We start from the raw sequence: 56,701 nt of genomic DNA, 5'->3' as shown, positions 1-56,701 counted from the left end.
CCTGCTGGAAACCTCGGCCCGCCAGGTGGGCGAAGGCGTGGTGCGCATCTCGGCGGTGGACCTGACGCTGGGTGACATCGCGCAGGGCATCCGCGACGTGGCAGGCACGCTGCAACACATCGCCGAGGCCTCCACCGGGCAGAGCGCCTCGCTGGGCGAACTCACCGCCACGGTGGTCAGCCTGGACGACATCACGCGCGAGAACGCCGCCATGGTGCGGGCCTCCCACCACGCCACCCAGGCGCTGATGGACCAGGCCGGCATCCTGACGCAGGCGGTGCAGTCCATGCGGCTGTGGCAGGGCAGCTCGGACGAGGCCCGCGCCCTGGTCGACCGGGCCGTCGAGCACATCCGCCAGCACGGCCTGGCAGCGTCACTCGATGCCCTGCATGACCGCAACGGCAGCTTCATCGACCGCGACCTCTACGTCTTCGGCTTCAGCCGCTCGGGCAGCTACCAGGTCAGCGGCAGCGACCCCAGCCTGGTCGGCCAGCCGGCTCCGCCGATCGCCACCGCCGATGGCGACCTGCTCACCGCCGCCGTGTGGCGCCTGGACCCGCGGGGCAGCTGGGTCGATTACCAGATCTCGCACCCGCAGACGCTGGAATTGGTCGACAAATCCAGCTACGTGCGCCAGGTGGACGACGACCTGGTGATCGGCTGTGGCGTCTACAAGCGCCAGGGCGTGGTCGCCGGGCAGTTGCACCGCGTCGGGGCAGCTGTGCCCACGCCTTCCCCGACACGCACCCCCACCCCCGCTGGCAGTCCCGCGCCGGCCAGGGCCTGAGCGCAGCCAAGCCGCGCAGGCCCCCGGGCCGTCAGGCGCTCAGCGGCGGCAGCGGCGGCCAGGGCAGCTCGACGTCGGCGCACTGCGCACGATCGAGCAGCACGTGGTCAACCAGCACCAGCGCCAGCATGGCCTCGGCGATCGGCGTGGCGCGGATGCCCACGCAGGGGTCGTGGCGGCCCAGTGTCTGCACGGTGGTGGCCTCGCCAGCGCGGGTCACCGAGGCGCGCGGCGTGCGGATGGAACTGGTGGGCTTGATGGCGATCGACACGCGCAGGTCCTGCCCGGTCGAAATGCCACCGAGCACGCCGCCGCTGTGGTTGCTGCGGAAGCCCCCGGGCGTCAGCTCGTCGCCATGCTCGCTGCCACGCTGCGTGACGCAGCCGAAGCCGGCGCCGATCTCGACGCCCTTCACCGCATTGATGCCCATCATGGCGTAGGCGATGTCGGCATCGAGCTTGTCGAACAGCGGCGCGCCCAGGCCGTCCGGGACCCCGCGCGCCTGCACCTCGATGCGCGCGCCGCAGGAGTCGCCCGCGTGGCGCAGCGCGTCCATGTAGGCCTCCAGCTCGGGGATGACGCTGGCCGACGGCGCAAAGAAGGGGTTCAGCGGGATCTGGCTCTCGTCCTCGTTGGGGATGGCGATCTCGCCGAGCTGGCTCATCCAGCCGATGAAGGTGGTGCCGTGGCGCTCGCGCAGCCACTTCTTGGCCACCGCGCCCGCGGCCACCATCGGCGCGGTCAGGCGTGCCGACGAGCGCCCACCGCCGCGCGGGTCGCGCAGGCCGTACTTGCGCCAATAGGTGTAGTCGGCATGGCCCGGACGGAAGGTGTCGAGGATGTTGCCGTAGTCCTTGCTGCGCTGGTCGGTGTTGCGAATCAGCAGGGCGATCGGCGTGCCGGTGGTCAGCCCTTCGTAGACGCCCGAGAGGATCTCGACCGCGTCCGGCTCATTGCGCTGCGTGACATGCCGGCTGGTGCCGGGGCGGCGGCGGTCCAGGTCGCCCTGGATGTCGGCCTCGCTCAACGCCAGCCCAGGCGGACAGCCGTCGATGACGCAGCCGATCGCCGGGCCGTGGCTTTCGCCGAAGTTGGTGACTCGAAACAGGGTGCCGAAGGTGCTGCCGGGCATCGCAGGAAATCCGAAAGTGCCGGGCGCCAGGGGCCTGCCCGGGCAGGAAGGCCAGGAGGGCCGGATTGTAGGTGGCCGGCCAGCGCGCCTGCACCGGCCCGAAATGACCTGCGAAGACCGCGCTGCTCGCGCCTTCGGCAGCAGCCCTGGCTGCCCACAATGCGTTCCAGATCCTGGGTGTGCGGCCGATTTCCACCGAACCACGCCACCCGCTAGATACGGCCTGACGATCCCCTGAGAGGTTCTCCATGAGCATGGTTCTCGAATCCGCTTCCTCCGCTTCGACCGCCACCCCTTCGATCGGCAAGAGCCGCGCCCTGGGGGCATCGGCGGGACAGGCCGCAGGCAACCACCACCTCGGCGGTGAATTCCTGACCTTCCGCCTGGGCGCGGAGGAGTACGGCATCGAGATCCTGAAGGTGCAGGAGATCCGCTCCTACGAGCCGCCCACGCGCATCGCCAATTCGGCGTCCTTCTTCAAGGGGGTGGTGAACCTGCGCGGCGTGATCGTGCCGATCGTCGACCTGCGGCTGAAGTTCGGCTGCGACAGCGCCGAGTACAACAGCTTCACCGTCGTGATCGTCTTGAACATCCGCGGCCGCGTGGTCGGCGCTGTGGTGGACTCGGTGTCCGACGTGCTGGAACTGCCCGGCGATGCGGTGCGCCCGGCCCCGGAGATCAACGCCGCGGTGGACACCAGCTACATCACCGGCATCGCCAACGTGAGCGATCGCATGCTGATCCTGATGGACATCGAGGCGCTGATGAGCAGCGCCGACATGGGCCTGATCGAAGCAGCGATGCAGTGAACTGCGGCGCTCAAGCCCCGGCCCCACGCCTCCGCAGATTCCATTTCACAGTAAGGACCGCGCCCACCGCATGCAACAACGCGCCCAGGACATCATCGTGCTGACCCGCTCGGCCTGGCAGACACCCAACGGCCATGATCGGGGCTGCTGGTCACCTCGCCGCAACGACAGTCAGGCGAGCCCCACGGCCCAACCGCACGCGCCATCGCGGCCGTCCGGCTCACCGGCCCACCCGCTGCACGCCTGATCCACCGCCGCGCAGGCCTGCAGGTCGCAATTGCGACCCGGCCGATGCAACGACGAGGGGCTCCCGAAGGAGCCCCTTTTTCACATCCGCAGGACAAAGTTCCTCAGGCCTGCGGCTGGGCACTGCCGGCCCCGGCTGCCTCCGCGGCCCCTTCTTCGACAGGCCAGTCGCGGATGTAGGCCTTCAGCATCCGGTTCTCGAAGTCCTGCGCCTCCACCACCGCCTTCGCCACGTCGTAGAAGGAGATCACGCCCATCAGGGTGCGCTGCTCCAGCACCGGCATGTAGCGCGCATGGCGCTCCAGCATCATGCGGCGCACCTCGTCGATCTCGGTGGCCGGCGTGCAGGTGAGCGGGAAGTCGTCCATCACCGAGCGCACCCGCGGGCCACTGACCGAGCCCGCGTTCTTCACCACCGCCTTGATGACCTCGCGGAAAGTCAGCATGCCGACCAGGTCTCCGTGCTCCATCACGACCAACGAGCCGATGTCGTTGTCGCTCATGGTCGTCACGGCCTCGATCAGGGGCTGGTCCGGATGGGTGGTGAACAGGGCGTTGCCCTTGACGCGCAGGATGTCGCTGACTTTCATGGAGGCCTCCTCGGTGCCGTGAGAGGTGTGAGCTTCGCGCTGCGCCGTGGCGCAGGGGTGATACGGGGGATGGTTCACGGCAATATAGCCCACAATCCCGCGCAGAAGCACCCTGAGGAGAACCCATGCCCGGCCCGGCCGACCCCGGTTTCGACACGCTGGCGCTGCACGCCGGCGCCGCCCCCGACCCCGCCACCGGCGCGCGCGCCGTGCCGCTGCACCTGAGCACCTCGTTCGCCTTCCAGTCCAGCGAGCACGCCGCGTCGCTGTTCAACCTGGAGCGAGCTGGCCACGTCTACAGCCGGCTGTCGAATCCCACCACCGCGGTGCTGGAGCAGCGCATCGCCGCGCTGGATGCCGGGCTCGGGGCGCTGGCCACCGCCAGCGGGCAGGCGGCGCTGCACCTGGCGATCGCGACGCTGGCCGGCGCGGGCCACCACATCGTCGCCAGCACGGCGCTCTATGGCGGCTCTCACAACCTGTTGCATTACACACTGCCGCGTTTCGGCATCCACACCACGTTCGTGCGCCCGGGCGACATCGACGGCTGGCGCGCCGCGATCCGGCCCGAGACGCGGCTGCTGTTCGGTGAGTCGCTGGGCAACCCCGGGCTGGACGTGCTGGACATCCCGACCATCGCCCAGCTCGGCCGCGACCACGGCCTGCCGCTGCTGGTGGACGCCACCCTGGCCACGCCCTGGCTGCAGCGCCCGGCCGACCTGGGCGCTGCGCTGGTGATGCACTCGGCCACCAAGTTCCTCTGCGGCCACGGCACGGTGATCGGCGGGCTGCTGGTGGATGCGGGCAACTTCGACTGGCAGGCCGCGCACGAGCAGCACGGCCGCTGCCCGGAGCTGTGCGAGCCCTATGCGGGCTTCCACGACATGGTCTTCGCCGAGGAGAACACCGTGGCGGCCTTTGCGCTGCGCGCACGCCGCGAGGGCCTGCGCGACTTTGGCGCCTGCCTGAGCCCGCACAGCGCCTGGCTGATCCTGCAGGGGCTGGAAACGCTGCCGCTGCGCATGGCCCGGCACGTCGAGAACACCCGCAAGGTGGTCGACTTCCTCAGCCGCCACGCGATGGTGGGCCGCATCGCCCACCCGGAGCTGGAGAGCCACCCGGACCACGCGCTCGCACAGCGCCTGCTGCCCAAGGGCTGCGGCGCGGTGTTCAGCTTCGACCTGAAGGGCAGCCGCGAGCAGGGCCGCGCCTTCATCGAGGCGCTGGAGATCTTCTCGCACCTGGCCAACGTCGGCGACGCCCGCTCGCTGGTGATCCACCCGGCCAGCACGACGCACTTCCGCATGGACGATGCGGCCCTGGCCGCGGCCGGCATCACGCCGGGCACGATCCGCCTGTCGATTGGCCTGGAGGATCCGGCCGACCTGATCGAGGACTTGAAGCGCGCCTTGAAGGTGGCCGAGAAGGCCGGCGGCAAGACCGGCGCCAGCACCGCGGGAGGCCGCGCATGAACATCCAACGCCCCGACCTGCCCACCGTCTACGCCTACACCGGCGGTCGCGCCCCCCAGCCTGACCTCCCCTGGCTGGTGTTCGTGCATGGCGCTCTCAACGACCACTGTGTCTGGACCTACCCGGCGCGCTGGTTCGCCCACCACGGCTGGAACGTGCTGGCGCTGGATCTGCCCGGCCACGGCCGCAGCCCGGGGCCGGTGCTGCCCGACGTCGAAGCCTGCGCCACCTGGCTGCGGCGGCTGCTGGCCGACCAGGGCATCGCCTCGGCGAGCATCGTCGGCCACAGCATGGGCTCGCTGATCGGGCTGGAAGCCGCCGCCCTGGCAGCGGCCTCCAGCACCGCACCGCGCATCGACCGCCTGGTGATGGTGGGCACCTCGGTGCCGATGCCGGTGTCCGACGCCCTGCTGGCCACCTCCGCGACCGATCCGCTCAAGGCCATCGATATGGTGGTGGCCTTTGCCCACGCCCGGCTGGCGGGCGAACCGGGCAACCCGGGGCCGGGCACCTGGCACCAGGGGGCGAGCCGCCAGCTCAGCCGCCGGATCCTGGAACGTGCCGCGGGCGTGGCCGGCTGCGAGCACAACCTCTTCCACCACGACTTCTCGCTGTGCAACCGCTATGCCCGCGGGCTGGAGGCGGCCGACGCCGTAGCCGCTGCGGGCCGCACGCGCAGCCACCTGCTGCTGGCCCGGCGGGACCGCATGACGCTGCCCAAGGCCGCCGCGGAGGTGGGCCGGCGGCTGGGCGCCCACACCCACCTGCTCGACCTGCCCGGGCACGACCTGATGCAGGAGGATCCGGAGGGGCTGCTGCGGGCACTGCGCGAGGCGTTGGGCTGACGCACGGACCGAACCTCAGCGCCCACCCAGTGCCTGGGCAATGGTCATTGACTCAATACCACCCGCGATCAGGAAGGCCGCATTGCCAGGCTGGCGGGCGATCAGCAGCCGCGTCACCAGCGGCTCGATGCGGGTGTCGGCCGCATCGACGAGCAGCACCTGGCGCGGCTCGCCGTCCTCTTCCAGGCGGCCCACCCAATCGAGCCGCTGCAGCGTCTCCAGCACCGGGTCAATCTGCAGCGGGTCGACCCGCAGCTGCTCGGCCAGCTCGGCCACCGACAGGCCCCGGCGCTCGTCGTGCCGCGCGCCCTCCAGCACGCGCAGCAGGGTCAGCGCGAGCGTGAAACGCCAGCCAGGCGTGTCGGCCTGGCGCACCACGCGCATCTGCAGGCTGGGGGCGTAGGCGGCGATCACCGCGCCGAGCAGCACGATGACCCAGCCCAGATAGATCCAGATCAGCAGGATGGGGACGGTGGCGAAGGCACCATAGATCGTCGTGTAGCTGGGCACCAGGCCGAGGTACCAGGCCAGCAGGCGCTTGGCGAGGTCGAACCCCAGGGCGACGAACAGCCCGCCCGTCAGCGCATGGGCCCAGCGCACCTGGGTATTGGGCACGAAGCGGAACAGCGCCGCCATGCCGAGCACCATCAAGGTGAACTCGACGCCGTCCAGCAGCAGCGACACACCGCCCGGCAGCGCATCGACGAAGCCCTTGGACGCCGACAGGGCGTAGGAGGTGATCGACAGGCTGACGCCCAGCACCAACGGCCCGAGGGTCGCGATGGCCCAGTACACCAGCACCCGCTGTGCGAAGGGGCGGGGGTCACGCACCCGCCAGATGGCGTTGAGCGCGCGGTCGATGGTCAGCAGCAGCGCGATCGCGGTGAAGCCCAGCAGCACCAGCCCCACCGCACCGACCCGGTTGGCCTTGAGCGCAAATTGGGTGAGTTGCAGCAGCACGGGCCTGGCGATGGCGTCGGGCACGAGGTTCTGCAGCAGGTAGACCTCCAGCGCCCGGCGGAAGCTCGCGAACATCGGAAAGGCCGTGAACACCGCGAAGGTCACGGTTGCCAGAGGCACCAGCGCGATCGTCGTCGTGAAGGTCAGGCTGCCGGCGGTGACGCCCAGGCGGTCCTCGCGGAAACGCAGGCGCAGCGTCTTCAGCGTGTCAAGCCAGGGCCACTGGCGCAGGGCACGCAGGGCGTGCCGGACGGAGGCCCGCCGCAGCAGCAGAGACCAGCGGGAGGAGCCGGAACGGGGTGGACGCATGCTGGCTATGATGCCAAAGTCGGTCGTCCGGGCCGGCACTTCCGCCGTTTTCGACCTGCCAGTCCCGTTGCCCTCCGCCGCTCCCCCCTCCCTCTCATCCGTCGCCGCCACCACCGCTCATCCGAGCCCGGCGGTGCAGGCCAGCCGTCTGGCCGCCCTCGCTGCCTGCGTGGCCCTGATCGCCCTGGGCCTGGCCTGGGAGCTCTGGCTGGCACCGACCGGCCGCGGCAGCCTCGCGCTGAAGGTGCTGCCCCTGCTGGCCGCCCTGCCTGGCCTGTGGCGCATGCGGCTCTACACCTACCGCTGGCTGTCACTGCTGCTGTGGCTCTATGTCACGGAAGGCGCGGTGCGCGCCTTTGGCGACGGCGCGCTCGGTGCCCGACTGGCACTGGGCGAGATCGGGCTGGCGCTGCTGCTGTTTGCCGCCTGCGGCGCCCACGTGCGCCTGCGCCTGGCCAGCGCCAAGCGCGGGCACACCGATGGCGCAGCGGTGTCCCCCACTTCATCCGATTCCGCCGCATGAGCCACTCGTCCCTGCTGGATGCCCTGCGCGGTGTCGTCGGCCCGAACCAGGTGCTCACCGACGGTGACCTGGACGCCTATCACCTCGATTGGCGCCAACGCTGGCGGGGCCGCTCGCTGGCAGTGGTGCGCCCAGGCTCGACGGCGGAGGTGGCGGCCGTGCTGCGGCTGTGCCACGAGGCGCGCGTGGCCGTGGTGCCCCAGGGCGGCAACACCGGGTTGGTCGGCGGTGGCGTGCCGGACGAATCCGGCCAGCAGATCCTGCTCAGCCTGACGCGGCTGCAGGCCGTGCGCGCCATAGACCGAGCCAACCTGACGATGACGGTCGAGGCCGGTTGCGTGCTGCAGGTCGCCCAGGAGGCCGCCGCCGCAGCCGACCTGCTGCTGCCGCTGAGCCTGGCCTCGGAGGGATCCTGCACCATCGGCGGCAACCTGGCGACCAATGCGGGTGGCACGCAGGTGCTGCGCTTTGGCAATGCACGTGAGCTCTGCCTGGGCCTGGAGGTGGTGACCCCGCGCGGGGAGATCTGGGACGGCCTGGGTGGACTGCGCAAGGACAACACCGGCTACGACCTGCGCCACCTCTACATCGGCAGCGAGGGCACGCTCGGGGTGATCACGGCGGCGGTCATGCGCCTGTACCCCCGGCCGGCAGCGCGGATGACGGCGCTGGCCGCCTGTGCCTCGCTGGAGGACTGCGTAGCGCTGCTGCAGTTGGCGCAGGCCCGTGCCGATGCCGCGCTGACCGGCTTCGAGGCGATGAACACCTTCTCGCTGGCCCTGGTGCGGCGCCACTTCCCGCAGCTGGCGCAGCCGCTCGCTCCCAGTCCATGGACGGTGCTGCTGGAACTCTCCGACGCCCAGGATGAAGCCCATGCCCGCACGGTCTTCGAGGGCCTGCTGGAAGCGGCCCTCGAAGGCGGGCTGATCAGCGATGCCGCAGTGGCGACATCGGTGGCGCAGTCGCGCACGATGTGGCAGCTGCGCGAGTCCATCCCGCTGGCGCAGGCGCTGGAAGGCCTGAATATCAAGCACGACATCTCCGTGCCGGTGTCTCGCATCCCGGCCTTCGTGCGACAAGCCGATGCGGCGCTCGCCAGGGCCTTTGCGGGCGCCAGGCTGGTGAACTTCGGCCACCTGGGCGACGGCAACCTGCACTACAACGTCCAGGCGCCGGAGGGCTGCACGGCGGTCGATTTCCTGCGCGAACACGAACACGCGGTCAATGCGATCGTGTTCGACGCGGTGGCCGCCCATGGCGGGTCCTTCTCAGCCGAACACGGCATCGGGGCGCTCAAGCGCGACGAACTGGCCCAGCGCAAGTCACCCGTGGCACTGGACCTGATGCGTGCGATCAAGGCCGCGCTGGATCCCGCCGGGCTGATGAATCCCGGCCGCCTGCTCTGACCGAGAGCGCCAGCAGGCCCATCAAGCAGCCCGCCCCGCCCTCACTGCAGCGGGCCGTCCATGCCCGGTGGCAGCGGCAGCGAGACCACGTCGATGCCCTCGTCGCGCAGGGCTTCGCGCTCCTGGGCATCGGCCTGCCCGCGGATCGCGCGCTGCGCGACCTCCCCGTAGTGGATGCGGCGTACCTCCTCGGCGAAGCGCGGACCGACATCCTCGGTGTTCGCCACCACGTGGCGCACCGCCTCCAGGTAGCGGGCCTGCAACTGGGCCAGGACGTCTGGAACGCCCGATGGCGGCACCTGCGGCGCAGTCGTCGCCACGGCCGTCGATGTGGATCTGGCCGCGTCCACCGGGGCAGCAGCACCGAGGTTGAGCCGCGGTGCCGACGGTAAGCGCTGCACAGCCACCGATCCGCAGACCGGGCAGCTCAGCAGGCCCCGTTCCGTCTGGCTGCGGTAGTCGTCCTCGGAGCCGAACCAGCCCTCGAAGCCATGCCCTTGGTCGCACTGGAGGTTGAAGACCTTCATGGCGGTGTTTGCGCGATGGCAGCAGCGTACGGCAAGGGCATCCGGCGCGCGACACGCCTCAGCGCAGCCCGTGCTCCGCCGCGCTGCGCCACTGCAGCGGCCAGGCGCCGGAGCGCCATTGCTGCAGCCAGAGCAACCCGACCATGGTCTTGGCATCGGTGACGTCGCCGTCGCGGATCCACTGCGACAGCTGCGCCTCGGTCCCGGCAAACACGTCGAGGAACTCGCCCACGTCGAGTTGGCGCTCACCCGCTTGCAGGCCGCGTGCAAACCAGATCTCGATGCGCTCGCTGGAATAGGCGATGGCATTGTTCAACTCGCCGGCATAGGCCCACTCGGCAGCGGTGTAGCCGGTTTCCTCGAAGAGCTCGCGCACGCCACAGACGATGCCCGGCTCGCCCGGCTCCAGCTTGCCGGCCGGGAACTCGATCATGGCCCGGTCCAACGGATAGCGGAACTGGCGCTCCAGCACCAGCCGCCCGTCATCGAGCAGCGGGATGACCATCACCGCACCCGGGTGGACCATGTACTCGCGCCCTGTCACCGCGCCGTCGGGCAGGGCGATCTCGTCACGGTAGACCTCCAGGAAATGGCCCCGATACACTTGGCGAGACTGCACCCGCGTCTCGCGCAGGTGCGCATCGCCCTCGGGCAGGCTGAGCAGATCACCCAGGCTCATGCTCATGCACTCGCTTGCATCGAAAGGAACTCCCGGTACACCCGCCACGCCACGCCGGCGCGGCGCTCCGGCGCATCATGCCGCGGTTCTCTGCCGCCGCAGGTAGCGCCACACGAACCCGGGGAAGGCCAGCGTGAGGAACACGCAGCCGAAGACGGCATAGAACTGCCATCCCTGTGGCGACACCTGACCACCACGCGCCTCCAGCCACCGACCGACGCCAACGACAATGGCGGCAAACACCAGCAACTCCAGCAGCCGCCAAGCAAAACGCTTGGGCATGCGCCGGGGCCCAAGGACAAAAAGCCGCTCGGTGACGAACGGCAGATTGGCCAGCACCGCTGAGAGCAGCAGCACCAGCCAGATCGAGGCGGAGGAACTCGTCCCCATCGTCTTCGCTTGGTTTGACCCGCGTCGACGCCGACTCAGGTCGCCAGCGCTTTGACGATCGCCTGCGCGCACATCGCCATCAGGCCACCCGGCAGGATGCCCAGCACGAGCACCGCCGCACCGTTGAGCGACAGCACCGCACGAGCCCCCCCCTCGGCCACGATGGGATGGGTGTCGACCGCCTTGTCGAAGTACATCACCTTCACGATGCGCAGGTAGTAGAACGCGCCGATCAGCGACAGCACCACGGCGAAGATCGCCAGGCCCAGGTGGAAGTTGTCATTGGTGGAAATCAGCGCCTGCAGCACCGCGAGCTTGGCGTAGAAGCCGACGGTCGGCGGGATGCCGGCAAGCGAGAACATGAAGATGCCCATGATCGCGGCCAGCAGCGGGCTGCGCTGGTTCAGGCCGGCGAAATCATTGATCTCCTCGGACTCGAAGCCCTGGCGTGACATCAGCATGATCAAGCCGAAGGTGCCCAGCGTGGTCACCACGTAGGTGATCATGTAGAACATCGCCGAGCTGTAGGCGTTGGCGGCCGACAGGGTGTTGCCATTCACGACGCCGGACACCAGGCCCAGCATCATGAAGCCCATCTGCGCGATGGTGGAGTAGGCCAGCATGCGCTTCAGGTTGGTCTGCGCGATGGCAGCCAGGTTGCCAACCACCAGCGAACACACCGACAGCACCACCAGCATCTGCTGCCAGTCCACCGCCAGGCCGAGCAGTCCCTCGACCAGCACGCGGATCGTCATGCCGAAGGCAGCGATCTTGGGCGCACTGGCGATCAGCAGCGTGGCCGCGGTCGGGGCGCCCTGGTAGACATCGGGCACCCACATGTGGAAGGGCACGGCACCGAACTTGAACGCCAAGCCGGACACGATGAACACCACGCCGAACACCAGCACCTGGCGGTTCACGTCACCCTTGCCAATGGCCTCGAACACCTTGCCGAGATCCAGCGACCCAGTGGCGCCGTACATCATCGACATGCCGTAGAGCAGGAAACCCGAGGCGATCGCGCCCAGCACGAAGTACTTCATCGCCGCTTCGGTCGCACCGGCATGGTCACGACGCAGCGCAACCAGCGCATACAGCGACAGGCTCATCACTTCCAGGCCGAGGTACAGCACCAGGAAGTTGTTGCCCGACAGCATGATGCACATGCCCAGCAGGGACAGCAGGCTCAGGGAGAACAGTTCGCCCTTGAGGATGTCGCGGCTCTCGGCATAGGGACGCGAGTAGACCAGCGTCACGAACACCGCCAGGCAAGCGAAGAAGGCCAGCAGGTGCCCCATCGGATCGGTCACCACCATGCGGTTCATCGCGTAGTGGGTGTAGCCGCCGTTGAAGTAGACCAGGTGCATCGCACCCACGGCCGCCAGGCTGGCCAGCGTCAGCAGGTAGGTCGGGGTACGGCGAGGGTCGGTGACGAACAGATCGACCAGCGCCACCACGCAGGCCATCACCAGCAGGAGGATCTCGGGGTACACCGCGAGCCAGTTCATTGCATTCATGATGTGTGCGGCTCCCGGATCAGAGTTTCGAGACGCCGACGTGGCGGATCAGTTCCACCACCGAGGTGTGCATGACGTCGGTGAAGGGCTTCGGATACAGCCCCATGGCCAGCGTGGCAATGGCCAGCAGCGCCAGCATCAGGAACTCACGCGAATTGATGTCGGTGAGTTCACGCACGTGGTCGTTGGCGATGTCGCCGAAGTACACGCGCTTGATCATCCACAGCGTGTAAGCCGCGCCGAAGATCAGGGCCGTCGCGGCCAGCAGGCCGATCCAGAAGTTGTACTTCACGGCACCCAGGATCACCATCCACTCGCCGATGAAGCCGGCGGTGCCCGGCAGACCGCAGTTGGCCATGCCGAAGAAGACCGCGAACGCCGCGAACTTCGGCATCGTGTTGACCACGCCACCGTAGCTGGCAATCTCACGCGAATGCACCCGGTCGTAGAGCACGCCGATGGACAGGAACATCGCACCCGAGACAAAGCCGTGGCTGATCATCTGCACCAAGCCACCGGAGATGCCCAGCTCGCTGAAGATGAAGAAGCCCAGGGTCACGAAGCCCATGTGCGCGATGGACGAATAGGCCACCAGCTTCTTCATGTCGTTCTGCACCAGCGCCACCAGGCCGATGTAGATCACCGCGATCAGCGAGATCGTGATGATGAACGGCGCATAGGTGTGTGCGGCGTCCGGCACGATCGGCAACGAGAAGCGCAGGAAGCCGTAGGCACCCAGCTTCAGCATGATCGCCGCCAGCACAACGGAGCCCCCAGTAGGCGCTTCGACGTGGGCATCCGGCAGCCAGGTATGCACCGGCCACATCGGCACCTTGACCGCAAAGGCGGCGAAGAAGGCGAAGAACAGCATCGCCTGCGGCATCGCCGCCAGCGGCAGCTTATGCCAGGTGAGGATGTCGAAGCTGCCACCCGACTTGTAGTACAGGTAGATCAGCGCGATCAGCATCAGCAGCGAGCCGGCCAGCGTGTACAGGAAGAACTTGAAGGCCGCATAGACGCGCCGCGGCCCGCCCCAGATGCCGATGATGATGTACATCGGGATCAGCGTGGCCTCGAAGAACACGTAGAACAGCAGGCCGTCGACCGCACTGAACACCCCGACCATCAGGCCGGAGAGGATCAGGAACGCGCCCATGTACTGGTGCACCCGTTCGGTGATCACCTCCCAGGCCGAGATCACCACGATGATGGTGATGAAGGCGGTGAGCAGCACGAACCACACCGAGATGCCATCCACACCCAGGTGGTAGCGCACGTTGAACCGTTCGATCCAGGGGAGGTTCTCCTGGAACTGCATCGCAGCCGAGGCGACATCGAAGCCGGTCACCAACGGCAAGGTGATGAGGAAGCTGACGATGGCGCCAACCAGCGCCAGCCAGCGCACCATGCCGGCGTTGTCGTCACGGCCCAGCGCCAGCAGGATGGCGCCGAAGACCACCGGAACCCAGATCGCGAGCGAGAGGTATGCCATGTTCAGGTCCTCCCGTTCAGCGAGCCAGCCACACGAACCAGGTCATGAGGGCAAAGACGCCCAGCAGCATGACGAGTGCGTAGTGGTAGATATAGCCCGTCTGGAACAGGCGCACCAGCGATGCCACCCAGCCCACGACCTTGGCCGAGCCGTTGATCGCGAACCCGTCGATCAAGGCCACGTCGCCACCCTTCCACAGGCTGCGCCCCAACAGGCGCGCACCGGCAGCAAGGATGTGCTCGTTGATCCAGTCCATGTAGTACTTGTTTTCCATCACGGTCACCAGCGGTGCCAGCGCGCGGCCGATGGCCGCAGGGATGCCGGGCGCCACCATGTAGAAGACGTAGGCCGTTGCCACGCCAGCCGCAGCCAGCCAGAACGGCAGCGTGCCGAACGCATGCGTGGCCATCGCCACGGCACCGTGGAACTCGTGGGCGAGTTCCTTCATCGCCGGGTGGGCCGCCACATTCACGAGGATCGAATCCTTGAAGAACTCGCCGTACAGCATCGGCTGGATCGTCATGAAACCGATCACCACCGAGGGAATCGCCAACAACAGCAGCGGTGCGGTCACCACCCAGGGCGACTCGTGCGGCGTGTGCGCATGGCCATGATCGTCGTCATGGTGGTCGTGCTCGCCCGGGAACGGCTTGTGATGGAAATGCTCCTTGCCGTGGAAGACCAGGAAGTACATCCGGAATGAGTAGAAGGCGGTCACGAACACGCCGATCACCGAGGCCCAGTAGGCCCAGTGGGCAGCGGGCAGATGGCTGGCGTGCAGTGCCTCGATGATCGAGTCCTTCGAGTAGAAGCCAGCGAAGAACGGTGTGCCGATCAACGCGAGCGAACCCAGCAGCGAGGTGATCCAGGTGATGGGCATGTACTTGCGCAAGCCGCCCATGTTGCGGATGTCCTGATCATGGTGCATGCCGATGATCACCGAGCCGGCCGCGAGGAACAGCAGCGCCTTGAAGAAGGCGTGGGTCATCAGGTGGAACACCGCGACCGAGTAGGCCGAGGCGCCCAGCGCCATCGTCATGTAGCCCAGCTGCGACAGCGTCGAGTAGGCGACCACCCGCTTGATGTCGTTCTGGATGATGCCCAGGAAGCCCATGAACAGCGCGGTGATCGCGCCGATGATGAGGATGAAGTTCAGCGCGGTGTCCGACAGCTCGAACAACGGCGACATGCGCGCGACCATGAAGATGCCGGCCGTCACCATGGTGGCGGCGTGGATCAGCGCGGAGATCGGGGTCGGGCCTTCCATCGAATCCGGCAGCCACACGTGCAGCGGGAACTGCGCGCTCTTGCCCATCGCACCGATGAAGAGGCAGATGCAAGTGACGGTGATCAGTTGCCAGTCACTGCCCGGCATGGTCAGCTTGCTGTACTCGCCCGCCTTCGCAAAGGTCTCTGCATAGTTGAGCGTGCCTGCATAAGCGACGATCAGGCCGATACCGAGGATGAAGCCGAAGTCACCCACCCGATTGACCAGGAAGGCCTTCATGTTGGCGAAGATCGCCGTGGGCCGCTTGAACCAGAAGCCGATCAGCAGATACGACACCAGGCCCACCGCCTCCCAGCCGAAGAACAGCTGCAGGAAGTTGTTGCTCATGACCAGCATGAGCATCGAGAAGGTGAACAGCGAGATGTAGCTGAAGAAGCGCTGGTAGCCCGGGTCCTCTTCCATGTAGCCGATGGTGTAGATGTGCACCATCAGCGACACGAAGGTCACCACCACCATCATCATCGCGGTCAGGCCGTCGACCAGGAAGCCGACCTCCATCTTGAGACCACCGAGCACCATCCACTCGTAGACGGTGGCGTTGAAGCGGGCACCATCCACCACGTCGCGCAGCGTCAGCGCGGACAGGATGAAGGCAACCAGCACCCCGAGGATCGTGACGACGTGCGCGCCGCGGCGGCCGATGGACTTGCCGAAGAAGCCGGCAATCACGGCCCCGGCCAGGGGTGCCAGCGGCACCGCCAGAAGGGTCGATTGTGAGAGCGCAGACATGGTTATCGTTTTCCTCCGGCCTCAGCCCTTCAGGGTGTCGAGTTCGTCGACATTGATGGTCGAGCGATTGCGGAACAGCACCACCAGGATGGCCAGACCGATCGCCGACTCGGCAGCCGCCACCGTCAGGATGAAGAAGACGAAGACCTGCCCCGCCATGTCACCCAGGTAGTGCGAGAACGCCACGAAGTTCAGGTTGACCGCCAGCAGCATCAGCTCGATGGCCATCAGCAGCACGATCAGGTTCTTCCGGTTCAGGAAGATGCCGATCACCGACAGCGCGAACAGGATCGCACCCAGCGTCAGGTAATGTCCGAGGGAGACCATCAGGCTTGTCCTTTCGACGCGTTGCCATCAGCGGAGGGCACCGACGGGGCCTCGATGACGGGCGCCATCTTCACGATGCGGACCCGGTCGGCAGCACGCGCACGCACCTGCTCGGACGGGTTCTGGCCCTTGACATCCTTGCGACGCCGCAGCGTCAGCGCGATCGCGGCGATGATGCCCACCAGCAGCAGCACCGCAGCGATCTGCAGCGGATACAGGTAGTTGGTGTAGATCTCGACGCCCAGCAGCTTGGCATTGGGCAGCTTGTCGCTACCCGCCATCGGCTTGGCGGCCGTGACGTTGAAGCCGCGCTGGAGCACCCAGGCCATTTCCAGGGCGATGATGGCGCCGACTGCACCAGCCACCGGGAAATGCTTCCAGAAACCCTGGCGCAGCAGGTCGATGTTGATGTCGAGCATCATCACGACGAAGAGGAACAGCACCATCACCGCGCCGACGTACACCAGCACGAGCGAGATGGCGAGGAACTCCGCCTCCAGCAGCATCCAAACGCACGAGGCGTTGAAGAAGGCCAGCACGAGGTAGAGGGCCGAATGCACCGGGCTGCGCGCCGTGATGACGCGAAAGCCTGCAAAGAGCAAGAGGGCCGAGAAGACGTAGAAGAGCGCGGTGGTGGTGTCCATGGGTGTCTCGGGCACACGCGGGCGCTGCTCATCCGCGCTCCAGCGTCAGCCGGGCGCGGCGTGCAGCCAGCCTCAGCGGTACTTGGCGTCCGCCTCCTTGTTGGCTGCAATTTCCTTCTCGTAGCGATCGCCGACCGCCAGCAACATGTCCTTCGTGAAGTACAGGTCGCCACGCTTCTCGCCGTGATACTCGAAGATGTGCGTCTCGACGATCGCGTCGACCGGGCAGCTCTCTTCGCAGAAACCGCAGAAGATGCACTTGGTCAGGTCGATGTCGTAGCGGCTGGTGCGGCGGCTGCCATCCTCGCGCTGCGCCACCTCGATGGTGATCGCCATCGCCGGGCAAACGGCTTCGCAGAGCTTGCAGGCGATGCAGCGCTCTTCGCCACTCTCGTAGCGGCGTTGCGCATGCAGGCCCCGAAAGCGTGGGCTCAGCGGCGTCTTCTCTTCCGGGAACTGCACGGTGACGGTGCGCTGGAAGAAGTGGCGACCGGTGAGCTTGAGGCCCTTGAGCAGCTCCAGCAGCATGAAGCTGGAGATGAAGTCCTTGAGGGGGGTCACGGCTGACATGGTGGTTTCCTGCGGTCCGTGTTCACTTCCAGATGTTGAGGGGCGTCTGCATCCACAGGCCCACCACCACCAGCCACACCAGCGTGATCGGGATGAAGATCTTCCAGCCCAGGCGCATGATCTGGTCGTAGCGGTAGCGCGGGAACGAGGCACGCACCCACAGGAACATCGTGACGACACAGAAGGTCTTGATGCCCAGCCAGATCCAGCCCGGGATAAAGCTCAGGAAGCCCACCGGCGCATCCCAGCCGCCCAGGAACATGATGACGGTCAGGATCGACACGAGGATCATGTTGGCGTATTCGGCCAGGAAGAACATTGCGAACGACATGCCCGAGTACTCGATCATGTGGCCGGCCACGATTTCCGCTTCGCCTTCCACCACATCGAAGGGGTGGCGGTTGGTTTCGGCCAGGCCCGAGATGAAGTAGACGAGAAAGATCGGGAACAGCGACAGCCAGTTCCAGGACAGGAAGTTCAGCCCCATCGCGGCGAAGGTGCCCTTGGTCTGGCTTACGACGATGTCCGTCATGTTCAGGCTGCCGGTCACCATCAGCACGACCACGAAGGCGAAGCCCATCGCGATCTCGTAGCTGACCATCTGCGCCGAGGCCCGCATGGCACCCAGGAAGGCGTACTTCGAGTTGGAGGCCCAGCCGGCGATGATCACGCCATAAACCTCCAGCGAGGTGATCGCCATCAGGAACAGCAGACCGGCGTTGACGTTGGCGAGCGCCACATCCGGGCCGAACGGGATCACCGCCCAGGCCGCCAGCGCCGGCATGATGGTCATGATCGGGCCGAGGTAGAACAGGCCCTTGTTGGCCGCCGTCGGGGTGATGATCTCCTTGAAGATCAGCTTGACGGCATCGGCGATCGGCGTCAGCAGACCGTAGGGGCCGACCCGGTTCGGGCCCGGGCGCACCTGCGTCCAGGAGATCGCCTTGCGCTCCCACAGCGTCAGGTAGGCCACGCAGCCCATCAGGGGCAGCAGCACCACCACGATCTTGATCAGGGCCCAGACCGCGGGCCAGGCGCCACCGAGGGCAGCCGCGCCAGCGGATTGGAAGGTTTCCAACATCTTCAGCTCCTCCGGTTCAGGCCCGCACGACGCTGACCGCGCCGAACAGCGCACCCAGCTTCGCGGTGGCAGCAACACCGGCCGGAATGCGGACGGTCCCTTCAGCCAAGCCGGCATCCAGCACGGCCGGCAGCTTCACGGTCTCACCACCCTGGGTGACGTTGACCGAGTCGCCCGCGTTCAAGCCCAGGCGGCCCCACAGCGAGGCGGGCAGCGACACGCTGACGCTGCGACCATCGGCGGTTTGCTGCAGCGACGATGCACGGCGCACGATGCTGTCACTGCCGTAGATGGCCACGTCAGCCACGCGCTGCAGTTCGACCTGGGCCACGCCAGCCTGCGGCGTCACGGTGGTCTGGTTCGACAGGCGAGCGGCGATCGAGTCGGCAGCGCCCACGGCCTGGGCACGCACTTCCTCGACGCTTTCCTGCGCAAAGCCCGGCAGGCCCAGCAGGTTGCCCAGCACACGCAGCACCTTCCAGCCCGGGCGGGTATCGCCCAGCGGACGCACCACGCCGTGGAAGGACTGCAGACGCCCTTCGGCGTTGACGAAGCTGCCGCCGGTTTCGGTGAACGGGGCGATCGGCAGCAGCACGTGCGCCTGCTCGACGTTCGCGGAGAACGGGCTGAAGGACACCACCAGGTCGGCGGCGGCCAGCGCCTTGGCCGCCTGCGCGGCATCGGCCGCGTCCAGCACCGGCTCGGTGTTGAACAGCAGGTAGGCACGGCACGGCTGGGCCAGCATGGCAGTGGCATCCAGGCCGCCTTGCTGCGGCTGGGCCTTGACCAACTGGGCGCCGACGCTGTTGCCGGCCTCGCCCAGGTAGCCCACGCTGGCGCCGCACTGCGCGGCGATCCAGTTTGCGATCGCCAGCAGTTCCGCCGCCTGCGGATGGGCGGCAGCGGCATTGCCGAGCAGCACGGCCGAACTTTGGCCGGAGAGCAGCGCATCGGCGATGGCCTGCGCCTGTGCGCCCGGCGTCACCGCCAGCGGGGCCGTGACGCCCTTGGCGGTCGCCACCGCGGCGGCCACCTCGATCAGCGCCGAGGCCCACAGGCTCGGGGCGGTGGCGATGTTCGCGGCAATCGGCATCAGCCAGTCATCTCCGGCCGAGCCGATGCGCAAGATCTGCGCGCCGTGGCGAGCCGCCTGGCGCAGACGCTGTGCGAACAGCGGGTGATCCTTGCGCAGGAACGAACCGACCACCAGGGCGCGGTCGACCTTGGACAGGCTGGCGATCGACGTGCCCAGCCAGCGCACCGTACCCGCTTCCTGGCGGAAGTCGGCATGGCGCAGGCGGTGGTCAATGTTGTCGCTGCCCAGGCCGCGCACCAGTTCACCCAGCAGGAAAAGCTCTTCGCTGGTGCTGGTGGCCGAGGCCAGCGCGCCAATCGCAGAACCGCCTTGTTGTGACGTGATGCCCTTGAGCGCCTTGGCGACGTAGTCCAGCGCGGTAGTCCAGTCCACCGGCTTCCACTGGCCACCCTGCTTGAGCATCGGCGTGGTCAGGCGGGCGTCGCTGTTGAGCGCCTCGTAGCTGAAGCGGTCGCGGTCGGCGATCCAGCATTCGTTGACGTCGTCGTTCTCAAGCGGAACGACGCGCATCACCTTGTGGTTCTTGACCTGGACGATCAGGTTCGAGCCGGTGCTGTCGTGCGGGCTGACGCTCTTGCGGCGCGACAGCTCCCAGGTGCGGGCGCTGTAGCGGAAGGGCTTGCTGGTGAGCGCGCCGACCGGGCAGATGTCGATCATGTTCCCGGACAGCTCGGAATCGACCGTGCCGTTCAAGAAGGTCGTGATCTCCGAGTGCTCCCCCCGGTTGACCATGCCCAGCTCCATGCGCCCGGCGATTTCCTGGCCGAAGCGCACGCAGCGGGTGCACTGGATGCAGCGACTCATCTCCTCCATGGAGATCAGCGGGCCGACCTCCTTGGCGAAGACGACGCGCTTTTCTTCCTCGTAGCGCGAGGCGGTTTTGCCGTAGCCGACCGCCAGATCCTGCAGCTGGCACTCGCCGCCCTGATCGCAGATCGGGCAGTCCAGCGGGTGATTGATGAGCAGGAACTCCATCACCGACTGCTGCGCCTTGATCGCCTTGTCGCTCTTGGTGCGCACGATCATGCCCTGCGTGACGGGCGTCGCGCAGGCGGGCATCGGTTTCGGGGCCTTTTCGACCTCGACCAGGCACATGCGGCAGTTCGCCGCGATCGAGAGCTTCTTGTGGTAGCAGAAGTGGGGAATGTAGGTGCCGGCCTGCTCGGCTGCATGCATCACCATGCTGCCGGCGGCGACTTCCACCTTCTTGCCGTCGAGTTCGATTTCAACCATGTTCGTGTGCCCGGTCAGATGTACGACGGGACCTGGCAGGTCTTGTGTTCGATGTGGTGGACAAACTCGTCGCGGAAGTGCTTGAGCATGCCTCGCACCGGCATCGCCGCCGCGTCGCCCAGGGCGCAGATCGTGCGGCCCATGATGTTCTCTGCCACGTTGTCGAGCAGCGCGAGATCGTCGGGACGACCGTGTCCGTGCTCGATGCGCTCGACCATCTTGTAGAGCCAGCCCGTGCCTTCGCGGCAGGGCGTGCACTGGCCGCAGGACTCGTGCGCGTAGAAGTACGACAGCCGCAGCAGGCTCTTGACCATGCAGCGCGTCTCGTCCATGACGATGACGGCACCCGAGCCCAGCATCGAGCCTGCCTTGCTGATGGAGTCATAGTCCATCGTGCAGGCCATCATGACGTCGGCCGGCAGCACCGGGGCCGACGAGCCGCCCGGGATCACCGCCTTGAGCTTCTTGCCGCCCTTGACGCCACCCGCCAGCTCCAGCAGCGTGGCGAACGGCGTGCCCATCGGGATCTCGTAGTTGCCGGGACGCTCCACGTCGCCGACCATCGAGAAGATCTTGGTACCGCCGTTGTTCGGCTTGCCGCACTCGAGGTAGGCCTGGCCGCCGTTGCGGATGATCCAGGGCACCGCACCGAAGGTCTCGGTGTTGTTGATCGTGGTCGGCTTGCCGTAGACGCCGAAACTGGCCGGGAACGGCGGCTTGAAGCGCGGCTGGCCCTTCTTGCCTTCGATCGACTCGATCAGCGCGGTTTCCTCGCCGCAGATGTAGGCGCCGAAGCCGTGGTGGGCATGCAGCTGGAAGCTGTGGTTGCTGCCCAGGATCTGGCTGCCCAGGTAGCCGGCCGCACGGGCTTCTTCCAGGGCCGCTTCGAAGCGCTCGTAGACCTCGAAGATCTCGCCGTGGATGTAGTTGTAGCCCACCGAGATGCCCATCGCGTAGGCCGCGATGATCATGCCCTCGATGACGATGTGCGGGTTGTAGCGCAGGATGTCCCGGTCCTTGCAGGTGCCCGGTTCGCCCTCGTCCGAGTTGCAGACCAGGTACTTCTGCACCGGCAGCGCCCGCGGCATGAAGCTCCACTTCAGGCCGGTCGGGAAGCCGGCGCCGCCACGGCCGCGCAGGCCGGAACCCTTGACCTCGGCGATGACCTGGTCAGGGGTCATGCCTTCGCCACCATCCTTGCCGAGGATCTTCTTCAGCGCCTGGTAGCCGCCGCGCGACTCGTAGTCCTTCAGGCGCCAGTTGCTGCCATCCAGGCCGGCATAGATCTGCGGGTTGATGTGGCGATCATGGAAACAGGTATCCAGACCCGTGGCCTGGAAGGCCGAGAGATCGACTGCGATGTTGCGTGCCATCAACGGGGCCCCTTCACTCGGCCTTGGCCTTGGCGCGCAGCAGGTCGACCAGGCCATCGAGGCGCTCATTCGACATATAGCTCACCATCTGGCGATCATTGACCAGCGCCACCGGCGCGTCGGCGCAGGCGCCCAGGCATTCGCACTTCTGCACGGTGAAGACGCCGTCGGGCGTCGTGCCACCGTCCTCGATGCCCAGCTTGCTGCAGAGGTACTCCAGCGCCTTCTGCCCGTTGCGCAGCTGGCAGGGCAGGTTGGTGCAGACGTTCAGCTTGAACTGGCCGACCGGCTGCTGGTTGTACATGTTGTAGAAGGTCGTGACCTCGCGCACCGCGATCGGCGCCATGCCGAGGTAGTCCGCGATGCCGCGCTCGGCCTCGGGCGTGACCCACCCCAGCTCCTGCTGGGCGATGGTCAGGCAGGCCATCACGGCCGACTGCTTCTGGTCGGCCGGGTACTTGGCGACCTCGCGCGCGAAGCGCTCCAGGGTGGCTTCAGAGAACATGGATGTGTTGCTCATGCGCTGGCTCAGCGGTCGATTTCGCCGAACACGATGTCCATCGTGCCGATGATCGCGACGGCGTCGGCGATCATGTGTCCTCGCGACATCTCGTCGAGGGCGGCGAGGTGGACGAAACCAGGCGGGCGGATCTTCAGGCGGTAGGGCTTGTTGGCGCCATCGCTGACCAGGTAGATGCCGAACTCGCCCTTCGGGTGCTCGACGGCGGCGTAGGCCTCGCCTTCGGGCACGTGGAAGCCTTCGGTGAAGAGCTTGAAGTGATGGATCAACTGCTCCATCGAGGTCTTCATCTCGACGCGCGAGGGCGGCGCCACCTTGTGGTTGTCGGTGATGACCGGACCCGGATTGGCGCGCAGCCAGTCCACGCACTGCTTGATGATGCGGTTGGACTGGCGCATCTCTTCGACTCGCACCAGGTAGCGGTCGTAGGTATCGCCGTTGACGCCCACCGGCACGTCGAAGTCCATCTTCGCGTAGACGTCGTAGGGCTGCGTCTTGCGCAGGTCCCAGGCGATGCCGGAGCCGCGCAGCATCGCACCGGTCAGGCCCATGTTCAGGGCGCGCTCGGGCGTGACCACGCCGATGCCGACGGTGCGCTGCTTCCAGATGCGGTTGTCGGTCAGCAGCGTCTCGTACTCGTCGACCAGCTTCGGGAAGCGCCGCACGAAGTCGTCGATGAAGTCCAGCAGGGAGCCCTGCCGGTTCTCGTTCATCTTCGAGATCGCCTTCGCGTTGTGGATCTTGCTGACCTTGTACTGCGGCATCGAATCCGGCAGATCTCGGTAGACGCCACCCGGACGGAAGTAGGCCGCGTGCATGCGCGCACCGGACACCGCCTCGTACATGTCGAACAGGTCCTCACGCTCACGGAAGCAGTAGATGAGGATGTTCATCGCGCCGCAGTCCATGCCGTGGCAACCCAGCCACAGCAGGTGATTCAGCAGACGGGTGATCTCGCTGAACATCACGCGGATGTACTGGGCGCGCTCAGGCACATCGACGCCGAGCAGCTTCTCGATCGCCAGGCAGTAGGCGTGCTCGTTGCACATCATGGACACGTAGTCGAGACGGTCCATGTAGGGCAGCGACTGGATGAAGGTCTTCGTCTCAGCCAGCTTCTCGGTGCCACGGTGTAGCAGGCCGATGTGCGGATCGGCGCGCTGGATCACCTCGCCATCCAGTTCCAACACCAGACGCAGCACGCCGTGCGCGGCCGGGTGCTGCGGACCGAAGTTCAGGGTGTAGTTCTTGATTTCAGCCATGCGACGCTCCGAACCTCAGTGCAGACTGCCGTAGTTGTCTTCGCGGATGATCCGCGGCGTGTTCTCACGCGGCTCGATGGTCACGGGCTGGTAGATCACCCGCTTCTGCTCGGCGTCGTAACGCATCTCGACGTGACCACTGACCGGGAAGTCCTTGCGCATCGGATGGCCGATGAAGCCGTAGTCGGTCAGGATGCGACGCAGGTCGTCATGCCCATCGAAGACGATGCCGTACATGTCGAAGGCCTCGCGCTCGAACCAGTTGGCCGAGTTCCAGATCGGCGTCATCGACGCCAGCACCGGAAACTCGTCGTCCACTGCGAAGGCACGCAGCCGCAGGCGCCAGTTGTGGTCGATCGACAGCAGGTGGGAGACCGCCGCGTACCGGGGGCCTTCGTACACCCCATCCTTGTAGCCGCTGTAGTCCATGCCACACAGGTCGATCAGCTGCTGGAACGCCAGGTGAGGGTGGTCACGCAAGGTCTTGGCGATCTCGGCATACTCGGCCGCCTTGACGGTGATCGTGATCTCACCAAGGCGGCGGACCAGGGAGACGATGCGATCGCCCAGCACACGCTCCAGCGCGGCCTGCAGGGTATCGAGTTTCTGAGTCATGGGTCGGACCTCGTGACCTGCGCGCCGGCTCAGCGGGCGATGGTGTTTTCGCGACGGATCTTGGCCTGCAACTGCAGGATGCCGTAAAGCAGGGCCTCAGCGGTGGGCGGACAACCCGGCACGTAGACATCTACCGGCACGACGCGATCGCAGCCACGCACGACGGAGTAGCTGTAGTGGTAGTAACCACCGCCATTCGCACAGGACCCCATCGAGAGCACCCAGCGCGGCTCGGCCATCTGGTCGTAGACCTTGCGCAGTGCCGGCCCCATCTTGTTGCACAGCGTCCCCGCCACAATCATCAGATCGGACTGCCGGGGGCTGGGCCGGAACAGCATGCCGAAGCGGTCGATGTCGTAGCGGGAAGCCCCCGCATGCATCATCTCCACTGCACAGCAGGCCAGCCCGAAGGTCATGGGCCACAACGAACCGGTCTTGGACCAATTGATCAGGGTGTCGACACTGGTCGTGACGAAACCTTCCTTGAGTACGCCTTCAATGCCCATGGTGAGTCATCCAGTTCGTCTTGCTTGCAACATCAGGCATGCAGCCACTCATTCCCAGTCCAGGGCACCCTTCTTCCACTCGTAGACGAAGCCGACCACCAGGATGCCCAGGAAGATCATCATCGCCCAGAAGCCAGTTGCGCCGATCTCGCGCAGCGACACCGCCCACGGGAAGAGGAAGGCGATCTCGAGGTCGAACAGGATGAAGAGGATGGCAACGAGGTAGTAGCGCACATCGAACTTCATGCGCGCATCCTCGAAGGCCTCGAAGCCGCACTCGTAGGGCGAATTCTTCGCCGCATCCGGGCGACGCGGCCCCAGCAGGAAACCCAGCACCTGGGGCACGACGCCAACACCGACACCGACCAGGATGAACAGGATGACAGGGAGGTATTGTTCCAGGCTCATGTCAGCAAGTGTGTCGAAACAACTTCCGGCAAAAGAAAAGCGCGCCGCCCTGGCCAGCAAATGGATTGCCGCCACATGATCAGCGCGCCCACCGCTCCTTGTCGAGCCAACGCGCCGCGCACATGCGCTTCACGCCCACTCTCGCCAGGACGCCGGGCCGGACACCGGATAAGGATCCGACCCTGGGATGTTTGTGGTGCCGACGGCGAGACTCGAACTCGCACAGCTTTCGCCACTACCCCCTCAAGATAGCGTGTCTACCAATTTCACCACGTCGGCACGTGCAGTTTGCTGACAAACCCTCTTTGACAGGGGACTTGACTTCTTCAGTCTCGCCCTCAGCTCAAGAGCCTGTCGTCCCGGCTTGCGTGAGGTGTTGCTCACCGGTGCAGCCTTGAATTCTAGCCCCAATCAGGGTTTGCCTCAAGATCCCGCCTGGCCCGCCCGCCAGGATTGAGGCTTGCAGGCATCATTTTCGATGGTCACTTCGATGCCGGCGCACTGGCTGCGGCCGGCACAGCGGGCGCCGCCGTGGGAATCTGCGCTGCCGCCGGGGCGGAGGCCGCAGGCGCGCTGGCCGCAGCCGCGGCACGCTCCAGGACACTGCCCTCGTTGTGGCTGGACGCCCGGATGTTGCCGAAATACGCCAACGCCAGCGTGCAGACGAAGAAGACCGACGCGGCGACCGCCGTAGAACGCGACAGGAAGTTCGCGCTGCCCGTGGCGCCGAACAGGCTGCCCGAGGCCCCTCCCCCGAACGATGCCCCCATGTCGGCACCCTTGCCGTGCTGCACCAGGACCAGGCCGATCATCGCCATGGCCGACACCAGCTGCACCAGCAGCACCAGATTCATCATCACTTGCATGGGGAACTCACTTCGGGGGAAAACTCGGGCCAGGCCACTCAGGCCGCCCGCGCGATGGCAAGAAAATCAGCCGCCTTGAGCGCGGCACCACCAATCAGCCCGCCGTCGATGTCGGGCTGGGCCAGCAGCGTGGGCGCGTTGTCCGGCTTCATGCTGCCGCCGTAGAGGATCTTCATGTTGTCGGCCTGCGGCGCCGCTGCGCGCAGTTGCGCACGCAGAAGTGCATGCACCGCCTGCGCCTGCTCAGGCGTGGCCACTTTGCCGGTGCCGATGGCCCACACCGGCTCATAGGCCACCACCATCTCGCCGACGCAGTGACCCAGGGCGTGGATCACCGCAGAGAGTTGGCGCTTGACGACCGCCTCGGTTTCACCCGCCTCGCGCTGCGCCAACGTCTCGCCGACACAGACGATCGGCGTGATGCCCTTGGACAATGCCGCCTTGGCCTTGTCGGCCACCACCTGGTCGGTCTCGCCGTGATAGGCGCGGCGCTCCGAGTGGCCGACGATGGCATAACGGCAGCCGAACTCACGCAGCATGCCAGCCGACACCTCGCCGGTGTACGCCCCCTGCTCGTGCGCAGAAACATCCTGCGCGCCCCAGGCCACATTGCTGTTGGCCAGGGTCACTGCGACCTCGGAGAGGTAGGGGAAGGGAACGCACACGGCCAGGTCGGCATTCACCGGACCACCCGCCAGGATGCCCTGCAGCAGTTCGGCGTTGGCAGCGTGGCTGCCGTGCATCTTCCAGTTCCCAACCACCAGCTTGCGACGAGTACTCATGATTCCTCCAACAGATTGATCCAGGGGTCACCACTGCAGCACGATCTTGCCGATGTGCTGGTTCGATTCCATCAAGGCATGGGCGCTTGCCGCCTCGGCCGCCGGCAGGACCGTGTGGATGACCGGTTTCACCCGGCCCACCTCCAGCAACGGCCAGACCTCACGGCGCAGCGATGCCGCAATGGCGGCCTTGAAGGCCACCGGGCGCGGACGCAGCGTCGAGCCCGTGACGACCAGGCGACGCCGCAGCACCAGGCCCGCATCGAAGGCAGCCTTGACGCCCCCCTGCACCGCGATGATCACCAGCCGGCCATCCTCGGCCAGGCAACCGACCTCGCGCGCCACGTAGTCGCCCGCAACCATGTCGAGAATCACGTCCACGCCGCGCCCACCCGTCAGGCGCAACGCCTCGGCCGCAAAGTCCTGGCTGCGGTAGTTGACCGCGTGATCAGCCCCCAGCGACAGGCAGGCCGCGCACTTCTCGTCGCTGCCAGCGGTCGCGATCACGGTGGCACCGCGCGCCTTGGCCAGCTGGATCGCCGTCACACCGATGCCACTCGTGCCGCCCTGGATCAGCAGGGTCTCGCCCGGCTGCAAGCGCGCACGGTCGAAGACGTTGGACCAGACGGTGAAGAAGGTCTCGGGCAGACTGGCTGCCTCGACGTCGCTGAACCCGGCCGGCACGGGCAGGCACTGGCCCGCGGGCGCGACGCAGAGGTCGGCATAGCCCCCGCCGGACACCAGCGCGCAGACCCGGTCACCGACCGCGACGCCTGCATCGGCCATGGCCTGCGCATCGCCGCCGAGCACGACCCCAGCGACCTCCAGCCCCGGCAGATCGGAAGCCCCCGGCGGTGGCGGGTAGGCACCCTTGCGCTGCAGCACGTCTGGACGGTTCACGCCGCTGGCCATCACGCGGATCAGCACGTCACCCGGCCCCGGCACGGGGTCGGCACGCTCGGCCAGACAGAGCACGTCGGGCGTGCCCGGACGGGAGATCTCGATCGCCTTCATCGTCGCGGCCCTCCGGCCACCTGAGCGTCCGCGGCGCCGCCCTTTCGGGTCGCCGGCATCACCACTCAGGCGCACCTCACTTCACTGTTGCTGCTGCTGTTGCTGCTGGTCGCCGGAATCAGCCGGAGCGGCCGACACGGCATCACCGGCAGGCGCGGGCGCCTGCTCGCCACGCGGCGGACGCTCGGCACGGTCACCACGCTCGCCGCGATCCGGGCGATCACCACGCTCACGGCGCGGCCCCCGGTCGCCACGATCCCCCCGGTCATTCCGATCGCCATACTCACGGCGCGGGCGCTCGAAGCGCGGCTCTTCTTCCATGCCTTCCGGACGCTCCAGCAGCGCCTTCATGGACAGCTTGATGCGGCCCTTCTCGTCGGTCTCCAGCACCTTGACCTTGACGATCTGGCCTTCGGTCAGGAAGTCAGTGACCTTCTCGACGCGCTGGTGGGCGATCTGGCTGATGTGCAGCAGGCCGTCCTTGCCCGGCAGGATGTTGATCAGCGCGCCGAAGTCCAGGATCTTGGTGACCGGGCCTTCGTAGACCTTGCCGATCTCGGCCTCGGCCGTGATGTCGGCGATGCGCTTCTTCGCCACCTCGGCCTTCTCGGCGTCGGTGGAGGCGATCGTGATCGTGCCGTCTTCGTCGATGTTGATCTGGCAGCCGGTCTCTTCGGTCAGCGCACGGATCACCGAGCCACCCTTGCCGATCACGTCACGGATCTTCTCCGGATTGATCTTCATGGTGTACAGGCGCGGCGCGAACTCCGACACCTCGGTGTTGGCACCAGCCACCACCTCGACCATCTTGCCCAGGATGTGCAGACGCGCTTCCTTGGCCTGCGCCAGCGCGACCTGCATGATCTCCTTGGTGATGCCCTGGATCTTGATGTCCATCTGCAGGGCGGTCACGCCGGCGGTCGTGCCGGCCACCTTGAAGTCCATGTCGCCGAGGTGATCTTCATCGCCCAGGATGTCGGTCAGCACCGCGAAGCGGTTGCCTTCCTTGATCAGGCCCATCGCGATGCCGGCCACGTGGGCCTTCATCGGCACGCCGGCGTCCATCATCGCCAGGCAGCCGCCGCAGACCGAAGCCATCGACGAGGAGCCATTGGACTCGGTGATCTCGGACACCACGCGGATGGTGTGGGCGAAGTCTTCCCGGTTGGGCAGCAGCGGCACCAGGGCGCGCTTGGCCAGGCGGCCATGGCCGGTCTCGCGGCGCTTGGTGGTGCCCATGCGACCCACTTCGCCGGTGGCGAACGGGGGCATGTTGTAGTGGAACAGGAAGGTGTCGCGGAAGTCGCCGGCCAGCGCGTCGATGCGCTGCGAGTCCTGGTCGGTGCCGAGCGTGGCCACGACCAGCGCCTGCGTTTCACCGCGGGTGAACAGCGCCGAGCCGTGGGTGCGCGGCAGCACGCCGGTGCGGATCTCGATCGGGCGCACGGTGCGGGTGTCGCGGCCGTCGATGCGGGGCTCACCGGCCAGGATCTGGCCACGCACGGTCTTGGCTTCCAGTTCGAACAGCAGGTTGTCGACTTCGACGCCGTCGAAGGCCACGCCGGCTTCGGCCAGCGAGATCTTCACTTCAGCATAGGCCGCACGGCAGGCATGCGTGCGCGCCTGCTTGTTGCGGATCTGGTAAGCGGCCTCGATCTTGGCCTGGCCGAACTCCGCGACCTTGGCGATCAGCGGCTCGTTGCGGGCCGGTGCCGTCCAGTCCCAGGCCGGCTTGCCGGCATCACGCACCAGGTCGTTGATCGCGGCGATTGCCACCTTGGCCTGCTCGTGGCCGTAGACCACGGCGCCCAGCATCACCTCTTCGGTCAGCTGCTGCGCTTCCGATTCGACCATCAGCACGGCCGCTTCGGTGCCGGCCACCACCAGATCCAGCTGCGAGCTCTTCAGCGCGGTCGGGCCCGGATTGAGCACGTACTCGCCGTTGACATAGCCCACGCGGGCCGCACCCACCGGGCCGTTGAACGGGATGCCCGAAATGGCCAGCGCAGCGGACGAGCCGATCAGCGCGGCGATGTCGGCCGAGGCTTCCGGGTTCAGCGACAGCGTGTGGATGACCACATGCACTTCGTTGTAGAAGCCCTCGGGGAAGAGCGGACGCAGCGGGCGGTCGATCAGGCGGCTGGTCAGCACTTCCAATTCGGACGGCTTGGCTTCGCGCTTGAAGAAGCTGCCCGGGATGCGGCCGGCAGCGTAGGCCTTCTCGATGTAGTCGACCGTCAGGGGAAAGAAGTCCTGGCCGGGCTTGGCGTTCTTGGCGCCGACCACCGTGCACAGCACGACGGTGTCATCGATGTTGACGATGACCGCACCGCTGGCCTGGCGCGAGATCTCGCCGGTCTCGAGGGTGACGGTGTGCTGACCCCATTGGAAGGTCTTGGTGACTTTGTTGAAGAGACTCATGCGGTTCTCCTGGTTGGATGCGCCCGGAGGGTGGGACGCGGCACCCGCAGACAGCTCAGTGTGGCGCAATGCCATTCCAGCGACCCCGCCCGGCGGATCCGTTGGAATGACACAGCAGCGCCCTCGACACCGGCCTGCATGCAAAAGACGGGAGTGAAGGAATCAGAACCCCGGCCACCCGACAGCCGGAACCGATGCGTGAAAGTGCAAAGAGCCTGCCCCGGCAATCCTGGACAGGCTCCTCGACCTCATCGCGGCAATTACTTGCGCAGGCCCAGCTTCTGGATCAGCGCGACGTAGCGGTCGGCGTCACGCGACTTCAGGTAGTCCAGCAGCTTGCGGCGGCGGCTCACCATGCGCAGCAGGCCACGACGACCGTGGTGGTCCTTCATGTTGGCCTTGAAGTGCGGGGTCAGGTGGTTGATGCGCGCGGTCAGCAGCGCGACCTGCACCTCGGGGGAGCCGGTGTCGGCGGTGCCCCGGGCATTGGAGGCGATGATCTCGGCCTTGTTGATATCGGCGACGGACATGGTCTGAGTTCCTGGTTGGACGAAACCGCACCGCCGCGCTGCCAGCCAAACAGGGCATTCACCCTGCCCGGCCGATGCGCCTGAGCCACGGTTTCGAGGTTCACTTGCGGACACGGGTGAAACCGACCCGTGCCGTGCGAGGCTCGCTGCCGGGGGAAAGCCCCAGCCGCGAAGCCCGTGATTATAGCCGCAGCGCCGCGGCCAGCCGATCCACCCCCTGCAGCAGGCGCTCGGGCTGCTTCGACGCGAAGCACCAGCGCAGCCAGCCCTCCCCCTCGGCACCAAAGGCCACGCCCGGCGCCAGCCCCAGGCCGTGCTCGTGCACCAGCCGTTTGGCCAGCGCGAGCGAGTCGGCCTCGCCGTCCACGCGCAGGAAGGCGTACATCGCGCCCGGCGGCATGGCCAGCTCGACGCGTGGCAGTTCGCGCAGCGCGCCTACCAGCGTGTCGCGGCAGTGGCGCAGCCGGGCCCGTAGCGCCGGAACGGCGTCGGGCGCCGCTGCCAGCGCCGCCAGACCCGCACGCTGCACGAACACCGGCGCACAGGAGGTGTTGAACTCGATCAGCTTGCCCAGGTGCTCCATCAGCCGCGGCGGCACGACCAGGCTGCCCAGGCGCCAGCCGGTCATCAGGAAGCTCTTAGAGAAGCTGTGCACCACCAGCAGGCGGTCGTCGGGCTCGGCCAGGTCGAGAAAGCTCGGCGCCGCAGCGGCGGCGTCCGCAAAGTACAGCCGCTCGTAGACCTCGTCGGAGACGATCCAGGTGCCGGTGCGCCGGCAGTGCGCCAGGATCTGGCCGATCTCGGCGTGCGTGAGCGTCCAGCCGGTCGGGTTGTTCGGCGAGTTGACAATCAGCACCCGCGTGGCGGGCGTGATGGCCGCCAGCAGCTCGTCCAGGTCGAGCTGCCAGGCCCCTTCGTGGGGATGCAGACTGACGCGCTTCACCCGCGCACCCAGGATGGCCGGCTGGGCGGTCAGGTTGGGCCAGACCGGCACCACCGCAACCACCTCGTCGCCTGCGTCCACCAGCAGTTGCTGCGCCAGCATCAACGCGCTGACGCCCGAGGACGTGATCGCCACCCGCTCGGCACTCACCGCCGGGTGCAGGCTCGAAATGTAGGCCGCCTGCGCCTCGCGCAACTCGGGCAGGCCAAGGTTGTGGGCGTAGAAGACCTCGCCCGCCTCGATCGAGCGGATCGCCGCCTGGCAGACCGGCGCCGGCGTCGGCTCGTCGCTCTCGCCGAACCAGAAGGCCAGCACGTCGCTGCGCCCCAGGCCGGCGTTGGCCACTTCGCGGATGCGCGAGGCATCCAGGTCGGCAATCACATGGCGCACATCCGCATCCCGCACAGCACGCACCCCGTCGGTGGTTGGTCAGCCGGTCAGTATGCCGGCATCTTGCAGCTGTGCGGCAGCTCGGTCTGCGCCGCACTCAGGTAGCGCAGGGTGCGGAAACCGTAGCCGCTGCCCTCGACGTCGAAGCGCACGCCCTCGCTGCCGGCCTTGCGCATCACACTGACGTACAGCGGCTGGATGAACTGGTGGTCGCCCGCGCGCATCACGCCCTGGCCCAGGCCGCCGAGTGTCCGGCCGTCGTAGCGCGCGCCCGACAGGGCCCGGGCCACCGCGCCGGCCTCGGCACTCTTCGCCCGTTCGATGGCCTGCGCCAGCATCTCGACCATCACCTGCATGCGCACGTGGAGGTAGTCGTCCTCGGGCTTGGGGAAGCGCTGGCGGAAGCGCTGCACCAGCTCATCGGAGGCCTTGCCACCCACGTTCGGATGCCACTCGGCCAGCGCCACCACGCGGTCGACGCCCGCCTCGCCCAGCGTGCCCGGCACGCCCAGCGCATTGCCGTAGAAGGTGTAGAACTTGCCCTCGAAGCCCACCTCGCGCGCCGCCTTGACCAGCAGCGTCAGGTCGTTGCCCCAGTTGCCGGTGACCACCGCCTGGGCGCCGCTGGCCTTGATCTTGGTGGCGTAGGGCAGGAAGTCCTTGACCCGGCCGATCGGGTGCATTTCCTGGCCGACCACGCTGACATCGGGGCGGCGCTGGCCGATCAGCTCCTGGGCGCGGCGCACCACGTACTGGCCGAAGCTGTAGTCCTGGCCGATCAGGTAGACGCGCTTGAGCGCACTGTCCTGCGCCATCACGTCCATCAGCGCGCCCAGGCGCATGTCGGCATGCGCGTCGAAGCGGAAATGCCAGGGGCTGCACTTCTCGTTGGTCAGCGAGGGCTCGACCGCCGAGTAGTTCAGGAAGAGTGCCTGCCGGGCCGGCTCGCGCTGGTTGTGCTTGTTGAGCGCGTCGATCAGCGCGGCGGCGACCGCCGAGCTGTTGCCCTGGGCGACGAAGGCCACGTCCTGGTCCAGCGCCGACTTCAGCACCGACAGCGCCTCTTCGGCGTTGCCCTTGCTGTCCAGCCGGACCAACTCCAGCGGATGCGCGCCGTCGGGCAGCTTCACGCCGCCGCGGGCGTTGACGCGCTCGACTGCCCATTGCAGGTTGCGCGCCACCGCCTCGCCAGCGTTGCCGAAGGGGCCGGACAGGCCCTCGATCAGGCCGAGGCGGATTGGCACCAACGTCGCGGCCCCCGCCGAGAAGGTCAGCGAAGACAGCACAGCAGCCGCCACACAGCAGCCGAGAAAAGATGGCTTCATGTCGAGAAAGAGGATGAGATCAAGATGCCGACGTCACCGCTGCGTCAGCTCCCAGCGCGGCTGCACGTCGAACGCGTAGGCCTCGCTGGGCTGCGCCAGCCCCGCCTGCAGGCGCATGGCCGCGGCCAACGCGATCATGGCGCCATTGTCGGTGCACAGGTGCAGCTCCGGGTAGTGCACGCGCACACCACGCCGCTGGCAGGCGGCATCGAGTTGCTGACGCAGCGACCGGTTGGCCCCCACGCCGCCGGCCACCACGAGGCGCCGCAGACCGCTGCCCTTCAGCGCGGCAAGCGACTTGGCCACCAGCACCTCAACGATGGCGGCCTGCGTGGACGCAGCCAGATCGGCCCGGGCGGCTTCGGTCAGCGCCTGCGCCGCCTCCAGCTTGAGCAGCTGGGTGCGCACCGCCGTCTTCAGCCCGGCAAAGGAGAAGTCCAGGTTGCCGGCGCGCAGCAGCGGGCGCGGCAGCGCAAAGGCATCCGCCCGCCCCTGCTCGGCCAGCCGCGCCAGCGCCGGCCCACCCGGGTAGCCCAGGCCGAGCATCTTGGCGGTCTTGTCGAAGGCCTCGCCCGCCGCGTCGTCGATGGTCTCGCCCAGCTGCTCGTAGCGCCCCACTCCTTCGACGCGCATCAGCTGCGTGTGCCCACCCGAGACCAGCAACGCAATGAAGGGGAACTCCGGCGGATCGGCCGACAGAAAGGGCGACAGCAGGTGCCCCTCCAGGTGATGCACGCCCAGCACCGGGCGCTGCAGCGCCAGCCCGAGCGCGCAGGCCACGCCCGTGCCGACCAGCAGCGCCCCCGCCAAGCCAGGGCCGCGGGTGTAGGCCACCACATCGATGGCATCGAGCCCAAGGCCCGACTGGCTCAGCACCTCGCGCGCCAGCGGCACCACGCGGCGGATGTGGTCACGCGACGCCAGTTCCGGCACCACGCCGCCATAGGCCTGGTGCATGTCGATCTGGCTGTGCAGCGCATGGGCGAGCAGGCGCGGCGGCGCCACGCCCGCACTGCCCTCGGGCAGTTCCACCAACGCCACGCCGGTTTCGTCGCAGGAGGATTCGATGCCCAGCACGCGCAGCGGCGCCGGGCCAGACACGACACCGCTCATCGCGCCACCGCGCTGCGGCCGGCCCACCACCAGATCAGCGCCCCGGCGACGATCATCGGCACGCACAGCCACTGGCCCATGCTGAGGTTCAGGGCCAGCAGGCCCAGGAAACTGTCCGGCTCGCGGAAGTACTCGGCGATGAAGCGGAAGCTGCCGTAACCGACCAGGAAGGCGCCAGACACCCGCCCCCAGACGACGCCACCCGCGGCCGACGTGTGCGCGCCGCGGCTGCGCCCATAGAACCAGAGCAGCACAAACAGCGCCAGCCCCTCCAGCGCGAACTGGTAGAGCTGCGACGGGTGCCGCGGCAGCTCGCTGCCGGACTGCGGGAACACCATCGCCCAGGGCAGCGACGCATCAGCCGCCCGCCCCCAGAGCTCGCCATTGATGAAATTGCCCAGCCGGCCGCAGGCCAGCCCGGTGGGCACGCAGGGAGCCACCAGATCGGTCACCTCGAAGAAGCGCCGACCGCGCAGCCGCGCAAACACCACCATCGCCACCAGCACGCCCAGCAGGCCGCCGTGGAAGGCCATGCCCCCCTTCCACACCGCGAAGATCTCCAGCGGGTTGGCCAGGTAGTAGCCAGGTTTGTAGAACAGCACGTAGCCGATGCGCCCCCCCAGGATCACGCCCAGCACACCGAAGAAGAGCAGGTCCTCCACCTCGCGGGCGGTCCAGCCACCGGCCGCGTAGGGCGCATGGCGGATGCGGCGCGTCGCCAGCAGGTAGAACAGGCCGAAAGCGGCCAGGTAGGTCAGGCCGTACCAGTGGATCTGGAAAAACCCCAGGTTGATCGCGACGGGATCGAATTGCGGATGGACGAGCATGGGGCGGGATCATATCGACCCGCCTGCCCCCACTCTGCGACCGACCAGCCCGGCGCGACGCTCAGCGCCCCTTGCGCGCCGACGCCTTGGGCAACCCACCCATCGCCGCCACCGCACGCTGGCGGCGGGCCCGCCTGCGCTGCTCGAAGCGCTCCTCCTGTAGCCGGCGCGTGCGCCCGCTTGCATCTGACCAGGCCCACCACACCAGAGCGGCGATGAAGGGCAGGAACATCGACCAGGCAGACCACTGGGCCATCGGCTCCATCCCCAGCCAGCGCAGCAGCAGCAGGGCCAATCCCAGCATCACGAAGTACATGGCCCCTCCAGTTCGGGTTTGGATGACAACCGTTGAGCATACTGCCGCGTTGAGTCTCGTGAGTCAGACTGGTGTCAAGTGACGACCGGGAGGGCTCATTACAATCCGTTCGCTTCGTCCCCCTACGGCCTTGCCGACACCCTGAAAGGAAACCATGAAGTCCGTGTTCGCCCTGATCGCTGCCGCCTTCGTCGCCGGCCCCGCCCTCGCTGCCGATGCCGGCCTGGAACTGGCGCAGAAGAAGAACTGCATGGCCTGCCACGCCATTGACAAGAAGCTGGTCGGCCCGGCCTACAAGGATGTGGCCGCCAAGTACAAGGCCGACAAGGCCGCTCCCGCCGCGCTGGCCGCCAAGGTGGTCAAGGGTGGCGTGGGTGCCTGGGGCAATGTGCCGATGCCCGCCAACAATGTGACCGAAGCCGAAGCCAAGCAGCTGGTCGCCTGGGTGCTGAGCCAGAAGTGATGGCCGCGGGCCAACCGCCCGCCGCCCTCCCACAACGCCCCGCCTCGCGGGGCGTTTTCACTTGAGCCCCCCTGCTGCCAGCGCGCCATGAGGATCCTGTTCGTCCACCAGAATTTCCCTGCTCAGTACGTGCATCTCGCTCCGGCGCTGGCTGCGCGCGGCCACGAGGTCCGGGCGCTGGCCATCTCCGAGCAGCGCCAGGCCCTGCCCGGTGTCCAGGTGTGGCGCTATGGCGTGAAGCGCGGCAACACCGCGGGCATCCACCCCTGGGTGGTGGACGTGGAAACCAAGGTGCTGCGTGGCGAGGCCTGCGCCCACGCCGCCGCGCAACTGGCGCAGCGCGGCTACGCGCCCGACCTGATCTGCGTGCACCCCGGCTGGGGCGAGGCACTGTTCCTGCGCGAGGTCTGGCCGAAGGCAAGGCAACTGCACTTCGTGGAGATGTACTACGGGGCCGAGGGGCAGGACGTCGGCTTCGACCCCGAGTTCCCTGGCGTGGACCTGGCCGCGCGCTGCCGGCTGGTGATGAAGAACAGCGCCCTCCTGCAGGGCCTGGTGACGATGGACGCCGGCATCAGCCCGACGCACTGGCAGGCCGGCACCGTGCCGGCGCTGTTCCAGCCCAAGCTGACCGTGCTGCATGACGGCATCGACACCCGTCGCGCCAGCCCGAATCCCCAGGCGCGTTTCCAAGCCACTACGCAGGCCACCACGCAGGCCGGCCTGACGCTCGACCTGACGGTGGCCGACGAGGTGCTGAGCTTCATCAACCGCAACCTGGAGCCCAGCCGCGGTTACCACCGCTTCATGCGCGCGCTGCCCGGAATCCTGCAGCGGCGCCCGCAGGCCCAGGTCGTGATCGTCGGCGGCAGCGACGTGAGCTACGGCGCCCGCCCGGCCCACGGAACTTACCAGCAGATCTACCTGGACGAGGTGCGCGAGGCCATCGGCGAGGCCAACCTCGCCCGGGTGCATTTCGTCGGCCGCATTCCCCATGCCTCGCTGATGGCGCTGTTCCAGGTCACGCGCGCGCATGTCTACCTGAGCTACCCCTTCGTGCTGAGCTGGTCGCTACTGGAAGCGATGGCCTGCGAGGCGCCCATCGTCGGCTCGGACACCGCCCCCGTGCGCGAGGTGATCACGACGGGCGACACCGGCGTCCTGGTCGACTTCTTCGACACGGCCGCACTGGTCGATGCCGCCTGCGACACCCTGGCGCAGCCGCGCGGCACGGCAGCGCTGGGCCGCCGGGCGCGGGAGCTCGTGCTGGCTCGCTACGACCTGGCCAGGGTCTGCCTGCCCCAGCAGGTGGCGCTGGCCGAGGGCATGGCCGCCGGCTGATCGGCCCATCCACGCACCACGCACCACGCAAGAGAGGGCCAGAAAAAAGGCGCCCCGCGGGGCGCCTCTCCTTGACCGATCCGGGGGAACGATCAGTAGGTCTGGCCGAGCTGGCCCAGGATCGCCGGGTTCTCCAGCGTGCTGGTGTCCTGGGTGATCGACTCGCCCTTGGCCAGCGAGCGCAGCAGGCGACGCATGATCTTGCCCGAGCGGGTCTTGGGCAGGTTGTCGCCGAAGCGGATGTCCTTGGGCTTGGCGATCGGGCCGATTTCCTTGCCGACGTGGTCGCGCAGGATCTTGGCGATGGCCTTGGCCTCTTCGCCGGTCGGCGCCGGGCGCTTGAGCACGACGAAGGCGCAGACGGCTTCACCGGTCGTTTCGTCAGGACGGCCCACGACGGCGGCTTCGGCCACCAGCTCGGTGCAGCTCACCAGCGCGGACTCGATTTCCATCGTGCCCATGCGGTGGCCGGAGACGTTCAGCACGTCGTCGATGCGGCCGGTGATGGTGAAGTAGCCGGTCTTGGCGTCACGGATCGCGCCGTCACCCGCCAAGTAGAGCTGGCCCTTGAAGTCTTCCGGGTAGTAGGACTTCTTGAAGCGCTCCGGGTCACCCCAGATGGTGCGGATCATCGACGGCCAGGGCTTCTTGCAGACCAGGATGCCGCCCTTGCCCCAGGGCAGCTCGGTACCGGTCTCGTCGACCACGGCGAACTGGATGCCCGGGAAGGGCAGCGTGCACGAACCCGGCACCAGCGGCGTCGCGCCCGGCAGCGGCGTGATCATGTGACCGCCGGTCTCGGTCTGCCAGAACGTGTCGACGATCGGGCAGCGGCCGCCGCCCACGTGCAGGTGGTACCACTCCCAGGCGGCGGGGTTGATCGGCTCGCCGACCGAACCCAGGATGCGCAGCGACGACAGGTCGTAGCTCTTCGGGTGCACGGCGTCGTTGGCCTCGGCGGCCTTGATCAGCGAGCGGATCGCCGTCGGCGCGGTGTAGAAGACGCTGACCTTGTGGTCCTGGATCATCTTCCAGAAGCGGCCGGCATCCGGGTAGGTCGGCACGCCTTCGAAGACGATCTCGGTGCCGCCCAGCGCGAGCGGGCCGTAGGTGATGTAGGTGTGGCCCGTGACCCAGCCGATGTCGGCCGTGCACCAGAACACGTCATCGGCCTTCAGGTCGAAGGTCCACTTGCAGGTCAGCGCCGCATGCAGCAGGTAGCCGCCGGTGCTGTGCTGCACGCCCTTGGGCTTGCCGGTGGAGCCGGAGGTGTAGAGCAGGAACAGCGGGTGCTCGGCATCGACCCACTCCGGCTCGCAGGTGGTGGGCTGGCTGGCGACGACGTCGGCCATCCAGACGTCACGGCCTTCCGCCATGGTCACGGCGGCGTCGGCACGGTTGACGACCAGCACCTTCTGCACGCTGTCGCAGCCACCCAGGGTCAGGGCTTCGTCGACGATGGCCTTCAGGGGCAGCTTCTTGCCGCCGCGCACCTGGCAGTCGGCGGTGATGACCGCCTTGGCGCCGGTGTCCTCGATGCGGTCACGCAGCGACTGGGCGGAGAAACCGCCGAACACCACCGAGTGGGTCGCGCCGATGCGGGCGCAGGCCTGCATGGCCGCCACGCCGTCGACCGACATGGCGATGTAGATGATGACGCGGTCACCCTTGCCGACCCCCAGGCTCCTCAGGCCGTTGGCGATCTGGCAGGTCTTGGCCAGCAGCTCGCTGTAGGTGACCTTGGTGACCTCGCCGCCATCGGCCTCGAAGATGATGGCGGTCTTGTCGCCCAGCCCGCGCTCGACGTTGCGGTCCAGGCAGTTGTAGGAGGCGTTGAGGGTGCCGTCCTCGAACCACTTGAAGAAGGGCGCGTTCTCCTCGTTCAGCACCTTGGTGAACGGGGTCTTCCAGGTCAGCAGCTCGCGCGCATGACCGGCCCAGAAGCCTTCGTAGTCGGCCTCGGCCTGTGCGCACAGCTTCTCGTAGGCGGCCATGCCGGATACGGCAGCGGCGGCAACGGTGGCTTCGGAAGGCAGGTAGACCTTGGCGTCCTGGACGCCTTCTGCTTGGCTCATGAGTGTCTCCTCAAGGGTCACGGTGGATGGCCTGCACGTTAGGGACAGGCTCTTACGAGCCCCTGACTGTGCAAAAGTCGTACCTGTACCGCAGCGGCACTGCATCTGTACCGGCTTCGCGCAGCGGCCAGGGCCGGCGCGATGGTGTCACGCGCGGGCTCCTAGAATCGAGCGGTTTTCCCCTGAGACGCGCACGCGCCAGGGTATGTCCCTGTCCGCAGCCCCACGCCGCCCCTCGCCGCCCTTTCCCGAACCATGCACGATCCCACCCAGGCCAAGCTCGCCCCGCTGCCCAAGCTCATCTTCGCCAGCCGCTGGCTGCAGCTGCCGCTGTACCTCGGGCTGATCCTGGCCCAGGCGGTGTACGTGTTCCACTTCTGGGTGGAGCTGGTGCACCTGATCGAAGCGGCCTTCGGCAACCAGCATGCGCTGGACATCCTGGTCAAGAGCATCGGCTACAAGCCCGAGGCGGGGGAAGCGGTCACCAAGCTCAACGAGACGGTGATCATGCTGGTGGTGCTGGGGCTGATCGACGTGGTGATGATCAGCAACCTGCTGATCATGGTCATCGTGGGCGGCTACGAGACCTTCGTCTCGCGCCTGAACCTGGAAGGCCACCCGGACCAGCCCGAGTGGCTGGACCACGTCAACGCCTCGGTCCTGAAGGTCAAGCTGGGCACCGCGATCATCGGCATCTCGTCGATCCACCTGCTCAAGACCTTCATCAACGCGGCCAACTACGACGAGAAGACGCTGCTGTGGCAGACGGTGATCCACGTCGCCTTCCTCGCCTCGGCGATGGCCATCGCCGCCTCGGACCGCATCCTGGGTGGTCACCACAAGCCCGGCGCGCCCCACTGACCGCACGCACACCCCGCGCCGGCTGGCTACACTGATCGTTTTCCCGAACACTGGCGCAGCGGCACGGCGCATCGCGCGCCAGATTGCAGCAAGTCGGCGCAGGCACGATCGCCCGATCCAGCCCGCGCCGCAGCCATCCCCGCTCTCCCCCTCACCCGCCCACGAGATCCGCCATGACCGCCATCCGCCAGGACGATTTCATCCAGAGCATCGCCGACGCCTTCCAGTACATCAGCTGCTACCACCCGCTGGACTACATCAAGGCCCTGGGCGAAGCGTATGAGCGCGAGGAATCCCCGGCCGCCAAGGACGCCATCGCCCAGATCCTGACCAATTCGCGCATGTGCGCCGAGGGCCGCCGCCCGATCTGCCAGGACACCGGCATCGCCGTGGTCTTCCTGAAGGTGGGCCAGAACCTGCGCTGGGACGCCACGATGTCCGTCGAGGACATGGTCAACGAGGGCGTGCGCCGCGCCTACAACCACCCGGACAACAAGCTGCGCGCTTCCGTGCTGCTCGACCCGGCCGGTGCCCGCCGGAACTCCAAGGACAACACCCCGGCGGTGATCCACTACGAGATCGTCCCGGGCGACCACCTCGAAGTGATTTGCGCGGCCAAGGGCGGCGGCTCGGAGAACAAGTCGAAGTTCTACGCGCTGAACCCGTCGGACTCGATCGTCGACTGGGTGCTCAAGACCGTGCCGACGATGGGCGCGGGCTGGTGCCCGCCGGGCATCCTGGGCATCGGCATCGGCGGCACGCCGGAAAAGGCGATGCTGCTGGCCAAGGAGTCGCTGATGGCGCCGGTGGACATCCACGAGCTCAAGGCCAAGGCCGCCAGCGGCGCGGCGCTGACCCGTGTCGAGTCGCTGCGTCTGGAGCTGATGGAGAAGGTCAACGCCCTGGGCATCGGTGCCCAGGGCCTGGGTGGCCTGACCACGGTGCTGGACGTCAAGATCCTGGACTACCCCACCCACGCCGCCTCGCTGCCGGTGGCCATGATCCCGAACTGCGCGGCCACCCGCCACGTGCACTTCCACCTCGACGGCTCGGGCCCCGCCAAGCTGGAGCCGCCGAAGCTGGAAGACTGGCCGGACGTGACCTGGAAGGCCGACACCAACGTCGCCACCCGCGTCGACCTGAACACGCTGACCAAGGACGAAGTCGCTTCCTGGAAGCCCGGCCAGGTGCTGCTGCTCAACGGCAAGATGCTCACCGGCCGCGACGCTGCGCACAAGCGCATCTCCGACATGCTGGCCAAGGGCGAACCGCTGCCGGTGGACTTCACCAACCGCGTCATCTACTACGTCGGCCCGGTGGACCCGGTGCGCGACGAGGCGGTCGGCCCGGCCGGCCCCACCACCGCCACCCGCATGGACGGCTTCACGCGCATGATGCTGGAGAAGACCGGCCTGATCTCGATGGTCGGCAAGGCCGAGCGCGGCCCGGTCGCCATCCAGGCGATCAAGGACAACCGCAGTGCTTACCTGATGGCCGTGGGCGGCGCAGCCTACCTGGTGTCCAAGGCGATCAAGACCGCCAAGGTGGTGGGCTTCGCCGACCTGGGCATGGAAGCCATCTACGAGTTCGACGTGGTCGACATGCCGGTGACGGTGGCGGTGGACGCCGGCGGCACCAGCGCCCACATCGAGGGACCGAAGACGTGGCAGGCCAAGATCGGCAAAATCCCGGTCGCGGTGGCCTGAGGCGGCGCGACGACGGGACAGCGGGCCATGACGACCCCCACCCCGTGGCCTGAACGCCCCGCCGCTCCGCTGGACGCGCCGCTCTGTCCCCTGTGCGGGCAGTCCAACGCCTGCGCGCCGGTCGCCTCGGGCCGCTTCGGCTCAGCCTGCTGGTGCACCGAGCTGACGCTGCCGGCCGAGCTGTTCGCCCGCCTACCCGCCGAGGCGCGCGGCACGGCCTGCATCTGCCGCGCCTGCGCCGTGGCGGCCGGTGCCCAGCCCAAGGGCTGATTGCACCCGGCTGCGCCGACTACGCCCGGGGCGGCTGCGGCTCCGGCGCCTGGTGCACCACCTGCTGCGGGAAGGGAATCTCCACCCCTTCGCGGCGCAGCAGGTCCAGCACCGCCAGGTTGACGGCTGAGCGGACGTTGGCCTGGCCGTTCTCCGGGTCGGCGATCCAGAAGAAGATCCCCAGGTCCAGCCCGTTGGCGCCAAAGGCCAGCAGGTGCGTGGCCGGTGCGGGCTCGGGCAGAACCCGGTCCACGCCGCGCACCACCGCATTGATGCGCTCGCGCAGCCCGTCGACATCGGTGTCGTAACCCACGCTGACCAGCGACTGCACCAGCAGCTGCCGGTCGGCCAGCGTCAGGTTCTCCACCACGCCGGTGATGAGCGCCTCGTTGGGGATGATCGCCTCGCGGCCGGTGGCAGCGCGGATCACGGTGTAGCGCGTCGTGATGTCGGTGATGCGGCCCTCATGCTCGCCCACCTTGACGATGTCGCCGATGCGCACCGAGCGCTCGGCCAGGATCACGAAGCCGCTGATGTAGTTGGCCGCCAGCTTCTGCAGGCCGAAGCCAATGCCCACGCCCAGCGCGCCGCCGAGCACCGACAGCGCGGTCAGGTCGATGCCCACCGCCGACAGGGCCACCAGCAGGCCGACGAAGAGCAGGCCTGCGCGCAGCACGTTGGCCGCCGCCTTGCGCAGCGAGAGCTGCTCCCCGGTCGCGCCGCGCAGCAGGCGGGCCTCAAGCGCCGCGGACACCCACAGCGCCAGCACCAGCACGAAGCCCGCCAGCAGCGTGCCCTCGAGCAGCGTACGCAGGCTCAGCGGGTGCGAGCCGATCTTCCACTGCACCTCTTCCAGCCACTCCAGCAGCACCGGCAGCAGGCCTGTGAGCCACAGCACCGTCGCCGCCCAGGCCAGCCAGGAGATGCTGCGCTCGACGAAGCGCATCATCTGTGACCCGGGAAACGCCGCCGACAGCACCCGCACGCTCAGGCGGATGATCGCCAGCGACAGCAGCACCGGTACCGCCACCGCGAACACCGCCACCGGCTGCCCAGCCAAGCCGAGCAGGCGTTTGCACAGGTAGGCCAGCGCCAACGCCAGCAAGGGGAACAACACGCCGTCCACCAGGTGCTCACCGAACCAGATCGACGGCTCGCGCTGCGCCGCTGGAACCGCTGGAACCGCGGTGCCCGAAGCACCCGAGGAACCCGCTGGGCCGCGCAGCAAGCGCACCAGCAGGGCGCTCAGCCCGAGCAGTGCGGCCAGCAGGCCCCACTCGGTCAAGGCGCCGGGACGCAGCACGGCGGCCAGGAGATCGGTAGGCAGGACAAAGGACGGGGACATCGACACGGGCGGGCAGAGGGAGCCGGGGGACAGGTCATTGTCGCCCGCGCCAGCCGGCCAACGGTGACAGCGACGGCGCCAGCGACAATCGCTTGCGTTGCTTGCAGCGCTTCACCCGCCTGCTCACCCCCGTCGCCCAGCCCGTGCCCATCCCCGCGTTCCCCGCCCCACCAGCACCGTCCCGCCTGCCACCGCCTGCGCGCACCGCGCAGGAAGACATCGGCATCCTCCACGCCGACGCGGCCTTGCTGGTCGTACTCAAACCGGCAGGGATGCTGTCGGTGCCCGGCCGCGGCGAGGAGCGGGCGGACTGCGTGGCCACCCGGGTGCAGGCGCGGTACCCCGACGCCCTCGTGGTGCACCGGCTCGACATGGCCACCTCGGGCCTGATGCTGTTCGGCCTCGGCCTGGCCGCGCAGCGCACGCTGAGTCGATCCTTCGAACGACGTGAAGTGAGCAAGCGCTATCTCGCCGTCGTCGACAAACTGGTTCTTCAGGATGAGGGCAGCGTCACAAGCCCATTGATCTGCGACTGGCCGAACCGGCCTCGCCAGAGGGTCGACGAACTGCGCGGCAAGCCAGCACTGACCCACTGGCGGGTGCTCGAACGCGACGTCGCGCAGAACTGCAGCCGGGTCGAACTGCAGCCCGTCACCGGGCGCTCCCACCAGTTGCGCGTGCACCTTCAGTCGATCGGCCACCCCATCCTGGGCGACGAGTTGTATGCCAGCCCCGAGGCCTTCGCCCGCTCCCCACGGCTGCTGCTGCACGCCTGCCAGATCGGCCTGCCACACCCGGTCAGCGGCGCCTGGATGGCCTTCGAGGATCCCGCGCCGTTCTGACACCGTTCAAGCGCCCAGATATGACGAAGCCCGGCATCGGCCGGGCTCCGGGGCACCGAGTGGAAGTCAGCAGGTGCTCAGGACTTGCCTGCGCGAGCGGCTGCTTCTGCATCCTCGCGCATGTGCTTCGTGATGAACCGGGCGTAGAAGACGCCCATTCCCAGGGTGATCGCAATCACCACGGCGCTCATCAGGCCGTAGTCGGTCGAAAAGAAATCCTTCAAGGCATGCATGACCAGCTCCTCATTGCAGACCTGCGTATCAGAACGTGTCACGAGGCCTTGGGGCTTGTCGTGCGTCAACCGCCTTGCGCGCTGTGCCCAAAAAAAGACGCCCTCCGGGGTGAGCCGGAGGGCGAATGCTCTGATGCGCCGAATGGGCCGCTGCCCGTTGATCGACGGGGTTGAGACTAGTCCGATCTGCGGCCGCGCGCACTAGGGAATGCATTGAGGAACTTTTTCTGTCCCCCGGGTTCTGGCATTCCCACACACTTCAGACGCGGCGGATCCCTTCAGCCGACGTTGGCAACGTACCAGCCGATCGCTTCCGCCAGGCCCTCGTGCACCCGGTAGGTCGGTGCATAGCCCAGCAGACGTGCCGCCTTGCTGACGTCAGCCAGCGAGTGGCGCACGTCACCGGCACGGAAATCGGCGTACTCCGGCGGCTCGATGGCCAGGTTGGTCCGCTCGCGCTGCAGGTTCTCGACCAGCGCGGCATGCAACTGGTTCAGCGTGGTGCGATCGCCCACGGCCACGTTGTAGACCTGGTTGACCGCCTCGGCGGATGTCGCCAGCCCGGCGCGCAGGTTGGCCTGCACGACGTTGGCGATGTAGCAGAAGTCACGCGAGGTCTCACCGTCGCCGTTGATGCGGCAACGTTCGCCACGCAGCATCGAGGCGATCCAGCGCGGAATCACCGCTGCATAGGCTCCATTGGGGTCCTGACGGGGACCGAAGACGTTGAAGTAGCGCAGGCCGACGGTCTGCAGTCCGTAGCAGCGGCCGAACACGTCGGCGTACAGCTCGTTCAGGTACTTCGTGACCGCATAGGGCGACAGCGGCTTGCCGATCACATCCTCGACCTTGGGCAGGGTCGGCGAATCGCCGTAGGTGGAGCTGGACGCGGCGTAGACAAAGCGCCCGGCCCCCGCATCGCGCGCCGCCACCAGCATGTTCAGGAAGCCAGTGGCGTTGGCACGGTGGGTGGTCTGCGGATCCTGCAGCGATCGCGGCACCGAGCCCAGCGCCGCCTGGTGCAGCACGATGTTCACGCCCTCGCAGGCCGTCGCGCAGGTGGCGGGATCGGCGATATCGCCCTCGATGAAGCGGTGGCGGGCCCAGGCCTCGTCGCCCACGGCAACCTGGACACGATCCAGGTTGTGGCGGTGGCCCGTGGCGAAATTGTCCAGGCTGGTCACGCGCTGGCCGAGGCGCAGCAGGTGCTCCAGCAGGTGCGAACCGATGAAGCCAGCGCTGCCGGTCACCAGCCAGTGGCGCGGCTCGGCCTGGACGGCCTGGACGAGGTCGGCGGGAAGGGTGTATGCCATGCGGGTCACCGGATCACAGGCGCCAGACATGCACGCCACGCGCTTCCAGCGCGGCGCGATCGGCCTGGCTCTTCACGTCCATGTAGACGCCGCCCGGTGCCAGCTTGGAGAGCAGCACGTCCAGCGGCTTCTCGGCCAGTTCCTGGTGGGCCACGGCAGCCACGATGGCGTTGGCCTTGGGCAGGTGCTCCCAGGACACCAAGTCCACGCCGTACTCGTGGCGGGCCTCGGCCGGCTCGGCCACCGGGTCATGCACGTGCACGGTCACACCAAAGGACTCCAGCTCGCGGATCACGTCGATGACCTTGGAGTTGCGCAGGTCCGGGCAGTTTTCCTTGAAGGTCAGGCCCAGCACGATGACGTGCGCGCCCTTGACCGGCGAGCCCGCCTTGATCAGCTGCTTGACGGTCTGCTGGGCGATGTAGGCGCCCATGCCGTCGTTGATGCGCCGACCCGCCAGGATGACCTGCGGGTGGTAGCCCAGGGTCTCAGCCTTGTGGGTGAGGTAGTACGGGTCCACGCCGATGCAGTGACCGCCGACCAGCCCCGGACGGAAGGGCAGGAAGTTCCACTTGGTGCCTGCAGCCTGCAGCACCTCCAGCGTGTCGATGCCGATGCGGTGGAAGATCAGCGACAACTCGTTGACCAGGGCGATGTTCAGGTCGCGCTGGGTGTTCTCGATCACCTTGGCAGCCTCGGCCACCTTGATCGACGAGGCACGGTACACACCGGCGGTGATGACACTGCCGTAGACGTCGGCCACCTTGTCCAGCGTGGCCGGGGTGTCTCCGGACACCACCTTGACGATGGTGGTCAGGGTGTGCACCTTGTCAGCCGGGTTGATGCGCTCGGGCGAGTAGCCGACGAAAAAGTCGCTCTTCCACTTGAGCCCGGAGTGTTTCTCCAGCAGCGGGATGCAGACCTCCTCGGTCGCCCCCGGGTAGACGGTGCTTTCGTAGACGACGATGGCACCCGGTTTGAGGTTCTTGCCCACCGCCGTGCTGGCACCCACCAGCGGCGAGAAGTCGGGGATGTGCGCCTCGTCCACGGGCGTGGGCACGGCCACGATGACGAAGTCCGCCTCCTTCAGCGCCGCGGCATCGGTGGTTGGATACAGTTGCACTGCGGCCTTCAGCTCCTCGGTGCTGACCTCGCCGGTGGGGTCGACGTGGCGACGGTAGGCTTCGATCTTCTCCTGCGACAGGTCCAGGCCGATGGTGCGGTATTTCTTGCCGAATTCAACGGCGAGGGGCAGGCCCACATAGCCAAGACCCACGACTGCAATGGTCGTCATGCTGACACTACTCCACAGAGCTTGAAAAAGAGGCGTTTTGGTTGCGCCTATTGCGCTTTCGCAGTGCGCGATTAGACCCGATTCAGATCCGCACGCGAACGCACCAACCGGCGGCATGCGTCTGGCTTCACGACTTGAGGCACCAGAAACACTCGACCGAAATGAAAAACGGACCCGAAGGTCCGTTTCGTGGTGTGCAGGCGACGCGGCGCGCCCGGCAGCCAACCAGATCACTGTGCCTTGCGACGGCGCCCCATGAAGCCCAGGGCGCCCAGGCCAGCCAGCATCATCGCGTAGGTCTCGGGTTCGGGAACCGGTGCGGCCGTAACGGTCACGTTGTCCAAGCCGATGTAGTCATTCGAGTTGTAGCCACCCGCAAAAAACAAGCTGGTGGTCGTCGACGTCGCGACGAACGAGAAACCACGGGAGGCCCACCCTTGGTTGGTGTTCGTGAACGACAACCAAGACGGATCGGAGTCGTCGATGATTGACGCTCCACCATGGGCTACCGCGAACAGCTGGGCAGCGTTGCCTGCACCTGTCCACGTGTCAGATCGCCCCAAATCAAACGACACGTTGTACTTCATTCCCGCGACCGTGTCGAAGGTTTGGTAGATCGCGCCGTAGTCATGAATGGCGTAGCCAGTCAGGTCAACGAAGTTGTTCCCCTCGCTGGGGGAAAGATCCGTCCAGCAACCGCTGGGACACTTCAGCCAAGCGACATCCCCGGTTCGGCCGTTCCCTGGCCCATTCCATTCGAGACCGTAGCTGTTCCAGCCCGTCATGGACGTATTCCCGGGGCCAAGCGTCACATCGCCACCCAGCGGGGGTTGCGGCGCACCGTTCTCAAAGCCACCGTTCTGAAATCCTGCCGCGTGGGCGGACAACGATGCTGCCAGGGCCACTGCGCCCAGGGTCAGATTGCGAAGCATGTTCATATCAACTCCTTGCCATCCTGATGTGATCACGATGCGCCGCGAGGCAACGGCTTCATCGACTGTGGAGTCATTGTTTGCCGCCCCCCCTTGCTTCACCATCCCCCATCCCTGGGATCAATGCAAAAGCGCGCAGTCGTTCCAGCGCAGGGCAACTCCCGTCAAGTTCAGCCATTTCCACGCATTCAGGCCACATCCGCGCACTTTCCTCATGTCCGCACGCATCGGTAAGGATGCCGTGCGAGCCGTACCCCCTTGAACAGGTGCCCACCATCGACCCCGGAGCCGCCCTTTCACGTTGGGTTCGGAGGCGACTTCCGCGCGGGAACACAGGATCGTGCTGTCTTTCGCGAGGACCACCTGGATGGGTGTTCATCAGTTCACGGTGCGTGAGGCGGGCCGCCCCGGCGACCAGTTAGCATTTCGCACTTCGCTTGCTGCAGTGCAGTAATACGCTGCCCGATCGACGGGCCCATCGATCCAAGGACCTTGCATGTTGATGTCGGGAGTGCTTGACCTCCTGCTGCCGTTGCCGCTGTACCTGCTCCTGCTGCTGGGTCTGCTTGCCTGGACCGCTTGGCGTGCGGACGTGGGCGCACGCGCCTACCGGCTGCGCTGGGTCTGGAGCGCGGGCGTCCTGTGGGCCTGGCTGCTGTCGGCACCGATCACGTCCAACGAACTCATCCGCCTCATCGAGGGCGACGGACCGCCGTCAGCGACGATGGCGTTACCACATGACGAGCGCAGCCTGATCGTGGTGCTGGCCAGCGGCGACCTGCGCCCCCGGCTCGATGCGCCCGGCTGGGAGCGCCTGGCGGGCGCCGCCCTGCTGTGGCACCAGACCGGTGGCGGCCTGCTCTTCGTCGGCGGGCCGGGCAAGGGCGACCATGATTCGCTGGGCGGCCTGATGGCACAGACCTCCCGCAGCCTGGGCATGCCGGCCGACGCCCTGCGCTTCGTCGGCGGCGGGCGCACCACTTACGAAGACCTGGTGCAGGCCACGCCGCTGGTACGCGCCCACAACGGCCCGGTCTGGCTGGTGACCAGTGCATTGCACATGCCACGTGCCCAGGCCACCGCGCGCCGCCTGGGCTGGAACGCACGGCCTCACCCGGTCGACTACCAGCAACTCGATCTGGCCCTGCTGCCCTCCTGCCTACCCAGCAATGGCGGCCCGGCACGCCTGGCGGAAGCCCTGCATGAAGTGATCGGCCGCGGCGTCTACCGCCTGCGCGGCTGGAGCCATTGAACCCGATGACCGACGACGCCCTGCTGCCCCCCTGCCAGGTTCGCCTGTGCGACCTCCCGCCCCTGGATCAGCTCGAGGTCGAGTGGCGCGAACTCCAGGCCCGCGGCCAGGGATCGTTCTTCACCACCTGGGACTGGATCGGCCCCTGGCTGGCCTGCCTGCCGCCGGACTGCCCGCCCCGGCTCGCACGGGCGCAACGCGACGACGGGCAACTGCTCGGCCTGGCCATCGTCGTCGAGCGCCGGCACCGGCGCTTCGGCTTCCTGCCCGTGCGCGCCTGGCACCTGCACGAAACCGGCCGTGCCGATTGCGATGCGTTGACGATCGAATACAACGGCTGCCTCACGGCCGCGCAAGACGCGGGCGCCATCGAGCAGGCCATGCTGATGGCCCTGATGGAGGGAAGCGGTGCACCCGACGAGCTGCGCGTGTCCGGCGCCAACGCCCTGCCGGCGGCGCTGCCCGCCACGCTGCAGATGCGCTCGATCCCACACCTGAGCTTCTATGTCGATCTGGAGGCCATCCGGGCTTCCGGCAAGGACTACCTGGGATTCCTGAAGCAGCGCCAGCGCTACCTGGTGCGCAAGAGCCTGAAGCGCCTGGGCGAGCCCCAGCCGCTGCGCCTGGTGCCTGCCAGCACGCCGGCGCAGGCGCGCCACTTCCTGGCGGAGATGATGCGCCTGCATACGTCCTACTGGGAGGCCAAGGGTGAGCCGGGCGCCTTCGGCAGCGATTTCCAGCGGCGCTTCCACACCCTGGCAGTGGAACGGGGCGTGCCCAGCGGTGCCGTGGCCCTGCTGGCCGCGATGCGTGGCGAGCAGGTGATCGGCTACTTCTACTACTTCTGCCACGGCGGCTGGGTGCACTACTACCAGTCCGGCATCGACTACGACCAGCTCGACGGCTCCGAGAGCCCCGGCCTGGCCGCCCATGCCCTGGCGATCGAGCACTTCCGTGCCGCCGGCTTCCAGGTCTACGATTTCATGACCGGCGATCTGCAGTACAAGCGCACACTCGCCACCCACGACATGCCATTGCACTGGCTGGTACTGCAGCAATGCAACGCCAAAATGCGCCTGGAAGACTGGCTGCTGCGCCAGGCCAAGGCAGGCCGCGCCCGGTGGCGGCAGTGGCAGGAACAACGGCAGCAAGCTCGGCGCCAACGCCAGGAGGCACCCGCCCAGGAGGCTGACGTGGCCCCGATGCCGCCTGCCCCCCCGGCCAGCAACGCCGCACCTCGAGGCTGAACAGACCCCCCCGCGACCATGTCGAGCCCCTCCTCCCCCAGCGCCACGACCCCAGCCTCGACCACCGCCACGGCATGGCCACCCGCCGCCCCGCCGGTGGCCCCCTTGGCCCCGTATCACGCCCGCGCCCTGCCACACGACGCCGTGAGCGCCGTCGATATCGCCCGCTGGGCGGCCCTGGAGGCACAGGCGCTGGAGCCGAACGCCTACGCATCGCCCCACTTCATCCTGCCGGCGCTGCGCCACCTGGACCCCGGCTCACCCGCGCAGATCGTGTTCATCGAGCAGGAGGGCGCAGCGGGAACTGCGGCGCCGCAGCCGGCCGCAGTCTTCGCGCTCAGGCGCCAGCGTGGCAACAAGGTCCTGCCGCTGCCGCACACCGAGGTGTATCAGTCGATGCACTCCTTCTGCGGCGCGCCGCTGCTGGCCCAGGGTCACGGTGTCCAGGCCTGGCAACGCCTGTTCGCCCACCTGCGCAGCAGCTCACCCTGGTCGTTCGCCCTGGTCATCCGCAACCTCGAACAGGGCGGCGAGGTCCATCGTGCCCTGCAGCGGGCCTGCGATGCGGCGGGCTACCGCCTGCACGACAGCGCCCCGCGCCAGCGCGCCATGCTCCTGCCCGAGGACACCGGACCGGAGGCCCTCAAGCGCAACCTGCGCAAGCAGCATGCCGAGGTGGAGCGCTGCAAGCGCCGCGTCGCCGAGGGCGGCGAACTGGGCTGGCACATCCACCGCGACGCGATCGAACCCCGCGTGGTGGAGGACTTCCTGCGCCTGGAGCACGCCGGCTGGAAGGGCGAGGAAGGCAGTTCGCTGCGCGCCCACCCAGCCGAGGAGGCCTTCTTCCAGGAGATGGTGCGGGGTTTCGCCAGCGAGGGACGGGCACTGTTCACCGAACTGCGCCTGGCCGGGCAGACCATCGCCTCGACCAGCAACCTGGTGTCCGGCTCGACGGGCTTTGCCTTCAAGGTCGGCTGGGATCCGGCCTACCGCAAGAACGGCATCGGCATCCTCAACGAGGCCGAACTGGTCCGCAACGCCCCACAGGTCATCGCCGACCTGCAGGCCTTCGACAGCGGTGCCGAGCCAGCCTCCTTCATCGAGAAACTCTGGCCAGGCCGGCGCTCGCTGATCACCTCGATCGTGCTGTTCAACCGGCCGGCGCACTGGGCGCTGCAGGCCGTGCAATGGGCGCGGGACCGCGCACAGCGGCGCCAAGCCGGCGCGCCCTCGGACGCCCCTGAGGCGCAGGCCAAGGCGGGCTGACGCCACCTCAGCCAATTCGACCCCGGTGGCCCCAACCCGCCGGCAACGCCCCCTGACAACGCCCGCCTGACCCGCGGGCGTTGTCGCTGCTGCGCCCGGAACCGACAGAACCGCTGGCCGGCCCCGTAAGCCCGTGCTACGTCGGTATGGAGTTGTCTGCCACCGTAACGCCACGCGGCCCGGCCACGCCCCCCGGAAGGTTCCGCTGACGCGCGTGCGTTCGTTGCTGCTCGTGTGCTGTTCACGAAGAGCGCGCAAGCAACCGTATCGCCTGCACCTGCGGGTGACAGGCAGCAGGCGGCATGGCAACAGACGTGCCGGGCCGTCACGTCCCCCTGCCGTTACACCCGCGGGCCTGCTTACGCCCACCTTCTGCCCGGGACTAAACTTGGAGGCCTCACGCAGCCCGTGCCGCCGTCCGACCGGCGAGGCACCGGTCGATCAGCCGATCTGGAAGGAACCTCCCATGACCCCGTCCCTCAACGCCACCAGCCGACTCACCCTGTTGTTCACACTGGTCGCCAGCCTGGCCGCCTGTGGCGGCGGCGACGGCAGCAGCGCCAACGACACCAGCCAGGACCTGGGCAACGACACCGAAGCCACCGTCGAAGGCGACACGATGAGCGTCGCCGCCCGGCGCAAGCGTGACCGCAAGCACAAGCCGACCCCCAGTCCGATCCCGGCTCCGACACCCAGCCCCACGCCAGTACCGACTCCCACCCCAACTCCCACACCGACGCCGGTACCGACTCCCACACCAACGCCGGCCCCCACACCTTCGCCGACACCGACACCCACGCCCACCCCCGCGCCCGGCACCATCAACCTCGGCACCGGCTGCAACAGCTTCTACAGCGCCACTGCGGCGCTGAAGGCGGGCCAGACCAACGACACCATCCCAACGCTGGCCAAGCCCGCCAAGGGCGCAGCCTTCTCAGAGCCGGCCTACCAGACCTGCGAGGTGCGGCTGACCGACCACACCGCCGAGGGCCTGGCCACCTTTGCCCGGCAGGACTACTCGCGCCGCCAGTCCTTCAATGCCGACAACACCCGGGTGCTGATCTACTCGATCACCGGCCACTGGCATGTCTACGACGCCAACACCTACCAGTTCGTCAAGACGCTGAGTGGGCCGGCCGCCGACGCCGAGATCCAGTGGCACGCCACCAACCCCGACCTGCTGTACTACGTGCCCACCAACGGCGTGGGCATGCAGGTGCTGGAACTCACGGTGAGCAGCGGCAGCACACGCGTGATCGGCAACCTCGGCGCACGCCTCAAGGCCCGCTGGCCGTCGGCCAACGCCGCCTGGACCAAGTCCGAGGGCTCGCCGTCCGCCGATGGCCGATACTGGTGCCTGATGGTCGACAACAGCAGCTGGGGCAGCGTGGGCGTCGTCACCTGGGACCGCGACACCGACACCATCCTCGGCTACCTCGACACCAACGGCGACCGGCCCGACCACGTCAGCATGAGCCCCAGCGGCAACTACTGCGTCGTCTCCGGCGACAGCGCCCGCGGCACGGTCGCGTACTCCCGCGACTTCAAGAGCCAGCGCAAGCTGCTGGCCAAGTCGGAACACTCGGACATCGCGCTGGACGCCGCCGGCGACGACATCTACGTCTCGGTCGACTACAGCACCAACGAGGGCGACGTGTTCATGGTCAACCTGCGCACGGGTGCCCGCACGGTGCTGTTCCCGTCGTACGTGAACGGCACCGCCACCGCCTTCCACTTCTCGGGCAAGGCCTACAAGAAGCCCGGCTGGGTGGTGATCTCGTCCTACGGCGACTACGGCAGTGCCGGCAAGCAGTGGCTGCACCGCAAGGTGATGGCCGTGCAACTGGCCGCCAACCCGAAGATCTACAACCTGGCGCACCACCGCTCCTACGTGGGCGACTACTGGGCCGAACCGCAGGCCAGCGTCAGCCGCGACTTCAGCCGGGTGATCTTCAACTCCGACTGGGGCAAGTCGGGCACGGACATCGACGCCTACATGATCGCGCTGCCACCGTCCCTCGTGAAGTAAACGCCAACCCCAGGGTCACGGGATCCCCTGGAGCAACAAACCGTGACTACGATGGTGCACGCGAGGCATGAACCGCCCACGCGCGTCGTTTGCGCCGATCCCGCAAGGATCCTGCCCTCACCCTGGGGAGCCCGCCCATGTCAACTCGCCACCTCCGCCGCCATGCTGCAGCCCTCACTACCTCGGCCGGTGTGATGTTCGCGGCCTGCGGTGGGGGTAGCGATGGCGATGCGGTCACGGTCGACCCCGAGCCGACGCTGGCCTGCGGGGCCAGCGAGACCTCCACGGCGACGCTGGCCGACCAGGACAACGCCCTCGTCCCCGCCCTGGCCAAGCCGGCGCGCGGCATCCCGTTCACCGAGCCGACCTATGGCACGTCCATGGTCCGGCTGACCGACCACGCCGCCGACGGGCTGTCGGGCTTCGCCCGGCAGGACTACTCGCGCCGCCAGGCCTTCAACGCCAACAACACACGGGTGCTGATCTACTCGATCAGCGGCCACTGGCACCTCTACGACGCCAACACCCAGCAGTTCGTCAAGACGCTGAGCGGGCCGGCCGCCGACGCCGAGATCCAGTGGCACCCCACCAACCCCGACCTGCTGTACTACATGCCCACCAACGGCCTGGGCATGCAGGTCCAGGAACTCACCGTCAGCACCGGCGCGACGCGGGTGATCGGTGACCTGTCGGCACGTCTCAGGGCGCGCTGGCCGACAGCCAACGCGGCCTGGACCAAGTCGGAGGGCTCACCTTCGGCCGACGGGCGCTACTGGTGCCTGATGGTGGACGACGGCAGCTGGGGCAGCGTGGGCATCGTCACCTGGGACCGAGACACCGACACCGTCCTTGGCTACCTCTCCACCAACGGCGACCGCCCTGACCACGTCAGCATGAGCCCCAGCGGCAGCTACTGCGTCGTCTCCGGCGACAGCGCGCGCGGCACCGTGGCCTACTCGCGCGATTTCAGCACCGTGCGCAAGCTGCTGTCCAAATCGGAGCACTCCGACATCGCGCTGGACGCCAACGGCGATGATGTCTTCGTCTCGATCGACTACCGGTCCAGCGGCGGCTCGCTGTTCATGACCCACATCCCCAGCTGCAAGCGCACCGAGCTGTTCTCGACCTACGTCGACCAGACCGCCACGGCGCTGCACATCTCCGGCAAGGCCTACGCCAAGCCGGGCTGGGTGCTGGTATCGACCTACGCCGATTACTACGCGCCGAATCCGGATCTGGATACAAGGCGCTGGCTGCACCGCAAGGTGATGGCGGTGCAGCTGGCGGCCAATCCGACCATCCGCCACCTGGCGCACCACCGCTCCTACGTCGGCGAAGACACATATTGGGCAGAGCCGCAGGCCTCGGTGAACCGGGACTTCACCCGGGTGGTGTTCAATTCCGACTGGGGCAACGACACCGCCCCGACGGACCCGCTGGACATCGACACCTACATGATCTCGCTGCCCGCCTGGTGAGGCCGGCGGGGCGGGCCTGCCTCACCGGGTCGCGTTCAGCGCGCTGCGTTCAGCAGGTTGGCCGGCAGCGCCACCATGTACATGTCGATGTCGCCCTCGCTCTTCACGTCCCAGTTCGAGTTGAAGACGATGCGCGTGAAGTCGCGGTTGACCGAGGCCTGCGGCTCGCTCCAGTACTTGGCGTGTTCACTGTGATGGTGTGCCAGGTGCAGGTAGCGCGGCTTCGCCTCCAGCGACATCGCGAAGATCTTGCGGTGCAGCCACTGCTGGCCCGCATTGCCGCGCGCCGCGTGGTCCGCATAGGTGGAGATCACCACCCAGCCGGGCTTGTTGTAGGCCTTGCCGGAGATGTGCAGCGCCGTCGCGGTGCCCGACAGGTAGGTACGGAACAGATCGGTGCGCTCGCCGGTGGCCAGGTTGGTCATGAACACAGAGCCGCCGCTGGACTGGTAATCGATCGCCACGTACACGTCCTCGCCGCGCGCGTTGAGCGCCAGGTCCGAGTGCTCCGAAGTGTGGTGCAGCTTGCGTGAACTGGCAAAATCGCGCGAATAGGCCACCGTGCCATGCGAGCCGGTGCTCGACACCACGCAGGACTGCCCGCTCGGGCTCATGCTGACGTGGTCGGGCCGGGCGCCATCGAGGTCACGCATGCCGAGGATGGTGTCGGTGTCACGGTCCCAGGTGAACAGCCCGACGCCCTTCCAGTTCCGATCGTCCACCATGAAGCACCAGTAGCGGCCATCGGCGGAGGGCGAGCCCTCCGACTTGGTCCAGGCCGTGTGGGCCTGCGGCCAGCGCGCTCGCAGCCGATCGGAAAAGGCGGCCACGGTACGCTCCTGGCCCGTGCGGGTATCCAGCTCGAACAGCTTCATGCCCACACCGTTGTTG

Annotated in this window: 54 protein-coding genes and 1 tRNA gene (2 of these 55 only partly in view); 17 read left to right on the top strand and 38 right to left on the bottom strand. The window is 67.5% G+C overall.

Going from position 1 to position 56,701, the window contains the following annotated elements; genetic code table 11:
- A protein-coding gene (locus NGK70_RS08000; RefSeq protein ID WP_251972726.1) for a methyl-accepting chemotaxis protein crosses the window boundary here: on the top strand, positions 1–787 show its 3' end. The gene continues 1,649 nt to the left of window position 1, outside the view; the window shows 787 of its 2,436 coding nt (coding positions 1,650–2,436); the start codon falls outside the window, past its left edge; the stop codon is at positions 785–787.
- 31 nt (positions 788–818) lie between these two features.
- On the opposite strand, the gene aroC is transcribed toward NGK70_RS08000, so the two are convergent.
- On the bottom strand, positions 819–1,919 hold the full coding sequence (aroC, locus tag NGK70_RS07995; protein WP_251972725.1) for a chorismate synthase: 1,101 nt from the start codon (positions 1,917–1,919) through the stop codon (positions 819–821).
- A gap of 248 nt (positions 1,920–2,167) precedes the next feature.
- On the opposite strand from aroC, the gene NGK70_RS07990 reads away from it, so the two are divergent.
- Positions 2,168–2,728: a chemotaxis protein CheW gene (locus NGK70_RS07990; RefSeq protein WP_251972724.1), complete on the top strand. Its 561-nt coding sequence runs from the start codon at positions 2,168–2,170 to the stop codon at positions 2,726–2,728.
- 350 nt (positions 2,729–3,078) lie between these two features.
- Here the strand turns inward: NGK70_RS07990 and NGK70_RS07985 are convergent, their stop codons facing one another.
- Positions 3,079–3,564 carry a CBS domain-containing protein gene (locus NGK70_RS07985; RefSeq protein ID WP_251972723.1) on the bottom strand — a complete coding sequence of 162 codons (486 nt, stop codon included), beginning with the start codon at positions 3,562–3,564 and terminating at the stop codon, positions 3,079–3,081.
- 125 nt (positions 3,565–3,689) lie between these two features.
- Between NGK70_RS07985 and NGK70_RS07980 the strand changes: the two genes are divergently transcribed.
- Both NGK70_RS07980 and NGK70_RS07975 read left to right on the top strand, forming a co-directional pair.
- The gene (locus NGK70_RS07980; RefSeq protein WP_251972722.1) at positions 3,690–5,036 is read left to right on the top strand and encodes an O-acetylhomoserine aminocarboxypropyltransferase; all 1,347 of its coding nucleotides are present in this window, start codon (positions 3,690–3,692) and stop codon (positions 5,034–5,036) included.
- Positions 5,033–5,881, top strand: coding sequence for an alpha/beta fold hydrolase (locus NGK70_RS07975; RefSeq protein ID WP_251972721.1), 849 nt, complete (start codon positions 5,033–5,035; stop codon positions 5,879–5,881). Before NGK70_RS07980 ends, NGK70_RS07975 begins: the two co-directional genes overlap by 4 nt.
- Before the next feature lie 15 nt (positions 5,882–5,896).
- Here NGK70_RS07975 and NGK70_RS07970 read toward each other — a convergent pair whose 3' ends face one another.
- On the bottom strand, positions 5,897–7,150 hold the full coding sequence (locus tag NGK70_RS07970; RefSeq protein ID WP_251972720.1) for a YihY family inner membrane protein: 1,254 nt from the start codon (positions 7,148–7,150) through the stop codon (positions 5,897–5,899).
- Between the two features lie 133 nt (positions 7,151–7,283).
- On the opposite strand from NGK70_RS07970, the gene NGK70_RS07965 reads away from it, so the two are divergent.
- Positions 7,284–7,673 (top strand): DUF2069 domain-containing protein, encoded by a 390-nt coding sequence (locus NGK70_RS07965; RefSeq protein ID WP_251972719.1) that lies wholly within the window; start codon positions 7,284–7,286, stop codon positions 7,671–7,673.
- Complete coding sequence (locus NGK70_RS07960; RefSeq protein WP_251972718.1) at positions 7,670–9,079, top strand: FAD-binding oxidoreductase; 1,410 nt, start codon at positions 7,670–7,672, stop codon at positions 9,077–9,079. The genes NGK70_RS07965 and NGK70_RS07960 overlap by 4 nt, the downstream gene beginning before the upstream one ends.
- A 41-nt stretch (positions 9,080–9,120) precedes the next feature.
- Here the strand turns inward: NGK70_RS07960 and NGK70_RS07955 are convergent, their stop codons facing one another.
- From NGK70_RS07955 to NGK70_RS07820, 28 genes are all read right to left on the bottom strand, one after another.
- Positions 9,121–9,606 carry a DUF1178 family protein gene (locus tag NGK70_RS07955; RefSeq protein WP_251972717.1) on the bottom strand — a complete coding sequence of 162 codons (486 nt, stop codon included), beginning with the start codon at positions 9,604–9,606 and terminating at the stop codon, positions 9,121–9,123.
- Positions 9,607–9,664: 58 nt separating this feature from the next.
- Positions 9,665–10,291, bottom strand: coding sequence for an NUDIX domain-containing protein (locus NGK70_RS07950; RefSeq protein WP_251972716.1), 627 nt, complete (start codon positions 10,289–10,291; stop codon positions 9,665–9,667).
- A 69-nt stretch (positions 10,292–10,360) separates the two neighbouring features.
- On the bottom strand, positions 10,361–10,675 hold the full coding sequence (locus NGK70_RS07945) for a DUF2818 family protein (protein WP_251972715.1): 315 nt from the start codon (positions 10,673–10,675) through the stop codon (positions 10,361–10,363).
- A gap of 35 nt (positions 10,676–10,710) precedes the next feature.
- The gene (gene nuoN / locus NGK70_RS07940; protein WP_251973716.1) at positions 10,711–12,195 is read right to left on the bottom strand and encodes an NADH-quinone oxidoreductase subunit NuoN; all 1,485 of its coding nucleotides are present in this window, start codon (positions 12,193–12,195) and stop codon (positions 10,711–10,713) included.
- 16 nt (positions 12,196–12,211) lie between these two features.
- Positions 12,212–13,684: an NADH-quinone oxidoreductase subunit M gene (locus tag NGK70_RS07935; RefSeq protein ID WP_251972714.1), complete on the bottom strand. Its 1,473-nt coding sequence runs from the start codon at positions 13,682–13,684 to the stop codon at positions 12,212–12,214.
- 16 nt (positions 13,685–13,700) lie between these two features.
- Entirely contained in the window at positions 13,701–15,701 is a 2,001-nt protein-coding gene (gene nuoL, locus NGK70_RS07930; RefSeq protein WP_251972713.1) for an NADH-quinone oxidoreductase subunit L, read from the bottom strand.
- A gap of 21 nt (positions 15,702–15,722) precedes the next feature.
- Positions 15,723–16,031 carry an NADH-quinone oxidoreductase subunit NuoK gene (gene nuoK / locus NGK70_RS07925; protein ID WP_251973715.1) on the bottom strand — a complete coding sequence of 103 codons (309 nt, stop codon included), beginning with the start codon at positions 16,029–16,031 and terminating at the stop codon, positions 15,723–15,725.
- Entirely contained in the window at positions 16,028–16,672 is a 645-nt protein-coding gene (locus tag NGK70_RS07920; protein ID WP_251972712.1) for an NADH-quinone oxidoreductase subunit J, read from the bottom strand. The genes nuoK and NGK70_RS07920 overlap by 4 nt, the downstream gene beginning before the upstream one ends.
- Before the next feature lie 72 nt (positions 16,673–16,744).
- Positions 16,745–17,242 carry an NADH-quinone oxidoreductase subunit NuoI gene (gene nuoI, locus NGK70_RS07915; protein WP_251972711.1) on the bottom strand — a complete coding sequence of 166 codons (498 nt, stop codon included), beginning with the start codon at positions 17,240–17,242 and terminating at the stop codon, positions 16,745–16,747.
- A gap of 22 nt (positions 17,243–17,264) precedes the next feature.
- Positions 17,265–18,323, bottom strand: coding sequence for an NADH-quinone oxidoreductase subunit NuoH (gene nuoH / locus NGK70_RS07910; RefSeq protein WP_251972710.1), 1,059 nt, complete (start codon positions 18,321–18,323; stop codon positions 17,265–17,267).
- A gap of 16 nt (positions 18,324–18,339) precedes the next feature.
- Entirely contained in the window at positions 18,340–20,652 is a 2,313-nt protein-coding gene (gene nuoG / locus NGK70_RS07905) for an NADH-quinone oxidoreductase subunit NuoG (RefSeq protein WP_251972709.1), read from the bottom strand.
- Positions 20,653–20,666: 14 nt separating this feature from the next.
- The gene (gene nuoF, locus NGK70_RS07900) at positions 20,667–22,025 is read right to left on the bottom strand and encodes an NADH-quinone oxidoreductase subunit NuoF (protein ID WP_251972708.1); all 1,359 of its coding nucleotides are present in this window, start codon (positions 22,023–22,025) and stop codon (positions 20,667–20,669) included.
- Positions 22,026–22,038: 13 nt separating this feature from the next.
- Positions 22,039–22,530, bottom strand: a complete 492-nt coding sequence (gene nuoE, locus NGK70_RS07895) for an NADH-quinone oxidoreductase subunit NuoE (protein ID WP_251973714.1) — start codon at positions 22,528–22,530, stop codon at positions 22,039–22,041.
- Between the two features lie 23 nt (positions 22,531–22,553).
- Positions 22,554–23,807 (bottom strand): NADH-quinone oxidoreductase subunit D, encoded by a 1,254-nt coding sequence (locus NGK70_RS07890; protein WP_251972707.1) that lies wholly within the window; start codon positions 23,805–23,807, stop codon positions 22,554–22,556.
- 15 nt (positions 23,808–23,822) lie between these two features.
- Positions 23,823–24,422 (bottom strand): NADH-quinone oxidoreductase subunit C, encoded by a 600-nt coding sequence (locus tag NGK70_RS07885; protein WP_251972706.1) that lies wholly within the window; start codon positions 24,420–24,422, stop codon positions 23,823–23,825.
- A 29-nt stretch (positions 24,423–24,451) separates the two neighbouring features.
- Complete coding sequence (locus tag NGK70_RS07880; protein WP_251972705.1) at positions 24,452–24,928, bottom strand: NuoB/complex I 20 kDa subunit family protein; 477 nt, start codon at positions 24,926–24,928, stop codon at positions 24,452–24,454.
- Between the two features lie 48 nt (positions 24,929–24,976).
- Positions 24,977–25,336 (bottom strand): NADH-quinone oxidoreductase subunit A, encoded by a 360-nt coding sequence (locus tag NGK70_RS07875; RefSeq protein ID WP_251972704.1) that lies wholly within the window; start codon positions 25,334–25,336, stop codon positions 24,977–24,979.
- A gap of 194 nt (positions 25,337–25,530) precedes the next feature.
- A tRNA-Leu gene (locus tag NGK70_RS07870) sits at positions 25,531–25,615 on the bottom strand.
- Positions 25,616–25,818: 203 nt separating this feature from the next.
- On the bottom strand, positions 25,819–26,202 hold the full coding sequence (gene secG / locus NGK70_RS07865) for a preprotein translocase subunit SecG (protein WP_251972703.1): 384 nt from the start codon (positions 26,200–26,202) through the stop codon (positions 25,819–25,821).
- Between the two features lie 38 nt (positions 26,203–26,240).
- Positions 26,241–26,984, bottom strand: a complete 744-nt coding sequence (gene tpiA, locus NGK70_RS07860) for a triose-phosphate isomerase (RefSeq protein ID WP_251972702.1) — start codon at positions 26,982–26,984, stop codon at positions 26,241–26,243.
- 27 nt (positions 26,985–27,011) lie between these two features.
- A complete protein-coding gene (locus NGK70_RS07855) occupies positions 27,012–27,998 on the bottom strand; it encodes an NAD(P)H-quinone oxidoreductase (RefSeq protein WP_251972701.1) in 987 nt (328 codons plus the stop codon).
- Positions 27,999–28,079: 81 nt separating this feature from the next.
- A complete protein-coding gene (gene pnp, locus NGK70_RS07850) occupies positions 28,080–30,419 on the bottom strand; it encodes a polyribonucleotide nucleotidyltransferase (RefSeq protein ID WP_251972700.1) in 2,340 nt (779 codons plus the stop codon).
- A gap of 260 nt (positions 30,420–30,679) precedes the next feature.
- Positions 30,680–30,949 (bottom strand): 30S ribosomal protein S15, encoded by a 270-nt coding sequence (rpsO, locus tag NGK70_RS07845; protein ID WP_251972699.1) that lies wholly within the window; start codon positions 30,947–30,949, stop codon positions 30,680–30,682.
- Positions 30,950–31,130: 181 nt separating this feature from the next.
- Positions 31,131–32,282 (bottom strand): pyridoxal phosphate-dependent aminotransferase, encoded by a 1,152-nt coding sequence (locus NGK70_RS07840; protein WP_251973713.1) that lies wholly within the window; start codon positions 32,280–32,282, stop codon positions 31,131–31,133.
- A 47-nt stretch (positions 32,283–32,329) separates the two neighbouring features.
- The gene (locus NGK70_RS07835) at positions 32,330–33,607 is read right to left on the bottom strand and encodes a branched-chain amino acid ABC transporter substrate-binding protein (protein ID WP_251972698.1); all 1,278 of its coding nucleotides are present in this window, start codon (positions 33,605–33,607) and stop codon (positions 32,330–32,332) included.
- Positions 33,608–33,640: 33 nt separating this feature from the next.
- Positions 33,641–34,720, bottom strand: coding sequence for a tRNA (adenosine(37)-N6)-threonylcarbamoyltransferase complex transferase subunit TsaD (gene tsaD / locus NGK70_RS07830; RefSeq protein ID WP_251972697.1), 1,080 nt, complete (start codon positions 34,718–34,720; stop codon positions 33,641–33,643).
- Entirely contained in the window at positions 34,717–35,547 is an 831-nt protein-coding gene (lgt, locus tag NGK70_RS07825) for a prolipoprotein diacylglyceryl transferase (protein ID WP_251972696.1), read from the bottom strand. Before lgt ends, tsaD begins: the two co-directional genes overlap by 4 nt.
- A gap of 61 nt (positions 35,548–35,608) precedes the next feature.
- A complete protein-coding gene (locus tag NGK70_RS07820; RefSeq protein ID WP_251972695.1) occupies positions 35,609–35,863 on the bottom strand; it encodes a TIGR04438 family Trp-rich protein in 255 nt (84 codons plus the stop codon).
- Positions 35,864–36,017: 154 nt separating this feature from the next.
- Here NGK70_RS07820 and NGK70_RS07815 point away from each other — a divergent pair, with 154 nt between their 5' ends.
- Positions 36,018–36,326, top strand: coding sequence for a c-type cytochrome (locus NGK70_RS07815; protein ID WP_251972694.1), 309 nt, complete (start codon positions 36,018–36,020; stop codon positions 36,324–36,326).
- Positions 36,327–36,413: 87 nt separating this feature from the next.
- A complete protein-coding gene (locus tag NGK70_RS07810) occupies positions 36,414–37,667 on the top strand; it encodes a glycosyltransferase (protein WP_251972693.1) in 1,254 nt (417 codons plus the stop codon).
- Between the two features lie 92 nt (positions 37,668–37,759).
- Here the strand turns inward: NGK70_RS07810 and acs are convergent, their stop codons facing one another.
- A complete protein-coding gene (acs, locus tag NGK70_RS07805) occupies positions 37,760–39,742 on the bottom strand; it encodes an acetate--CoA ligase (protein WP_251972692.1) in 1,983 nt (660 codons plus the stop codon).
- A 255-nt stretch (positions 39,743–39,997) separates the two neighbouring features.
- Here acs and NGK70_RS07800 point away from each other — a divergent pair, with 255 nt between their 5' ends.
- The 3 genes from NGK70_RS07800 to NGK70_RS07790 all read left to right on the top strand — a co-directional run bounded on the left by NGK70_RS07800 (position 39,998) and on the right by NGK70_RS07790 (position 42,579).
- Complete coding sequence (locus NGK70_RS07800; RefSeq protein ID WP_251972691.1) at positions 39,998–40,603, top strand: TIGR00645 family protein; 606 nt, start codon at positions 39,998–40,000, stop codon at positions 40,601–40,603.
- Between the two features lie 173 nt (positions 40,604–40,776).
- Positions 40,777–42,309 (top strand): fumarate hydratase, encoded by a 1,533-nt coding sequence (locus tag NGK70_RS07795; RefSeq protein ID WP_251972690.1) that lies wholly within the window; start codon positions 40,777–40,779, stop codon positions 42,307–42,309.
- A gap of 27 nt (positions 42,310–42,336) precedes the next feature.
- Entirely contained in the window at positions 42,337–42,579 is a 243-nt protein-coding gene (locus tag NGK70_RS07790; RefSeq protein WP_251972689.1) for a cysteine-rich CWC family protein, read from the top strand.
- A 19-nt stretch (positions 42,580–42,598) separates the two neighbouring features.
- Here NGK70_RS07790 and NGK70_RS07785 read toward each other — a convergent pair whose 3' ends face one another.
- Entirely contained in the window at positions 42,599–43,924 is a 1,326-nt protein-coding gene (locus tag NGK70_RS07785) for a mechanosensitive ion channel family protein (RefSeq protein ID WP_251972688.1), read from the bottom strand.
- A 101-nt stretch (positions 43,925–44,025) separates the two neighbouring features.
- Here NGK70_RS07785 and NGK70_RS07780 point away from each other — a divergent pair, with 101 nt between their 5' ends.
- Positions 44,026–44,766, top strand: coding sequence for an RluA family pseudouridine synthase (locus tag NGK70_RS07780; protein WP_428985584.1), 741 nt, complete (start codon positions 44,026–44,028; stop codon positions 44,764–44,766).
- Between the two features lie 77 nt (positions 44,767–44,843).
- On the opposite strand, the gene NGK70_RS07775 is transcribed toward NGK70_RS07780, so the two are convergent.
- The 4 genes from NGK70_RS07775 to NGK70_RS07760 all read right to left on the bottom strand — a co-directional run bounded on the left by NGK70_RS07775 (position 44,844) and on the right by NGK70_RS07760 (position 48,544).
- Entirely contained in the window at positions 44,844–44,999 is a 156-nt protein-coding gene (locus NGK70_RS07775) for a DUF3149 domain-containing protein (RefSeq protein ID WP_251972687.1), read from the bottom strand.
- A 278-nt stretch (positions 45,000–45,277) separates the two neighbouring features.
- Positions 45,278–46,312 (bottom strand): SDR family oxidoreductase, encoded by a 1,035-nt coding sequence (locus tag NGK70_RS07770; protein ID WP_251972686.1) that lies wholly within the window; start codon positions 46,310–46,312, stop codon positions 45,278–45,280.
- Positions 46,313–46,325: 13 nt separating this feature from the next.
- Positions 46,326–47,606, bottom strand: a complete 1,281-nt coding sequence (locus tag NGK70_RS07765) for a nucleotide sugar dehydrogenase (protein ID WP_251972685.1) — start codon at positions 47,604–47,606, stop codon at positions 46,326–46,328.
- A gap of 230 nt (positions 47,607–47,836) precedes the next feature.
- Positions 47,837–48,544 carry a DUF642 domain-containing protein gene (locus NGK70_RS07760; protein WP_251972684.1) on the bottom strand — a complete coding sequence of 236 codons (708 nt, stop codon included), beginning with the start codon at positions 48,542–48,544 and terminating at the stop codon, positions 47,837–47,839.
- A gap of 505 nt (positions 48,545–49,049) precedes the next feature.
- Between NGK70_RS07760 and NGK70_RS07755 the strand changes: the two genes are divergently transcribed.
- The 5 genes from NGK70_RS07755 (at position 49,050) to NGK70_RS07735 (ending at position 55,810) form a co-directional block, all read left to right on the top strand.
- Entirely contained in the window at positions 49,050–49,790 is a 741-nt protein-coding gene (locus NGK70_RS07755) for a YdcF family protein (protein WP_251972683.1), read from the top strand.
- Between the two features lie 5 nt (positions 49,791–49,795).
- Entirely contained in the window at positions 49,796–51,037 is a 1,242-nt protein-coding gene (locus tag NGK70_RS07750; protein WP_251972682.1) for a GNAT family N-acetyltransferase, read from the top strand.
- Positions 51,038–51,181: 144 nt separating this feature from the next.
- Positions 51,182–52,303 (top strand): GNAT family N-acetyltransferase, encoded by a 1,122-nt coding sequence (locus tag NGK70_RS07745; RefSeq protein ID WP_251972681.1) that lies wholly within the window; start codon positions 51,182–51,184, stop codon positions 52,301–52,303.
- A gap of 466 nt (positions 52,304–52,769) precedes the next feature.
- A complete protein-coding gene (locus tag NGK70_RS07740; RefSeq protein ID WP_251972680.1) occupies positions 52,770–54,332 on the top strand; it encodes a hypothetical protein in 1,563 nt (520 codons plus the stop codon).
- A gap of 137 nt (positions 54,333–54,469) precedes the next feature.
- Entirely contained in the window at positions 54,470–55,810 is a 1,341-nt protein-coding gene (locus NGK70_RS07735; protein ID WP_251972679.1) for a hypothetical protein, read from the top strand.
- A gap of 35 nt (positions 55,811–55,845) precedes the next feature.
- Here the strand turns inward: NGK70_RS07735 and NGK70_RS07730 are convergent, their stop codons facing one another.
- Positions 55,846–56,701, bottom strand: the 3' portion of a protein-coding gene (locus NGK70_RS07730; RefSeq protein ID WP_251972678.1) for a hypothetical protein. 497 nt of this gene lie beyond the right edge of the window; 856 of the gene's 1,353 nt are visible here — the last part of the coding sequence; the start codon falls outside the window, past its right edge — the gene reads right to left on this strand; it ends in the stop codon at positions 55,846–55,848.

It is taken from the genome of Sphaerotilus microaerophilus (assembly GCF_023734135.1).
Lineage (GTDB): Bacteria > Pseudomonadota > Gammaproteobacteria > Burkholderiales > Burkholderiaceae_C > Sphaerotilus > Sphaerotilus microaerophilus.
This window is presented reverse-complemented; position numbering and strand designations above follow the sequence as displayed.

Coding starts and splice junctions, on each gene's coding strand:
- aroC (WP_251972725.1), bottom strand. CDS start 1,919: ATGCCCGGCAGCACCTTCGGCACCCTGTTTCGAGTCACCAACTTCGGC.
- NGK70_RS07990 (WP_251972724.1), top strand. CDS start 2,168: ATGAGCATGGTTCTCGAATCCGCTTCCTCCGCTTCGACCGCCACCCCT.
- NGK70_RS07985 (WP_251972723.1), bottom strand. CDS start 3,564: ATGAAAGTCAGCGACATCCTGCGCGTCAAGGGCAACGCCCTGTTCACC.
- NGK70_RS07980 (WP_251972722.1), top strand. CDS start 3,690: ATGCCCGGCCCGGCCGACCCCGGTTTCGACACGCTGGCGCTGCACGCC.
- NGK70_RS07975 (WP_251972721.1), top strand. CDS start 5,033: ATGAACATCCAACGCCCCGACCTGCCCACCGTCTACGCCTACACCGGC.
- NGK70_RS07970 (WP_251972720.1), bottom strand. CDS start 7,150: ATGCGTCCACCCCGTTCCGGCTCCTCCCGCTGGTCTCTGCTGCTGCGG.
- NGK70_RS07960 (WP_251972718.1), top strand. CDS start 7,670: ATGAGCCACTCGTCCCTGCTGGATGCCCTGCGCGGTGTCGTCGGCCCG.
- NGK70_RS07955 (WP_251972717.1), bottom strand. CDS start 9,606: ATGAAGGTCTTCAACCTCCAGTGCGACCAAGGGCATGGCTTCGAGGGC.
- NGK70_RS07950 (WP_251972716.1), bottom strand. CDS start 10,291: ATGAGCATGAGCCTGGGTGATCTGCTCAGCCTGCCCGAGGGCGATGCG.
- NGK70_RS07945 (WP_251972715.1), bottom strand. CDS start 10,675: ATGGGGACGAGTTCCTCCGCCTCGATCTGGCTGGTGCTGCTGCTCTCA.
- NGK70_RS07935 (WP_251972714.1), bottom strand. CDS start 13,684: ATGGCATACCTCTCGCTCGCGATCTGGGTTCCGGTGGTCTTCGGCGCC.
- nuoL (WP_251972713.1), bottom strand. CDS start 15,701: ATGTCTGCGCTCTCACAATCGACCCTTCTGGCGGTGCCGCTGGCACCC.
- NGK70_RS07920 (WP_251972712.1), bottom strand. CDS start 16,672: ATGGACACCACCACCGCGCTCTTCTACGTCTTCTCGGCCCTCTTGCTC.
- nuoI (WP_251972711.1), bottom strand. CDS start 17,242: ATGTCAGCCGTGACCCCCCTCAAGGACTTCATCTCCAGCTTCATGCTG.
- nuoH (WP_251972710.1), bottom strand. CDS start 18,323: ATGTTGGAAACCTTCCAATCCGCTGGCGCGGCTGCCCTCGGTGGCGCC.
- nuoG (WP_251972709.1), bottom strand. CDS start 20,652: ATGGTTGAAATCGAACTCGACGGCAAGAAGGTGGAAGTCGCCGCCGGC.
- nuoF (WP_251972708.1), bottom strand. CDS start 22,025: ATGGCACGCAACATCGCAGTCGATCTCTCGGCCTTCCAGGCCACGGGT.
- nuoE (WP_251973714.1), bottom strand. CDS start 22,530: ATGTTCTCTGAAGCCACCCTGGAGCGCTTCGCGCGCGAGGTCGCCAAG.
- NGK70_RS07890 (WP_251972707.1), bottom strand. CDS start 23,807: ATGGCTGAAATCAAGAACTACACCCTGAACTTCGGTCCGCAGCACCCG.
- NGK70_RS07885 (WP_251972706.1), bottom strand. CDS start 24,422: ATGACTCAGAAACTCGATACCCTGCAGGCCGCGCTGGAGCGTGTGCTG.
- NGK70_RS07880 (WP_251972705.1), bottom strand. CDS start 24,928: ATGGGCATTGAAGGCGTACTCAAGGAAGGTTTCGTCACGACCAGTGTC.
- NGK70_RS07875 (WP_251972704.1), bottom strand. CDS start 25,336: ATGAGCCTGGAACAATACCTCCCTGTCATCCTGTTCATCCTGGTCGGT.
- secG (WP_251972703.1), bottom strand. CDS start 26,202: ATGCAAGTGATGATGAATCTGGTGCTGCTGGTGCAGCTGGTGTCGGCC.
- tpiA (WP_251972702.1), bottom strand. CDS start 26,984: ATGAGTACTCGTCGCAAGCTGGTGGTTGGGAACTGGAAGATGCACGGC.
- NGK70_RS07855 (WP_251972701.1), bottom strand. CDS start 27,998: ATGAAGGCGATCGAGATCTCCCGTCCGGGCACGCCCGACGTGCTCTGT.
- pnp (WP_251972700.1), bottom strand. CDS start 30,419: ATGAGTCTCTTCAACAAAGTCACCAAGACCTTCCAATGGGGTCAGCAC.
- rpsO (WP_251972699.1), bottom strand. CDS start 30,949: ATGTCCGTCGCCGATATCAACAAGGCCGAGATCATCGCCTCCAATGCC.
- NGK70_RS07835 (WP_251972698.1), bottom strand. CDS start 33,607: ATGAAGCCATCTTTTCTCGGCTGCTGTGTGGCGGCTGCTGTGCTGTCT.
- tsaD (WP_251972697.1), bottom strand. CDS start 34,720: ATGAGCGGTGTCGTGTCTGGCCCGGCGCCGCTGCGCGTGCTGGGCATC.
- lgt (WP_251972696.1), bottom strand. CDS start 35,547: ATGCTCGTCCATCCGCAATTCGATCCCGTCGCGATCAACCTGGGGTTT.
- NGK70_RS07820 (WP_251972695.1), bottom strand. CDS start 35,863: ATGTACTTCGTGATGCTGGGATTGGCCCTGCTGCTGCTGCGCTGGCTG.
- NGK70_RS07815 (WP_251972694.1), top strand. CDS start 36,018: ATGAAGTCCGTGTTCGCCCTGATCGCTGCCGCCTTCGTCGCCGGCCCC.
- NGK70_RS07810 (WP_251972693.1), top strand. CDS start 36,414: ATGAGGATCCTGTTCGTCCACCAGAATTTCCCTGCTCAGTACGTGCAT.
- acs (WP_251972692.1), bottom strand. CDS start 39,742: ATGAGCCAAGCAGAAGGCGTCCAGGACGCCAAGGTCTACCTGCCTTCC.
- NGK70_RS07800 (WP_251972691.1), top strand. CDS start 39,998: ATGCACGATCCCACCCAGGCCAAGCTCGCCCCGCTGCCCAAGCTCATC.
- NGK70_RS07795 (WP_251972690.1), top strand. CDS start 40,777: ATGACCGCCATCCGCCAGGACGATTTCATCCAGAGCATCGCCGACGCC.
- NGK70_RS07790 (WP_251972689.1), top strand. CDS start 42,337: ATGACGACCCCCACCCCGTGGCCTGAACGCCCCGCCGCTCCGCTGGAC.
- NGK70_RS07785 (WP_251972688.1), bottom strand. CDS start 43,924: ATGTCCCCGTCCTTTGTCCTGCCTACCGATCTCCTGGCCGCCGTGCTG.
- NGK70_RS07775 (WP_251972687.1), bottom strand. CDS start 44,999: ATGCATGCCTTGAAGGATTTCTTTTCGACCGACTACGGCCTGATGAGC.
- NGK70_RS07770 (WP_251972686.1), bottom strand. CDS start 46,312: ATGGCATACACCCTTCCCGCCGACCTCGTCCAGGCCGTCCAGGCCGAG.
- NGK70_RS07765 (WP_251972685.1), bottom strand. CDS start 47,606: ATGACGACCATTGCAGTCGTGGGTCTTGGCTATGTGGGCCTGCCCCTC.
- NGK70_RS07760 (WP_251972684.1), bottom strand. CDS start 48,544: ATGAACATGCTTCGCAATCTGACCCTGGGCGCAGTGGCCCTGGCAGCA.
- NGK70_RS07750 (WP_251972682.1), top strand. CDS start 49,796: ATGACCGACGACGCCCTGCTGCCCCCCTGCCAGGTTCGCCTGTGCGAC.
- NGK70_RS07740 (WP_251972680.1), top strand. CDS start 52,770: ATGACCCCGTCCCTCAACGCCACCAGCCGACTCACCCTGTTGTTCACA.
- NGK70_RS07735 (WP_251972679.1), top strand. CDS start 54,470: ATGTCAACTCGCCACCTCCGCCGCCATGCTGCAGCCCTCACTACCTCG.